Origin of the sequence: Kineosporia sp. R_H_3 (assembly GCF_002198675.1) — a bacterium.
Taxonomy (GTDB): Bacteria; Actinomycetota; Actinomycetes; order Actinomycetales; family Kineosporiaceae; genus R-H-3.
Map to the genome: position 1 here is coordinate 1 of NZ_MWLL01000160.1, position 55990 is coordinate 55990.

The 55990-nt window shown below is 75.0% G+C and carries 54 protein-coding genes and 1 pseudogene (1 of these 55 cut by a window edge); 25 read left to right on the plus strand and 30 right to left on the minus strand.

Annotation, left to right across the window (positions count from 1 at the left end; translation table 11 throughout):
• Positions 1-66 precede the first annotated feature (66 nt).
• The 3 genes from ECOMGDLI_RS16625 (at position 67) to purL (ending at position 4550) form a co-directional block, all read left to right on the plus strand.
• Positions 67-336: a DUF2277 domain-containing protein gene (locus ECOMGDLI_RS16625; protein ID WP_088317983.1), complete on the plus strand. Its 270-nt coding sequence runs from the start codon at positions 67-69 to the stop codon at positions 334-336.
• 75 nt (positions 337-411) lie between these two features.
• The gene (locus ECOMGDLI_RS16630) at positions 412-1548 is read left to right on the plus strand and encodes a hypothetical protein (protein WP_088317984.1); all 1137 of its coding nucleotides are present in this window, start codon (positions 412-414) and stop codon (positions 1546-1548) included.
• A gap of 668 nt (positions 1549-2216) precedes the next feature.
• Positions 2217-4550 (plus strand): phosphoribosylformylglycinamidine synthase subunit PurL, encoded by a 2334-nt coding sequence (gene purL, locus ECOMGDLI_RS16635; RefSeq protein ID WP_088318055.1) that lies wholly within the window; start codon positions 2217-2219, stop codon positions 4548-4550.
• 1 nt (position 4551) lies between these two features.
• On the opposite strand, the gene ECOMGDLI_RS16640 is transcribed toward purL, so the two are convergent.
• On the minus strand, positions 4552-5397 hold the full coding sequence (locus tag ECOMGDLI_RS16640) for a thioesterase family protein (RefSeq protein WP_088317985.1): 846 nt from the start codon (positions 5395-5397) through the stop codon (positions 4552-4554).
• A 68-nt stretch (positions 5398-5465) separates the two neighbouring features.
• Here ECOMGDLI_RS16640 and ECOMGDLI_RS16645 point away from each other — a divergent pair, with 68 nt between their 5' ends.
• Positions 5466-7013 (plus strand): GGDEF domain-containing protein, encoded by a 1548-nt coding sequence (locus ECOMGDLI_RS16645; protein WP_143447750.1) that lies wholly within the window; start codon positions 5466-5468, stop codon positions 7011-7013.
• 8 nt (positions 7014-7021) lie between these two features.
• Here the strand turns inward: ECOMGDLI_RS16645 and ECOMGDLI_RS16650 are convergent, their stop codons facing one another.
• A complete protein-coding gene (locus tag ECOMGDLI_RS16650) occupies positions 7022-8086 on the minus strand; it encodes a LacI family DNA-binding transcriptional regulator (RefSeq protein ID WP_088317987.1) in 1065 nt (354 codons plus the stop codon).
• Positions 8087-8343: 257 nt separating this feature from the next.
• Entirely contained in the window at positions 8344-9837 is a 1494-nt protein-coding gene (locus ECOMGDLI_RS16655; RefSeq protein WP_088317988.1) for a GNAT family N-acetyltransferase, read from the minus strand.
• A gap of 75 nt (positions 9838-9912) precedes the next feature.
• Here ECOMGDLI_RS16655 and ECOMGDLI_RS16660 point away from each other — a divergent pair, with 75 nt between their 5' ends.
• The 9 genes from ECOMGDLI_RS16660 to ECOMGDLI_RS16700 all read left to right on the plus strand — a co-directional run bounded on the left by ECOMGDLI_RS16660 (position 9913) and on the right by ECOMGDLI_RS16700 (position 16407).
• Positions 9913-10281, plus strand: a complete 369-nt coding sequence (locus tag ECOMGDLI_RS16660; RefSeq protein WP_088317989.1) for a sterol carrier family protein — start codon at positions 9913-9915, stop codon at positions 10279-10281.
• A gap of 88 nt (positions 10282-10369) precedes the next feature.
• Positions 10370-10654: a hypothetical protein gene (locus ECOMGDLI_RS16665; protein ID WP_143447751.1), complete on the plus strand. Its 285-nt coding sequence runs from the start codon at positions 10370-10372 to the stop codon at positions 10652-10654.
• Positions 10655-10682: 28 nt separating this feature from the next.
• A complete protein-coding gene (gene purF / locus ECOMGDLI_RS16670) occupies positions 10683-12275 on the plus strand; it encodes an amidophosphoribosyltransferase (protein WP_088317991.1) in 1593 nt (530 codons plus the stop codon).
• Between the two features lie 88 nt (positions 12276-12363).
• Entirely contained in the window at positions 12364-13290 is a 927-nt protein-coding gene (locus ECOMGDLI_RS16675) for an XdhC family protein (protein ID WP_143447752.1), read from the plus strand.
• A 10-nt stretch (positions 13291-13300) separates the two neighbouring features.
• Positions 13301-13528, plus strand: coding sequence for a hypothetical protein (locus tag ECOMGDLI_RS16680; RefSeq protein ID WP_088317993.1), 228 nt, complete (start codon positions 13301-13303; stop codon positions 13526-13528).
• A 70-nt stretch (positions 13529-13598) separates the two neighbouring features.
• Positions 13599-14474: a MoxR family ATPase gene (locus ECOMGDLI_RS16685; RefSeq protein WP_088317994.1), complete on the plus strand. Its 876-nt coding sequence runs from the start codon at positions 13599-13601 to the stop codon at positions 14472-14474.
• A complete protein-coding gene (locus ECOMGDLI_RS16690) occupies positions 14467-15621 on the plus strand; it encodes a VWA domain-containing protein (protein ID WP_198954931.1) in 1155 nt (384 codons plus the stop codon). The genes ECOMGDLI_RS16685 and ECOMGDLI_RS16690 overlap by 8 nt, the downstream gene beginning before the upstream one ends.
• A 40-nt stretch (positions 15622-15661) precedes the next feature.
• Positions 15662-15955, plus strand: coding sequence for a hypothetical protein (locus ECOMGDLI_RS16695; RefSeq protein ID WP_088317995.1), 294 nt, complete (start codon positions 15662-15664; stop codon positions 15953-15955).
• Complete coding sequence (locus tag ECOMGDLI_RS16700) at positions 15952-16407, plus strand: hypothetical protein (RefSeq protein WP_088317996.1); 456 nt, start codon at positions 15952-15954, stop codon at positions 16405-16407. Before ECOMGDLI_RS16695 ends, ECOMGDLI_RS16700 begins: the two co-directional genes overlap by 4 nt.
• Positions 16408-16417: 10 nt before the next feature.
• On the opposite strand, the gene ECOMGDLI_RS16705 is transcribed toward ECOMGDLI_RS16700, so the two are convergent.
• From ECOMGDLI_RS16705 to ECOMGDLI_RS16755, 11 genes are all read right to left on the minus strand, one after another.
• The gene (locus tag ECOMGDLI_RS16705; RefSeq protein ID WP_088317997.1) at positions 16418-16798 is read right to left on the minus strand and encodes a hypothetical protein; all 381 of its coding nucleotides are present in this window, start codon (positions 16796-16798) and stop codon (positions 16418-16420) included.
• Positions 16795-17094, minus strand: coding sequence for a hypothetical protein (locus ECOMGDLI_RS16710; protein WP_088317998.1), 300 nt, complete (start codon positions 17092-17094; stop codon positions 16795-16797). The genes ECOMGDLI_RS16705 and ECOMGDLI_RS16710 overlap by 4 nt, the downstream gene beginning before the upstream one ends.
• 3 nt (positions 17095-17097) lie before the next feature.
• Positions 17098-17370, minus strand: coding sequence for a DUF2561 family protein (locus ECOMGDLI_RS16715; protein ID WP_088289092.1), 273 nt, complete (start codon positions 17368-17370; stop codon positions 17098-17100).
• 8 nt (positions 17371-17378) lie between these two features.
• Positions 17379-17606 carry a hypothetical protein gene (locus ECOMGDLI_RS16720; RefSeq protein ID WP_088317999.1) on the minus strand — a complete coding sequence of 76 codons (228 nt, stop codon included), beginning with the start codon at positions 17604-17606 and terminating at the stop codon, positions 17379-17381.
• A gap of 11 nt (positions 17607-17617) precedes the next feature.
• Positions 17618-17872, minus strand: a complete 255-nt coding sequence (locus tag ECOMGDLI_RS16725) for a hypothetical protein (protein WP_088289094.1) — start codon at positions 17870-17872, stop codon at positions 17618-17620.
• Positions 17873-17882: 10 nt separating this feature from the next.
• Positions 17883-18467, minus strand: coding sequence for an SRPBCC family protein (locus tag ECOMGDLI_RS16730; protein WP_088318000.1), 585 nt, complete (start codon positions 18465-18467; stop codon positions 17883-17885).
• Entirely contained in the window at positions 18461-19423 is a 963-nt protein-coding gene (locus ECOMGDLI_RS16735) for an XdhC family protein (RefSeq protein ID WP_088318001.1), read from the minus strand. The genes ECOMGDLI_RS16730 and ECOMGDLI_RS16735 overlap by 7 nt, the downstream gene beginning before the upstream one ends.
• Positions 19423-21807 carry an aerobic carbon-monoxide dehydrogenase large subunit gene (locus ECOMGDLI_RS16740; RefSeq protein WP_088318002.1) on the minus strand — a complete coding sequence of 795 codons (2385 nt, stop codon included), beginning with the start codon at positions 21805-21807 and terminating at the stop codon, positions 19423-19425. Before ECOMGDLI_RS16740 ends, ECOMGDLI_RS16735 begins: the two co-directional genes overlap by 1 nt.
• A complete protein-coding gene (locus tag ECOMGDLI_RS16745) occupies positions 21804-22349 on the minus strand; it encodes a (2Fe-2S)-binding protein (protein ID WP_088318003.1) in 546 nt (181 codons plus the stop codon). Before ECOMGDLI_RS16745 ends, ECOMGDLI_RS16740 begins: the two co-directional genes overlap by 4 nt.
• Before the next feature lies 1 nt (position 22350).
• A complete protein-coding gene (locus tag ECOMGDLI_RS16750; protein WP_088318004.1) occupies positions 22351-23226 on the minus strand; it encodes a xanthine dehydrogenase family protein subunit M in 876 nt (291 codons plus the stop codon).
• Positions 23227-23290: 64 nt separating this feature from the next.
• Positions 23291-23524 carry a hypothetical protein gene (locus tag ECOMGDLI_RS16755; RefSeq protein ID WP_088318005.1) on the minus strand — a complete coding sequence of 78 codons (234 nt, stop codon included), beginning with the start codon at positions 23522-23524 and terminating at the stop codon, positions 23291-23293.
• 195 nt (positions 23525-23719) lie between these two features.
• Between ECOMGDLI_RS16755 and purM the strand changes: the two genes are divergently transcribed.
• Complete coding sequence (gene purM / locus ECOMGDLI_RS16760) at positions 23720-24859, plus strand: phosphoribosylformylglycinamidine cyclo-ligase (RefSeq protein WP_088318006.1); 1140 nt, start codon at positions 23720-23722, stop codon at positions 24857-24859.
• Between the two features lie 153 nt (positions 24860-25012).
• Here purM and ECOMGDLI_RS16765 read toward each other — a convergent pair whose 3' ends face one another.
• Positions 25013-25309 carry a DUF3073 domain-containing protein gene (locus ECOMGDLI_RS16765; RefSeq protein WP_233150029.1) on the minus strand — a complete coding sequence of 99 codons (297 nt, stop codon included), beginning with the start codon at positions 25307-25309 and terminating at the stop codon, positions 25013-25015.
• A gap of 206 nt (positions 25310-25515) precedes the next feature.
• On the opposite strand from ECOMGDLI_RS16765, the gene ECOMGDLI_RS16770 reads away from it, so the two are divergent.
• The 4 genes from ECOMGDLI_RS16770 to ECOMGDLI_RS16790 all read left to right on the plus strand — a co-directional run bounded on the left by ECOMGDLI_RS16770 (position 25516) and on the right by ECOMGDLI_RS16790 (position 30201).
• Positions 25516-26364, plus strand: a complete 849-nt coding sequence (locus tag ECOMGDLI_RS16770; protein WP_088318007.1) for a hypothetical protein — start codon at positions 25516-25518, stop codon at positions 26362-26364.
• Positions 26365-26561: 197 nt separating this feature from the next.
• A complete protein-coding gene (gene bldC, locus ECOMGDLI_RS16775; protein WP_088289104.1) occupies positions 26562-26771 on the plus strand; it encodes a developmental transcriptional regulator BldC in 210 nt (69 codons plus the stop codon).
• A gap of 909 nt (positions 26772-27680) precedes the next feature.
• A complete protein-coding gene (locus tag ECOMGDLI_RS16785; protein WP_088318009.1) occupies positions 27681-29498 on the plus strand; it encodes a putative nucleotidyltransferase substrate binding domain-containing protein in 1818 nt (605 codons plus the stop codon).
• A gap of 13 nt (positions 29499-29511) precedes the next feature.
• Positions 29512-30201 (plus strand): PolC-type DNA polymerase III, encoded by a 690-nt coding sequence (locus ECOMGDLI_RS16790; protein ID WP_088318057.1) that lies wholly within the window; start codon positions 29512-29514, stop codon positions 30199-30201.
• A gap of 53 nt (positions 30202-30254) precedes the next feature.
• Here ECOMGDLI_RS16790 and ECOMGDLI_RS35985 read toward each other — a convergent pair.
• Positions 30255-30728 (minus strand): annotated as a pseudogene (locus ECOMGDLI_RS35985) (hypothetical protein); the annotation flags it as partial.
• A 575-nt stretch (positions 30729-31303) separates the two neighbouring features.
• Here ECOMGDLI_RS35985 and ECOMGDLI_RS16800 point away from each other — a divergent pair.
• Positions 31304-31894, plus strand: coding sequence for a GNAT family N-acetyltransferase (locus tag ECOMGDLI_RS16800; protein WP_158221033.1), 591 nt, complete (start codon positions 31304-31306; stop codon positions 31892-31894).
• A gap of 4 nt (positions 31895-31898) precedes the next feature.
• Here the strand turns inward: ECOMGDLI_RS16800 and ECOMGDLI_RS16805 are convergent, their stop codons facing one another.
• The 8 genes from ECOMGDLI_RS16805 to ECOMGDLI_RS16840 form a co-directional block, all read right to left on the minus strand.
• Positions 31899-34340 (minus strand): SpoIIE family protein phosphatase, encoded by a 2442-nt coding sequence (locus ECOMGDLI_RS16805; protein WP_158221034.1) that lies wholly within the window; start codon positions 34338-34340, stop codon positions 31899-31901.
• A gap of 214 nt (positions 34341-34554) precedes the next feature.
• Positions 34555-35541 carry an electron transfer flavoprotein subunit alpha/FixB family protein gene (locus ECOMGDLI_RS16810; RefSeq protein ID WP_088318013.1) on the minus strand — a complete coding sequence of 329 codons (987 nt, stop codon included), beginning with the start codon at positions 35539-35541 and terminating at the stop codon, positions 34555-34557.
• The gene (locus tag ECOMGDLI_RS16815) at positions 35538-36308 is read right to left on the minus strand and encodes an electron transfer flavoprotein subunit beta/FixA family protein (RefSeq protein ID WP_088318014.1); all 771 of its coding nucleotides are present in this window, start codon (positions 36306-36308) and stop codon (positions 35538-35540) included. Before ECOMGDLI_RS16815 ends, ECOMGDLI_RS16810 begins: the two co-directional genes overlap by 4 nt.
• A 4-nt stretch (positions 36309-36312) precedes the next feature.
• Positions 36313-38829: an FAD-dependent oxidoreductase gene (locus ECOMGDLI_RS16820; protein ID WP_088318015.1), complete on the minus strand. Its 2517-nt coding sequence runs from the start codon at positions 38827-38829 to the stop codon at positions 36313-36315.
• A gap of 290 nt (positions 38830-39119) precedes the next feature.
• Positions 39120-39575 (minus strand): hypothetical protein, encoded by a 456-nt coding sequence (locus ECOMGDLI_RS16825; RefSeq protein ID WP_143447754.1) that lies wholly within the window; start codon positions 39573-39575, stop codon positions 39120-39122.
• Between the two features lie 299 nt (positions 39576-39874).
• The gene (locus tag ECOMGDLI_RS16830) at positions 39875-40450 is read right to left on the minus strand and encodes an ATP-binding protein (RefSeq protein ID WP_158221035.1); all 576 of its coding nucleotides are present in this window, start codon (positions 40448-40450) and stop codon (positions 39875-39877) included.
• A 130-nt stretch (positions 40451-40580) separates the two neighbouring features.
• Positions 40581-41258 carry a response regulator gene (locus tag ECOMGDLI_RS16835; protein ID WP_088318018.1) on the minus strand — a complete coding sequence of 226 codons (678 nt, stop codon included), beginning with the start codon at positions 41256-41258 and terminating at the stop codon, positions 40581-40583.
• On the minus strand, positions 41255-43822 hold the full coding sequence (locus tag ECOMGDLI_RS16840) for an ATP-binding protein (RefSeq protein ID WP_088318019.1): 2568 nt from the start codon (positions 43820-43822) through the stop codon (positions 41255-41257). The genes ECOMGDLI_RS16835 and ECOMGDLI_RS16840 overlap by 4 nt, the downstream gene beginning before the upstream one ends.
• A 156-nt stretch (positions 43823-43978) precedes the next feature.
• Here ECOMGDLI_RS16840 and ECOMGDLI_RS16845 point away from each other — a divergent pair, with 156 nt between their 5' ends.
• From ECOMGDLI_RS16845 to ECOMGDLI_RS16860, 4 genes are all read left to right on the plus strand, one after another.
• Positions 43979-45871 carry an APC family permease gene (locus ECOMGDLI_RS16845; RefSeq protein ID WP_088318058.1) on the plus strand — a complete coding sequence of 631 codons (1893 nt, stop codon included), beginning with the start codon at positions 43979-43981 and terminating at the stop codon, positions 45869-45871.
• 86 nt (positions 45872-45957) lie between these two features.
• Complete coding sequence (locus ECOMGDLI_RS16850; protein ID WP_088318020.1) at positions 45958-46323, plus strand: PadR family transcriptional regulator; 366 nt, start codon at positions 45958-45960, stop codon at positions 46321-46323.
• On the plus strand, positions 46320-47162 hold the full coding sequence (locus tag ECOMGDLI_RS16855) for an ATP-binding cassette domain-containing protein (protein ID WP_198954933.1): 843 nt from the start codon (positions 46320-46322) through the stop codon (positions 47160-47162). The genes ECOMGDLI_RS16850 and ECOMGDLI_RS16855 overlap by 4 nt, the downstream gene beginning before the upstream one ends.
• Positions 47159-47887, plus strand: coding sequence for a hypothetical protein (locus ECOMGDLI_RS16860; protein ID WP_198954934.1), 729 nt, complete (start codon positions 47159-47161; stop codon positions 47885-47887). Before ECOMGDLI_RS16855 ends, ECOMGDLI_RS16860 begins: the two co-directional genes overlap by 4 nt.
• Here ECOMGDLI_RS16860 and ECOMGDLI_RS16865 read toward each other — a convergent pair.
• Entirely contained in the window at positions 47859-49961 is a 2103-nt protein-coding gene (locus tag ECOMGDLI_RS16865) for an FG-GAP-like repeat-containing protein (protein WP_088318021.1), read from the minus strand. The two genes, ECOMGDLI_RS16860 and ECOMGDLI_RS16865, sit on opposite strands and share 29 nt — an antisense overlap.
• A 167-nt stretch (positions 49962-50128) precedes the next feature.
• On the opposite strand from ECOMGDLI_RS16865, the gene ECOMGDLI_RS16870 reads away from it, so the two are divergent.
• Both ECOMGDLI_RS16870 and ECOMGDLI_RS16875 read left to right on the plus strand, forming a co-directional pair.
• Complete coding sequence (locus ECOMGDLI_RS16870) at positions 50129-50443, plus strand: putative quinol monooxygenase (RefSeq protein WP_088286770.1); 315 nt, start codon at positions 50129-50131, stop codon at positions 50441-50443.
• A gap of 37 nt (positions 50444-50480) precedes the next feature.
• Positions 50481-51410: an NAD-dependent protein deacetylase gene (locus tag ECOMGDLI_RS16875; protein ID WP_088318022.1), complete on the plus strand. Its 930-nt coding sequence runs from the start codon at positions 50481-50483 to the stop codon at positions 51408-51410.
• Between the two features lie 15 nt (positions 51411-51425).
• Here ECOMGDLI_RS16875 and ECOMGDLI_RS16880 read toward each other — a convergent pair whose 3' ends face one another.
• The 5 genes from ECOMGDLI_RS16880 to ECOMGDLI_RS16900 all read right to left on the minus strand — a co-directional run.
• Entirely contained in the window at positions 51426-52670 is a 1245-nt protein-coding gene (locus tag ECOMGDLI_RS16880) for an ABC transporter permease (protein ID WP_088318023.1), read from the minus strand.
• Positions 52667-53548, minus strand: coding sequence for an ABC transporter ATP-binding protein (locus ECOMGDLI_RS16885; RefSeq protein WP_088318024.1), 882 nt, complete (start codon positions 53546-53548; stop codon positions 52667-52669). The genes ECOMGDLI_RS16880 and ECOMGDLI_RS16885 overlap by 4 nt, the downstream gene beginning before the upstream one ends.
• Positions 53549-53649: 101 nt before the next feature.
• Positions 53650-54321, minus strand: a complete 672-nt coding sequence (locus ECOMGDLI_RS16890) for a response regulator (protein WP_369812758.1) — start codon at positions 54319-54321, stop codon at positions 53650-53652.
• Positions 54322-54395: 74 nt separating this feature from the next.
• Positions 54396-55808 (minus strand): sensor histidine kinase, encoded by a 1413-nt coding sequence (locus tag ECOMGDLI_RS16895; RefSeq protein ID WP_088318025.1) that lies wholly within the window; start codon positions 55806-55808, stop codon positions 54396-54398.
• Between the two features lie 105 nt (positions 55809-55913).
• Positions 55914-55990, minus strand: partial view of a hypothetical protein gene (locus ECOMGDLI_RS16900; protein WP_088318026.1) — the end only. It continues 2953 nt past the right edge of the window; only the last 77 of its 3030 coding nucleotides appear in the window; the start codon falls outside the window, past its right edge; the stop codon is at positions 55914-55916.

Sequence of the window (55990 nt, forward strand, 5' to 3'; positions counted from 1 at the left end):
CCTCAAGAACAACCCGTCGAGCGCTGCCGGCACCCTGCCGGCTGCGGCTTGACATAGGAGAAACGCATGTGCCGAAACATCCGCCCCCTGCACAACTTCGCGCCGCCGGCGACGCCCGACGAGGTGCACGCGGCCGCCGTCCAGTACGTCCGCAAGGTGAGCGGCTCGCCGAAGCCGGCCAAGGACAACGCCGAGGCGTTCGACCGGGCCGTCGAGGAGGTCGCCGCCGCCACCCAGCGGCTGCTCGACGCCCTCGTCGCGCACGGCGCCCCCAAGGACCGCGAGGTCGAGGCGGCCAAGGCGCGGGCGCGGGCCGCGGAGCGCTACGCCCGCTGACCGCGACCGGGTCGCGGCCGGGCGGTGACCCGGTGGTGACCCGGCGGTGACCGCGGCTGCCTACCGTCCGGCCGCATGACCTCGATGCCCCTGCGCCGCACCCTGCCCGCGGCCATCGTCCCCGCGCTGCTCCTGTCCGGCTGCGCCCTGCCCTTCGGGGCGGGCGCCGGTACCGCCGGGCCCGCCGACGGCGGCACCGCCACGTCGTCCCGCCCGGCCCCGAGCGTCACGCCGCTGGAGGCACCGGCACTTCCCGGCCCCGTCGACTACGCGGGGATGGAGTACACCGTCACCCAGGTCGTCCTGCACTCGCCCTTCCCCGACAGCGACACGGTCACCGGGTCGACGGCGGTCCCGACGCCGTTCCCGTCCGGTGACCCGGCCGGCGTGCTCGTGCGGTTCAGGGTCCGGAACACGACCGAGACGTGGCAGCTGTCGTTGGCGCAGCTGGGTCTGACGAAGGGCGCCGACTCCGCCGAGGCCCGGATCCGCCCGGCCCGGGGCGAGTCGGTCGTGCAGTCCGGGACGACGGTCGAGGCCTACGCCTACGTCGACACCGTGGACCCGGCGTCGCTCGACGGCTGGACCCTCGACGTCCACGAGTCCGGGACGGTCCCGGCGGTCTTCCCGGCGGCGGGCACCCAGGGCGCCGCGCAGGGCTACCCGGTGCCGGCGACCGTCGGACCGGTCGGGAAGGTCCTCACCGGCAACGGCGGCGGCGGTGCGACGGTCACCGTGACCGACGCCTCGTTCGGGCTCGACGGGCTGCCCGCGTACGGCGGCCGGGCGCGCACGGGCACCCGCTTCCTCAACCTGCGGCTGCAGATCGCCCACCGCCGCGTGCCGACCTACTACGGCACCGGCGTCTACTTCACCTTCCGGCAGGACCTGCGCGCCGTGGTCGACGGCGTCTCGGTGCCGATGAAGCGCTGCGAGGACGCCGCCGACGGCGACGACATCAGCACGCTGCTCGCGCCGGGAGCGACCGCCGAGGTGGTCTGCGCCGTCGAGGTCCCGGTCGCGGCGTCCACCGTGGAGGTCTCCGCCGGCGCCCCCGCGCAGGGCGCCCGGGCGGTGCGGACGGCACCGGTGACGCACCCGGGTCTGCCGCCCGTCGCGTCCGAGGCACCCGCGGCGTCCGGTGCGGCGACCGCCACCGAGACGGCCACTCCGGAGGCGACCCCGGCGGCGACCCCGGCGGCGACGGCCTGAGATGGCTGCGCGCGTGGTCGTCCAGCCGCCCACGGTGGCGCTGCCGCCGGCGCCGGGACCCGCCCCGGGCGGGCAGGACCTGGTCTGGCGGCTCGCCGTGCGCTCGGTGACGGAGTCGGTCATGGTCGCGCAGACCGTGACGATCGTCGGGGACGGCGAGTGGGAGCTGCGGACCCGGGTCGACGTCCTCGACCGTGCCCCGCGGCGCCGCCGGCAGGTGCAGGGCCGGGTCGTCCTCGACCTCGACGGGCCGGGAGGCGGCCGCGTCGTCCTCGTCGGCAGCCCGCAGACGCTGGCCGGGACGACGCCGTCCGCGGTCTGGTTCGACCGCGGTACGGAGCCCGGCCTCGGGGCGCTGCTCCCGCTGCTGCGGGCCGGCGGCCGGGCGCACCACGGCATCGCCACCTCGACGCGGCGGCACCTGGTCCGGTGGTCGACCGAGCACGACGTCGGCCCGACGACGGCGTGGGGCGCCCGCGCCGCCGCGGGCCGGACGCCGCCCACGCCGTCGTCGGGNTCGTGCTCGGTCGACCACCGGACCAGGTGCCGCCGCGCCCGTCGCGATAGCGTGGGCGCCGTCCGACCCCGCGCATCCCCCTGGACCGGAGACCGTGACCAGCGCCGAGACGACCGAGTCGACCGAGCCGACCGCATCGACCGCATCGACCGTGAGCACCCCGACGCCGAGCGGTGGAACGCCGTCCGGACCGACCCTCGACACCGTCGAGCACGCCGCGACGACGCCCGACGTCGTCCAGCCGTACCGCGACCTCGGCCTCAAGGAGGACGAGTACGACCGGATCCGGGAGATCCTCGGTCGCCGCCCGACGTCGTCCGAGCTCGCCATGTACTCGGTCATGTGGTCCGAGCACTGCTCGTACAAGTCGAGCAAGGTGCACCTTCGGCAGTTCGGCGACAAGACGACCGAGGAGATGCGCTCGAAGCTCCTCGTCGGGATCGGCGAGAACGCCGGCGTCATCGACATCGGCAACGGCTGGGCCGTCACCTTCAAGGTCGAGAGCCACAACCACCCGTCGTTCGTCGAGCCCTACCAGGGCGCCGCGACGGGCGTCGGCGGCATCGTCCGCGACATCATCTCGATGGGGGCCCGCCCGGTCGCCGTCATGGACTCGCTGCGCTTCGGCGACCTGCACCACCCGGACACCCAGCGGGTCGCCCCCGGCGTCGTCGCCGGCGTCGGCGGCTACGGCAACTGCCTGGGCCTGGCGAACATCGGCGGCGAGGTCGCGTTCGACCCCTGCTACCAGGGCAACCCGCTCGTCAACGCGCTCGCGCTCGGCGTCCTGCGGCACGACGAGATCCACCTCGCGAACGCGACCGGGCTGGGCAACCTCGTCGTGCTCTTCGGCGCCCGCACCGGCGGCGACGGCATCGGCGGTGCCTCGATCCTCGCGAGCGAGACCTTCGAGGAGGGCGGCCCGACGAAGCGCCCGGCGGTGCAGGTCGGCGACCCGTTCGCGGAGAAGGTGCTCATCGAGTGCTGCCTCGAGCTGTTCGCGGCGGAGGTCGTCACGGGCATCCAGGACCTCGGCGCGGCCGGCCTCTCGTGCGCGTTCAGCGAGCTCGCGAGCAACGGGGACGGCGGCATGCTCGCCATGCTCGACGACGTCCCGCTGCGCGATCCCTCGCTGCGCCCCGAGGAGATCCTCATGAGCGAGTCGCAGGAGCGGATGATGGCCGTCGTCCGGCCTGCCGACCTCGACACGTTCCTCGCGATCACGACGAAGTGGGACGTCGAGGCGACCGTCGTCGGCGAGGTCACCGACACCGGGCGGCTCGTCGTCCGCTGGCGCGGGCAGACCATCGTCGACGTGCCGCCGCGGACCGTCGCCCACGAGGGCCCCGTTTACCACCGCCCGTACGCGCGCCCCGCCTGGCTCGACGCGCGCCAGGCGGACACCCCCGACGCGCTGCCCCGGCCGTCGTCCGGCGAGGACCTGCGCGCCCTCGTGCTCCGGATGGTCGGCTCCCCGAACCTCTGCAGCCGGGCCTGGGTCACCGACCAGTACGACCGGTACGTGCGGGGCAACACGGCGCTCGCGATGCCCGACGACGCGGGGGTCGTGCGGGTCGACGAGGAGAGCGGGCTCGGCGTCGCGATCGCCATGGACTGCAACGGCCGCTTCGGCGCGCTCGACCCCTACGAGGGCGCGCGCCTCGCGCTCGCGGAGGCCTACCGCAACGTCGTCACCGCCGGTGCCCGGCCGGCCGGCGTCACCGACTGCCTGAACTTCGGCTCGCCCGAGCACCCGGACTCGATGTGGCAGTTCGAGCGGGCCGTCACGGGCCTGGCCGACGGCTGCCTCGAGCTGGGCATCCCGGTGACCGGCGGCAACGTGTCGTTCTACAACTCCACGGGCGACGTCGCGATCCACCCGACGCCCGTCGTGGGCGTCCTCGGGGTGCTCGACGACGTCGCGCGCCGGACGCCGTCCGGGTGGCGGGAGGCCGGTCAGGCGGTCTACCTGCTCGGCACGACCCGCGAGGAGCTGGCCGGTTCGGAGTGGGCGTGGGTCGAGCACGCCCACCTCGGCGGCCTGCCCCCGACGGTCGACCTCGGCGCCGAGCGCACCCTCGGCGACGTGCTCGTCGCGGCCGCGCACGAGGGCCTCGTCTCGGCCGCGCACGACGTCTCCGACGGCGGCCTCGCGCAGACCCTCGCCGAGGCCTGCCTGCGGTACGGCGTCGGCGCCCGGGTGCGGCTCGACGAGGTCTGCGCGCGCGACGGCGTCACGCCGTTCGTCGCGCTCTTCGCCGAGTCGACGGCGCGGGCCGTCGTCGCCGTGCCGGCCGACCGGGAGGCCCGGTTCGCCGACCTGTGCGCCGCGCACGGCTACCCGCTCGCCCGGATCGGCACCGTCGACGACGCGGCCGGGCCGGACGGCGGCCAGGGGCTGACCGTCGAGGGCCTGTTCACGCTGTCGCTCGAGGAGCTGGCGGCGGCCCACACCGGGACGCTGCCGGCGGTCTTCGGCGTGTGACCTAGACGGCGCGGACCAGCGCGAGCTGGTGGCCGACGGCGACGAGCCGGCCGGTCGAGTCCCAGACGTCCGTCGTCTCGTCGACCGCACCGGCGCCGACGCTGCGCGCGACGTGCCGGACCACGACCGGCCCCGGCGCGGGGACGGCCCGGACGAACACCGACAGCTGGAGCGTCGGCACCCAGCCCAGGTGCAGCCCGGGGACGTCGAAGGTCGCGGGCGGCAGGGCGTCCGCCACGAGGAGCAGGGCGAGCGGGTCGAGGTCGCGGCCGTCCTCGAAGGTCACGTAGCCGCGCAGCTCGCCCGCACCGCTCGGGGTGCCCATCGCGAACCCGAGGGTCACCGGGTCGAGCCGCTGGTCGAGCGGCCCCATGAGAGGGACCTCGAAACCGGGCGCGCGCTGCGGCATCCGGATGCACGACTCGCGGTCGGGCATCGGCGGCTGCGCCGGGCCGGGCACGAGCGGGTCGGCCGGCTCGAGGGTCCCCGCCGTGACGAGGGTCTCCAGGCAGGTCGCGCCGTCTGCCACGAGCCGGGCCCGGACGACGGCCGTCGACCGCCCGCGGCGCAGCACCTCGGTCTCGACGACGGCAGGCCCGAACGGGGCCGCGGCGGCGAACGCACCGGTGACCGCGACCGGCTCGAGCGCGGGCCGGGCGGCGTCACCCTCGGTGGCCGGCGCCTCGTCCGCGACCGCCAGGGCCGCCATCGCCGCGCGCGTCGTCACGCTCAGCAGATAGCCACCGTTCGCCCGACCGCCGATCGACCACTGCGGGTCTATCGTGATCGTGAACGTGCCCCCGCCCGTGGCCCGTACCGCTGTCGCGTCGTCGAAGGCGCTCGTCACAGCCGCAGCCTAGGGCGGTCATCCGGGTGCGCCATCAAGGGGGAGCCCGGGGAGGCCGACTCAGGAGCATGAGGCCGCAGCAGCCAGGTGCCGCGGCCCCGTTGCGGCAGGCTGCCCTCGTCGCGACCGGGGTCTACCTCGGCGCGCTCCTCGTCGGGCCGAGCGGTCACCAGATCTGGCGCGAGCTGTTCCTCCAGGTGCTGACGATCGAGCTGTGCGCGGCCTACGTGTGGGTGCTCGCGGCCCGGGACCGGCGGCACCGCGGCTGGCGGGTCCCGGTCGCCGTGTGGATCACCTTCTTCGGGCTCGGGAACGTCGTCGCGAACGCGCACACCAGCCCCGTCCAGCCGCAGTGGAGCGTCGTCCCCAGCCTGCTCCTCTACGTCGTCTGCTACCCCTTCGCCGTCGTCGCGGTCGCGATGCTGCTGCGCGGCCGGCTGCGGGACGCCCGCCCGGGCCCGGCCGTCGACGCCGTCGTCGGCGCGCTCGCGATCGGCGCCGCCTTCGTCTGCTTCGTCGTCCCGCCCGCGGTGGAGTCGGCGCGCGCAGGCGGCGTCCCGGTGGCGCTGATCCTCGCCTTCCCGGTCTGCGACGTCGTCGTCCTCACGCTGCTCGTCGCCGGGATCGCGGTCTCCGGCCCGGAGCGGATCTCCGGCTGGTTCGCCCTCGGGATCGCGCTGTTCGGCTCCGCGGACTGGTGGTTCGTCGTCCGGATCAGCCTGGGCGACTGGCAGACCGGCACACCCGTCGACGGCATCTGGGTGCTCGGTGCCGCCGTCGTCTCGCTGCTCGCCGCGCCGGTGCCCGACGGCAACGGCCGTGCGGCGAGCCGGACCTGGAGCGCGGCCGCGCTCGTCGTCCCGTTCGCCGCGTCGCTGACCGCCCTGACGATCCTCGCGGTCGGCTCCCGGGTCCGGCTGCCGCTCGCGGGGGTGGTCCTCGCCGTGACCGCGATCCTCGCCGCGCTCTCCCGGCTGGCCCTCGCGTACACGTCCGAGCGCCGGCACGCCGAGGCCCACGTGCAGGCCCGCACCGACGAACTCACCGGGCTCGCGAACCGGCGCGGCCTCTACGAGGCGCTGGACGCCGCCCTCGAGCCGCCGCTCGCCGTGCCGGTCGTCGTCCTCCTCGGGGACCTCGACCGCTTCAAGCAGGTCAACGACGGCCTGGGGCACGCCGCCGGGGACGACCTGCTCCGTGAGGCCGCACTCCGGCTCCTGGCCTGCGTGCCCGACGACGCCGTGCTCGCCCGCCTCGGCGGGGACGAGTTCGCGGTCCTCCTGCCCGCGCCGGACGGCGACCCGCTCGACGCCGGGCACACCCTCGCCCTCGCGCTCGTGCGCGCCCTCGAAGCGCCGTTCCCGGTCGCCGGGGTGCAGGTGTCGGTCTCGGTGACGTTCGGCGTGGCGCACGCCCCCGACGACGACGGGCCGGTCTCGCGCGGCGACCTGCTGCACCGGGCCGACCTCGCGATGTACTCGGCGAAGCGGACGCCGCGCCGGGTCGCCGTGCACGGGCGGCCGCCCGGTGACGCGCCGCACGACGTCCGGGCCGGCGCGCACGCCGTCCCGCGGCCGGCCGGCGAGCCCTCCGGGCTGCCGGCTCCCGGAGCCTGACCGGGCCGTCAGCGCGGCGGCGGGATCTCGCCCGACCCGCGGCGCACGAGCGTCGTGGGGACGACGTGCAGCTGGGTCGGTGACGTGTCGCCGGCGAGCCGGGAGAACAGGACGCTCGCGGCGAGCTTGCCGATCGCCGTCGGGTCCTGCGCGACGACGGTGACGCCGGGCGTCACGAGGTCGGCGAGCGGGAAGTCGTCGAAGCCGACGAGCGCGACCGTGCGCTCGGCGCCGAGCCGGCGCAGCGCGCGCAGCGCCCCGATCGTCACGAGGTTCTGGGCGGTGAACAGCGCCGTCGGCGGGTTCGGCCGGGTGAGCAGCGTGGAGGTCGCGCCGTCCGCGACCCCGGTGTCGGTGAGGTCGTGGACGACGATCGACGGGTCGATCTCGAGGCCCGCGGCGGCGAACGCGTCGAGGTAGCCCTGGTAGCGCTCGCTCGCCGTCCAGATCGACTGCCGGTCCCCGAGGAAGGCGACCCGGCGGTGGCCGCCCGCGAACAGGTGCCGGACGCCCTCGGCGGCCCCGCTGCGGTTCGTCGCGACGACGGAGTCGACGTCGACGCCGCGGCAGGCCCGGTCGACGCAGACGACGGCCGTCCCGGCCCGCACCTCCGCCTCGAGGTAGGACTGGTCGTCGCTCGCGGGCACGAGGATGAGGCCGTCGGCGCGGCGGGCGGCGAAGGCCCGGGCCAGCTCCCGCTCGCGCTCCGGGTCCTCGTCGAGGCTCGCGGAGAACACGACGACGCCGCGCGGCATGGCGACGTCCTCGACCGCGCGCTGCAGCGCCGACGAGAACGGGTTGGCGACGTCCTCGACGAGCAGGCCGACCGTCGCCGTCTTGCCGTCGGCGCGGCGCAGGCTGCTCGCCCCGACGTTCGGGCGGAAGTCCAGCTCGGTGACCGCGCGCCGGACCCGGTCGGCGAGGGCGGGGGAGACACCGGGCTCCGCGTTGACGACCCGGGAGACGGTCTTGAGGCTCACCCCGGCGCGGGCGGCGACGTCCCGCATCGTCGGGCGGCGGAACTCACCCCCGTCGACGCCCGCTCGGGCGGTGTCGTCGGTGGAGGCGCTCATCTCGTGGGACCCCTGTCGGCTGTCGCGCCGCGCGGCGCACGTGCATCACGGTCTGGGGCCGAACCCGACGGGGCGGGGCCGTCGCCACTGACGGTGTCCGGAAGGGCATCATCGTCGCGACTGGCTGACAAGGTTGTCAACCGGTGGCCCGCTCAGGTTGCCCTCGTGGCCCCCGGCTGCGGGGGACGTCCGGGGGCCGTGCCGGGTCTGCGGTGGATCACGGGTGTTCGCGTCGGCGACCACGTTGTCTGCGACGGTCAGTACGCAGGCTTGCGGTAGGCCTGGGCGCTGCCCCGGTCCGGGGCGAAGCCGACGCTGCGGTAGACCCGGCCGGCCGGGTTCGTCTCCTCGGTGACGATGACCCAGCGGCGGGCCCCGCGGTCGGCCGCCCAGCGGGCGGCGACACCGAGCAGGTGGCCCGCCAGGCCGCGGCGCCGGTGCTCCTGCTCGGTCCCGACCGACTGATACCGGGCGTCGTCCCCGCAGCGGACGATCCCGAGGTCGGCGACGAGCGTGCCCTCGTGGAAGGCGGCGAACCAGGCGGCGTCGCCGCGCTCGCAGACGACCCGGCGGGCCGCCGTCTGCCCCCGGACGAAGCGCTCGTGCCCCTCGGGCGGGTACTCGCCGGTGCGGGCGTTCTCCCGCAGCTCGTGCGCGACGTGCTGCTCCCAGTCCTCGTCGCTGACGAGCCGGCGGACGTCGTAGCCCGCGGGCGCCGGCAGCAGCCGCGGCAGGTCGCGGGTCGTGAGGACGTCGTCGAGCTCGACCTCGATGCCGAGCGCCGTCCAAGGGGCGAGGTCGGCCGGCAACCGGGGCAGCCCGACGGCGACCCAGCCGGCGTCGGGGAAGGTCTGCGCGAAGACCCCGAGCCAGTGCTCCGGGTCGTCGACCCGGGCGTCGTCGAGGACGAACAGGCAGTGCCCCCAGTGGAAGGTCGGGTTGTCCGGCGTCCGGACGACGAGGTGGTCGCCGCGGTCCTCGACCGTCGACCCCATGAGCTCGTCGACGGCGAGGTCGGTGGCCCAACCGGGCGGGAGGTCGCGCATGGGCCCGACGCTAGCGGCGGGGTCGTCCGGGTGGTCAGGGGTTTCGGCTGGCGTGCCCGCGCGGGCCAGCAGCGCGACCGCCGCGGAGACCGCCGCGGCCGGGCCGGCGAGCACCGGGACGGCGCCGTCCGTGAACCGGTCCGCCACCGGCGCCATGCTGGCCTGGGCGAGGACGACGACGTCCGCCCCGCCCGAGCGCACGAGCGCCTCGACGTGGGCGCCGACCGCGTCGAGGTAGCCGCGGACGTCGCCCGCCTCGAACAGCTCCCAGGCGGCCGGGCAGGGCGCGTCCACGAGCACCGCGCCGCTGCCCGCGGCCGCCGCCTCCTCGAGGAGCAGCGCCCGGGTCGGGCCGACCGTGGACGCCACGGCCGTCACGACGCCGACCCGCCCGCCGGCCGCGACCGCCGCGCGCGCCATCGGCCTGTCGACCCGCAGCACGGGCACGCCCGCCGGGGCCTGCTCGGCCGCACCCCCGATCGTCGAGCAGGTGCAGACGACGACGTCGGCGCCGGCCGCCACGAGCTCGCCGACCCGTCGGGCGACCCGGGCCCGGACGGCCCCGACACCGTCCGTGCGTGCGTCGGCGAGCAGGTCCGCGTCGACGAGGTGCACGTCGTCGGCGTCGGGCGCGGCCTCCCGGACGAGGCCGCGGAACGTCTCCACGTGGACCTGCGCCGTGTGGAGGAACCCGAGCGTCGCCATGGCGGTAGTGCACCACGCCGGCCGCCGCCGTCCCCCGTGTGGACCGTGCCCCGGCCCGCTTGGCAGGATCGCGGTGTGCCGCCGCGTCGCAGGATCGACCCCGCCGACGGGCTCGCCGCCGTCACGGCCTGGCGGACGGCGCCCGACGGCAGCCCGCCGCCGCGCCCGGTGCTCGCGACCGCCGTCCGCTGGACCCTCGCCGAGCTCGCCGACCGCTACCCCGGCGGCGCGTGCGAGGTCCGGGTGCCGCCGTTCGGTGTCGTCCAGTGCATCCCCGGCCCCCGGCACACCCGCGGCACACCGCCGAACGTCGTCGAGACGGACGCCGACACCTGGCTCGCGCTCGCGACCGGCCGCACGTCGTGGTCGGACGCCGTCGCGACCGGCCGGGTCAGCGCGAGCGGCGAGCGGGCCGACCTCTCGGGCCTGCTGCCGCTGGAGTGACCCGCTCCTCCCGGCCCCGGACCGGGACGACGAGCGCGGACCCGTGCGGACCGTGCGGGGGGACGGCCCGTCGGCTAGCGTCGTCCGGGTGAGCGACACCCCCGCGGCCGACCCGGCACCGCAGCCGAAGCTGCCCGACGGCGCCGTCGAGGTCCGGCTGCGCCGGGCGCCCAGGTACGGCCCGTTCGTCGTCACCGGGGTCGTCGTCGGCGTCCTCCTCGGCATCGTCGTCGCGCTCGCGTTCGACGACCCGGCCCAGGCCGAGGAGTTTTCGACGGGCACCCTGGTGCGCTACTTCGCGGCGATCCTCGGGCTCGTCGGCGGCGTCGTCGGGGCAGCGGTCGCCCTGCTCGTCGAGCGCCGCCGCCGGTAGCCGCCCGCGGCTGTGTGACACTGGACCCGTGGCTCGCGGCGACGGACGGCTCTCCCACGACCTCATGCCCGGCGAGAAGGGCCCCCAGGACGCGTGCGGCGTCTTCGGGGTCTGGGCCCCCGGTGAAGAGGTCGCCAAGCTCACCTACTTCGGGCTCTACGCGCTGCAGCACCGCGGCCAGGAGGCCGCCGGGATCGCGGTGAGCAACGGCCGCCAGCTCCTCGTCTACAAGGACATGGGCCTCGTCGCCCAGGTCTTCGACGAGAACGCGCTGTCGACGCTCCAGGGCCACATCGCCGTCGGGCACTGCCGCTACTCCACGACCGGCGGCTCGACGTGGGAGAACGCGCAGCCGACGATCGGCGACACCGCCTCCGGCACCGTGGCGCTGGCCCACAACGGCAACCTGACGAACTCCAAGGACCTGCGCCGCTGGCTCCTCGAGCACCTCGGCGAGGGCGTCGACGAGCAGAACCGCGCCGAGTGGCAGCGCGGCAACTCCACGGACACCGCGCTCGTCACGGCGATGCTCGCGGGTGACCCGGACCGCACCCTCGAGGCCACGGCGCTGGAGATCCTGCCGCTGCTCAAGGGGGCGTTCAGCCTCGTCTTCATGGACGAGGAGACCCTCTACGCCGCGCGCGACCCGCACGGCATCCGCCCGCTCGTGCTCGGCCGGCTCGACCGCGGCTGGGTCGTCGCGAGCGAGACCCCCGCGCTGGCGACGATCGGCGCGAGCTACATCCGCGAGATCGAGCCCGGTGAGCTCGTCGCGATCGACCGCGACGGCCTGCGCTCCAGCCGGTTCGCCGAGGCGACCCCGAGCGGCTGCGTCTTCGAGTACGTCTACCTCGCCCGCCCGGACACGACGATCGCCGGCCGCAGCGTGCACGCCTCGCGGATCGACATGGGCCGCCGGCTCGCCGCCGAGCACCCGGTCGAGGCCGACCTCGTCATCGGCGTCCCGGAGTCCGGCGTGCCCGCGGCCGTCGGCTACGCCGAGGCGAGCGGGATCCCGTACGGCCAGGGCTTCGTGAAGAACTCCTACGTCGGCCGCACCTTCATCCAGCCGAGCCAGACCCTGCGCCAGCTCGGCATCCGGCTCAAGCTCAACCCGCTCACCGACGTCATCAAGGGCAAGCGGCTCGTCGTCGTCGACGACTCCATCGTCCGCGGCAACACCCAGCGCGCCCAGATCCGGATGCTCCGCGAGGCCGGCGCCGCCGAGATCCACGTCCGGATCTCCAGCGCCCCCGTCACCTGGCCCTGCTTCTACGGCATCGACTTCGCCAGCCGCGCCGAGCTCATCGCCAACGGCCTCAAGGTCGAGGAGATCCGCGCGAGCATCGGCGCCGACAGCCTCGGCTACATCTCGCTCGAGGGCATGGTCGCCGCGACGCACCAGCCGGTCGAGCGGCTCTGCACGGCCTGCTTCACCGGGGTGTACCCGGTGGCCCTGCCGGACGCCGCCCAGCTCGGCAAGCACTCCCTCGAGGACGCCGCCGAGCAGCCCGAGCTGCCCTTCGAGCGGACCAACGGCGTCCGGGTCACCGGCCGGGACGCCGAGGGCGTGAGCACCGGCCTGGGCGGCGGGGCACCGGACGCGCTGTCCCGGCCCTGACCCTGCGTCGGCGAATCTGACCCGATCGGGTCACGGAGGACCCGATCGACAGCGTGCACCGGGGGTCCGGCCCACCTACGCTCGAAACGTGTACGACATCGCCTTCAGCGTGCTCGGCTGCCTGCGCGCAGGCACGCGGGTCGATGTCGCCTGGCTGGTCGACAGCGAGAGGCTGGACGGCGCCGAACCGGGCGCCGCGCTCGCGCTGACGGCGGGCGGCGGCCGGGTCGGGTCGGTGCTCGGCGGCGCCTTCGACGACCGGCTCGCGGACGTCGCGCCGCAGCGCAGTGTCCCGCGGCTGGTCACCCTCACGGTCGGGGTCACCGAGGCGCTCGTCGCCGGGCTGCCCACCGACGCCCGGGCCCGGTTCGTCGTCACCCCCGCGCAGGCGCTGCCCACCGAGTTCTGGGACCGGGTCCGGGACCGCCGGCCCGCCGGGCTGGTCCTCGACCTGCCGGTGGACGGCGAGCCCCTCGTCCGGTTCGTCGACCCGGACGACGCGCAGGCAGGCCTCCCCGCGGGCGGGAGCAGCACGCAGGCGTCCGGCGACCGGGTCGTCACCGTGCTGCGCCCGGTGCCCGCGCTCCTCCTCGTCGGCGGCGGCCCGGTCGTCGCCGCGCTGCAGCCGGCCGCCGCGCTGCTCGGCTGGCAGCCGCGGGTCTTCGGCAACGGCGGCGAGGCCGCGGCCGTGATCGCGGGCCTCTCACCGTTGGACAAGGTCGTCGTCGTCGGCCACGACCCGGAGGTCGCCGGCCCCGCGCTCGTCGGTGCCCTCGCGTCGTCCGTCGGCTACGTCGGGCTCGTCGGCGGCCGGCGCGCGGTCGCCGCGTGCGTCGACTGGCTCGGCTACCGCGGCGTGACCGACCTGTCCGCCCTGCACGCACCGGCCGGCCTCGACATCGGCGCCGGGCCGCCCGCCGAGGTCGCGCTCGCCGTCCTCGCCGAGGCGGTCGCCGTCGCGGCCGGCAAGGACCTGTCCCCGGCCGTCCCGGCGGCCCGCGCCGCCACACCCTGAAGGAGGCACCGTGACCGAGACCCCGACCGGGTCCGCCGCCGACGCGTCCGGCCCCCAGGACGACGACTGCGGCCCGGCGAAGATCTGCCGCAACATGCGCGACTTCAGCTTCGACGGGATGGCCGAGCCGGGCACCGACCTGCGCTCCGCCTGGAAGGACCTGCTCGCCCGCGAGGGCAAGAGCGGCGAGGGCTCGCTGCGAGACCTCGTCCTCGGCCCGACGCCGTCCGACGGCTGACCGGGGCCGAGCCCGACGCCGACCGCACGTCCGCACGCACGCCCCTCGGGGCGCGACCCGAGAGGACCCGATGACGCGTCCCACCAGCGTGGCCGACCTGACCGAGCGGCTGCGGCAGGAGCGCTACCTCGCGGACCGCGGCCTGGCCACGGCGGCCTACGTCGCACTGTCGCTGGACCGCCCGCTCCTGCTCGAGGGCGAGGTCGGCGTCGGCAAGACCGAGATCGCCAAGGTGCTCGCGACGATGCTCGGTCGCCGGCTCATCCGGCTGCAGTGCTACGAGGGCATCGACCCGGCGCAGGCGCTCTACGAGTGGGACTACGCGCGCCAGCTCCTCCAGGTCCGCGCGCTCTCCCAGCACGACCTCACCGACGACGGCACCGTGGACCGGCTCTACGGCCCCGAGTTCCTCGTCGAGCGGCCGCTGCTCGCCGCCGTCCGGGCGGGGGCCGGGGCCGTCCTGCTCATCGACGAGGTCGACCGGGCCGACGACGAGTTCGAGGCGTTCCTGCTCGAGGTGCTGTCGGACTTCCAGATCAGCATCCCCGAGATCGGCACCGTGGTGGCCCCGAGCCCGCCGCTCGTCGTCCTCACCTCGAACCGGACCCGGGAGCTGCACGACGCGCTCAAGCGGCGCTGCCTCTACCACTGGGTCGGCTACCCGACGCCCGAGCGGGAGGCCGAGATCATCCTGGCCCGGGCGCCGGAGGCCGCCGACGGCCTGGTGGCGCAGGTCGTCGCGGCCGTGAACCGGCTGCGGGACATGGAGCTGTCCAAGCCGCCGGGCGTCGCGGAGTCGATCGACTGGGTCCGCACCCTGCAGGTGCTCGACGAGCCCGAGCTCACCGCCGACGCGCTGCGCGACTCGCTCGGCGCCGTCGTCAAGGAGCGCGACGACCTCGACCTCGTGCTGTCCCGGATCGACGGTGTCCTCGACGGTGGCTGAGCCCGGGCCGGCGGCAGGTGCGGACGAGGTCCCGGCCCCGGTCCGGCTCCTCGTCGACTTCGCGCAGGCGCTGCGCGAGGAGGGCCTGCCGGTCGGCTCCGGCGACGTCCTCACGTACACCCGGGCGATGGCGGTGCTGCGGCTGTCGGACGTCGAGGACCTCTACTGGGGCGGCCGGACGACGCTCGTCACGCGGCGCGACCAGATCCCGGTCTACGACGCGGTCTTCCGCCGCTTCTTCCTCCACGAGGCGGACCGCCGGCCCGAGCCGGAGCGGACCGTGCTGCGGGCCGCGGCCCGGGTCGTCGCCGAGCTCACCGTGCCGCAGACCGAGCCCGGCGACGAGGAGCAGGAGGGCGAGCAGACCCCGATGGGGCACGTCGCCGCGAACGCGGAGATCCTGCGCCGCAAGGCGTTCGCGCTCTGCACGCCGGACGAGCTGCTCGCCGTCCGGCGGATGATCTCGGCGATCCGGCTCGCGCCGCCGCGACGGCGCAGCCGGCGGACGGCGTCCGACCGGTCCGGCCGGCGGCCCGACGTCCGGCGCACCGTCCGGGAGGCGCTGCGCCGGCAGGGCGAGGTCGGCGAGCTGCGCCGGCTGCGGCACCGGCGCCGCACCCGGCGGCTCGTGCTGGTGCTCGACGTCTCCGGCTCGATGTCGGACTACTCGCGCAACCTGCTGCACTTCGCCTACTCGACGCGGCGCGCGACGACCCGGGTCGAGGTGTTCTGCTTCGGCACCCGGCTGACCCGGATCACCCGCTCGCTCGACCGCCGCCGCCCGGACGACGCGCTCTCGCGGGCCGCGGACGCCGTCTTCGACTGGGAGGGCGGCACCCGGATCGGCGACTCGCTGCGGACCTTCGTGCGCGACCACGCCCGGCGCGGAGTGTGCCGCGGCGGCGTCGTCGTCATCTGCTCGGACGGGCTCGACCGCGGCGACCCCGCCGTCCTCGCCGACGCGATGGAGCGGCTCTCCCGGCTGTGCCGGACGGTCGTCTGGCTCAACCCGCACAAGGGCGACGCCGTGGACTTCGTCCCGAGCACGATGGGGATGATGGTCGCCGCACCGTACGTCGACCTGCTGCTGTCGGGCCACGACCTGCGCAGCCTGGAGGACTTCGCCGGCGTGCTGCCGACGCTGTGACGCAACGGGTGGACCCGTTGCCGGACGAGGAGGAACCGTCGTGAGGTGGAGCGTCTCGGTCGTCGCCGAGGGGGACCGGGTCGTGACCCGCGAGGAGGTCGTCGAGCTCGCCGACGCCGTCGCCGGGCACGGCGGGATCGCGTCCGGGCTGGGTACCCCGCGCTACGGTGCGCAGGTCGTCGTCGAGGCGGACTCCCGGGAGGACGCGCTGACCCGCGGCCGCGAGCTGTTCGCCGAGGCGGCGGAGCGGTCCGGGCTGCCCGCGTGGCCGGTCGTGCACGAGGACGCGGTCAGCGAGGACGAGGACGACGAGGGCTGGGACCGGCCCGCATGATCCGGCTCGGGACGCTCTCGGGCTACTTCTTCGAGGGGCCGCGCGTGCTCGCCGGCTTCACCGCGCCGGCCAAGCCGGGCGTCTACGTCGTCATGACGAAGACCGACCCCGCCCGCGAGCAGTTCGCGGTCATCTACGCCGGGCACGCCGACGACCTCTCGACCGTGGGCTTCCCGTTCCAGCACAAGCACTCCGCACGCTGGGTCAAGCGTGCCGGCGACCGCTTCAAGCTCTTCGTCGCCTGGTTCGAGGTGCCCGGCGGCCTCCCCTCGCACCGCGAGCAGATCGTCCACGAGCTGCTCGCGGTGTACAAGCCGTCCTGCAACGACGAGCAGTACGAGTCGACGTGGAAGGACGAGTGGATCGGCGGCTACAGCACGCCGGGCACGACGGGACCGCTGACGACGTCGCGGACCCCGCCAGACGAGGAGCGAGCGCCCGACGAGGAGTGAGCCCGACGGGTCAGACGGGCAGCTTCTCCGGGTCGTAGCCGACGCCCTCGTGCAGGCGGGTGCGGCGGCGGCCCATCGCGGGCCTGGCCGGGGCCGGGTGCGCGAGCGCCTCCGCGGGGGCCGGCTCGTACGTGACGCCGGCGACGATGCCCTCGGCCATCCCGTAGAGCAGCGGCAGCGCGCCGGCGACGACGCCACCGGTGCGGGTCACCTGCTGCAGGCCCGGTTCGATGGCCTCGGCGTTGCGCTTGATCGTGCGCACCAGCTCGGCGCACTCCTCGAGGTTCGTCGCGACCCGGCCGAGCTGGCCGCCGACGATCCACAGGTAGAACGCCAGCCCTGCGATCAGCAGGACGACGTCGACGACGGAGAGCACGACGAGCGTGGTCATGTGCGGACCTTCCCGAGGACGCGGCCGAGGAACAGGTGGTGCTCGAGGCCTTCGGCGAGGACGGCGTCCACACCGGCCGCGGTCTGCGCGAGCAGCGCGGTGTCGGCGGTGTTCGCCGCGGCCTGGGTCAGGGTGGCCTTGACCGCGGCGACCCGCTGGTCGATGGTCCGGACCAGCAGCACCAGCACGGTGAGCAGGGCCGCGACGGCGAGGACGACGACGAGCCCGGCGATGATCGCGCCCCACCACAGCTGGCGCTGGGTGTCGGTGAGGGCGAGGGCGACGGTGGCGTTCACGGGTCAGCCTCCCAGCCGGGCGCGGCCGCGCTGCAGCCCCGCGACGATGACGGGCACGTGCTCGTTCGTGGTGCGCAGCCCGGCGAGGGCCGCCGTGTTGCGCACCGACTCCTGCAGGGAGTCGTCGATCGCCTGTGCCTGGCCGCCGATCCGGCGGGCCAGCAGGAGGATGGGGACGACGAGCGCGACGACGACGAGGACGACGACGACCCCGATCGTGTAGCCGACGACCCAGCCGGTCGTCGACCCCTCGCCTGCGGCGTGAAGGACGGACATCGGGCTCCTCAGATCGTTTCGCAGAAGTCGCGGACGGGCTTCAGGCTGGCGTTGACCGACGGCACGACGGTCGGCACGGTGCTGGTCCGGTCGGCGACCGCCCGGACCCCGCCGATGACGGCGTCCAGGGTGTCGGTCACGGCCTTCAGGTGGCCGATGACCCGGGCGAGCCCGAGCGCGGCGGCGGCGATGATGACGGTGGCGATCACGAGCGTGACCACGGCGACGGCAGGCATGTCGGCTCCTCTCAGCCCAGCAGCTTCGCGACCGAGCCGGCGTACCGGACGGCGCCCTGGGCGACGGCGGCGACCGTCGTGTCGGTCTTGGCGAGCAGTGCCGGAGCGGGCTCCAGCTCGCCGACGAGCGCGACGCCGCCGGCGAGGATGTCGTCCGCGGCACCGCGGATCCGTTCGAGGGCGGCGAGCACCCGGTTGAGCAGCGCGACGAGCACGGGGGCCACGACGAGCAGCAGCAGGGCGTTGCCGATCCACCAGAGAGTCATCAGGAGCTCCTCAGCTCGTCGCCGGGCGGTAGGGCAGGCAGAACCGGCGGAACACCCGCAGCAGCGCCATCCGGACCGCCTGCAGGCCGATCGCCAGGCCGCTGGCGGCCGCCGCGGTGCCGACCGAGTCGGGGTCGCGGCCCTCGGCGATCGCGGTGATCCGGTTCTGGACGTTGACCGAGAAGTCCCGCAGCAGCACGGCGTTGACGTCGTTGATCATGCCGCGGCCGTACTGCGCGGCCGCGCCGGACAGCTGCAGGTCCTGCTCGACGACGACCTTCGTCGCGCTGCCCGCGGCGGACAGCCGCGCGGTGACGAGCATCGCGGCCTGGCCGCGCCCCTTCTCGTCCGCGCCGGTCGCGTCGATGACGATCCGGTGCGCCGCCTCGTCGCGCTCGGTGATGGCGGCCTTGCCGGCGAACTGCATCTTCACCGGGCCCATCCGGATGCCGACGTGACCGCCGTACGTGTCGTTGCCGAGGTCGTCGGTCATCGCCGCGCCGGGCAGGCACGCGGCGACCTGCGGGATGTTGCCGAAGAACTCCCAGACCCGTGGCAGCGGCTGGGAGACCTCGAACGTGCTCGTGATCAGCACCGCGAACCCTCCGGGAGGTAGTCGTTGGGGGCCTTGGAGAACGCCGTCCGGCAGCCCGCGCAGCAGAAGTGGTACGTGGTGCCGTCGAGCTCGTAGGGGAACGCGGCGGGCGACGGCCGGACCGTCATCCCGCAGACCGGGTCGACGACGTCGGCGGCCGGCGTCGCCTCGGCGGCCGCTGCCGCCGTCCGGTCAGGTTCCAGCCCGCCGGACGCGCGCAGCGCGACCAGCTCGGCGAGGACGGCGACCGCGATCTCCCGGTGCGTCGTCCGGCCGAGGTCGAGGCCGACCGGCGACCGGACGGCGCCGAGCAGAGCGGCGTCGACGCCTTTGTCGGCGAGGTAGCCGACGACGGTCTCGCTGCGCCGGCGGGACGCGACGAGGCCGACGAACGCGGGCCGGGCCAGCACGGCCGTCTCCAGCACGTCCTCGTCGCCGTGGCCCTGGGTGGCGACCACGACGACGGTCCGGGTGGTCACGGCGTCGGCGGAGAACGCCTCGGCGTCCACCACCTCGGCCCGCCAGCCGAGCACGTCGGCGAGCCCGCGCAGGGTGTGCGCCATCGGCGAACGGCCGACGACGAGCAGGTGCGGCGCCGGGACGACGGGCTCGACGTAGACCTGCAGCGCCCCGTCGCTCGCGCACGAGATCGGCACCGTGGCCATCCCTTCCGGGAGCGAGCCCCCGAACTTCGCGGCGTCGCCGAGCAGCAGCAGCCGCGGCGTCCGGTCGACGACCGCCTGCTGCATCGCCCGCACGACCGCCGGTTCGGCGCACGCGCCGCCGATCCAGCCGATCTGCCGGCCGTCCGCGGTGACGATCATCCGGGACCCCTGGTGCCCGGACGACGGCCCGGAGCGCCAGACCACGGTGGCCAGGGCGAACTCCTCGCCCTGCCGCGAGAGCTCCTGGGCCCGGGCGAGGACGTCCCAGCCGTCGGCGGCGTTCTCGTCCATCAGTCGTCCTGCCGCACCGGCGGGTGGCCGGACACGTCACGACCGGTCGTGATCGCCTCGTGGACCCGGTCCGGCAGCATCGGCATGTCGATGTTGCGCACGCCGAACCCCTTGAGGGCGTCCATGACGGCGTTGACGAACGCGGCCGGCCCGCCGACCGTGGCGCACTCGCCGATGCCCTTCGCGCCGATCGGGTGGTGCGGGCACGGGGTGACGACCTCGTGGAGCTCGAAACCCGGTGTCTCCCAAGCGGTCGGCAGCAGGTAGTCCATGTAGTTCGAGCCGACGCAGTTGCCCTCGGCGTCGTACGTGATGAACTGCATGCTCGCCATCGCGTAGGCCTCGGTGAGGCCGCCCATGATCTGGCCCTCGACGATCATCGGGTTGATCCGGACGCCGCAGTCGTCGACGGCGACGAAGTTGAGGACGTCCCACACACCGGTCTGCGGGTCGACCTCGACGGTCGCGATGTAGCAGGCGAACGGCCAGGTGAGGTTCGGCGGGTCGTAGTACGCGACGTTCTCCAGGCCGGGCTCCATGCCGTCGGGCATGTTGCTGTACGCCGCCGCGGCGCACTCCTGGATCGTCACGCCGCGGTTCGGCGCGCTGCGCACGTAGAACCGGCCGAGCTCCCACTCGACGTCCTCCTCGGACACCTCGAGCAGGTGCGCGGCGAGCTTGCGGGCCTTCGCCCGGATCTTGCGCGCCACCATGGCGACCGCGGCGCCGGCGACCGGGGTGCTCCGGGAGGCGTACGTGCCCATCCCGAACGGCGCGGTGTCGGTGTCGCCCTCCTCGACGACGACGTCCTCGGCCGGCAGACCGAGCTCGTGGGCGACGATCTGCGCCCATGTCGTCTCGTGGCCCTGGCCCTGCGTCTTGGCCCCGGTGCGCAGCAGCGCCTTGCCGGTCATGTGGACCCGCAGCTCCGCGGAGTCGAACATCTTGATGCCGAGGATGTCGTACTCGCGGCTGTTGCCGGCCCCGAGCGGCTCGGTCATCGTCGAGATCCCGATGCCGAGCAGCCGGCCGCGCGCGGCGGCCTCCTTCTTGCGCTCCTGGAAGTCGGCGTAGCCGATCGCCTCCAGCCCGACGTCCAGGCACTTGCCGTACTGCCCGGAGTCGGTGAGGAAGCCGAACGCCGTCCGGTGCGGGAAGTCGTCGTCCCGGACGAAGTTCACCCGGCGGAACTCGGCCTGGTCCATCCCGAGGTCGTCGGCGGCCGCCTGGACCATCCGCTCCTGGAAGAACATCGCCTCGGTGACCCGGAACGAGCACCGGTACGCGACGCCGCCGGGCGCCTTGTTCGTGTAGACGCCCCGGGCGAGCAGGTGCGCGGCCGGGATGTCGTACGCGGCGAACGCCGAGTGCATGAGCCCGATCTTGAACTTGCTGGGCTGGGCGTCGGCGAAGAAGGCGCCGTGGTCCGAGAGGGTGTGCATCCGGACGCCGAGGATCTTGCCGTCCTTGCGCAGCGCCATCTCGCCACGCAGGTAGACGTCGCGTCCGAAGCCGGTCGAGATGAGGTTGCCGGTCTTGTCCTCGATCCACTTCACCGGACGCTCGAGCAGGATCGAGGCGAGGATCGACATGACGTACCCGGGGTACACCGGCACCTTGTTGCCGAAGCCGCCGCCGATGTCCGGCGAGACGATCCGGATCATGTGCTCGGGCAGCTCGGCGACGAGGGAGACGGCAGCCCGGATGATGTGCGGCGCCTGGGTCGTCATGTAGACGGTGAGCTTGGAGGTCGAGCGGTCGAAGTCGGCGATCGACCCGCAGCACTCGATGGGGGAGGGGTGCGAGCGCGGGTAGTGCAGCTCGATCTTCGAGACCAGGTCGGCCTGGGCGAACGCCCGGTCGGTGCCGGCGGCGTCGCCGACCTCCCAGTCGAAGACGACGTTGTCCTGCTGGTTCTCCTTGTCGTCCCGGATGAGGGGGGCGTCCGTGGCGAGCGCCTGCTCGGGGTTGACGACGACCGGCAGCGTCTCGTACTCGACGACGATCGCCTCGCACGCGTCCTTGGCGATGTAGGGGTCGTCGGCGATGACGCAGGCGACCTCCTGGCCCTGGAAGCGCACCTTGTCCGTCGCGAGCACGGCCTGGGTGTCGTAGCTGAGGGTCGGCATCCACGCGAGGTTGCGCTTGGCCATCATCTCGCCGGTGAGCACGAGCCGGACGCCCGGGATCGCCCAGGCCTTGCTCGTGTCGATGGAGACGATGCGGGCGTGCGCGACGGGGCTGCGCAGGATCTCCATGTGGAGCATGCCCGGCAGCACGATGTCGTCGACGTAGTTGCCCTTGCCGCGGATGAAGCGGTTGTCCTCCACCCGCCGCCGGCTGGCGCCGAGACCGCCGATCTTGATCTCGTCGAGCGCTGTCATTCCCCGGCTCCCGTCTCGCCGGCCGCGGCCCGCTGCTTCTTCGCGGCCCACAGCACGGACTTCACGATGTTCTGGTACCCGGTGCAGCGGCAGAGGTTGCCGGACAACGCCCAGCGCACCTCGTCCTCGGTCGGGTCCGGGTTCTCGTCGAGCAGCGCCTTGGCGGTGAGCATCATCCCCGGCGTGCAGAAGCCGCACTGCAGGCCGTGCTCGTCCTTGAAGCCCTCCTGGACCGGGTGCAGCTCGCTCTGCCCGGCCAGGCCCTCGACCGTGGTGACCTCGTGCCCGTCGGCCTGGACGGCGAGCATCGTGCAGCTCTTCACCGGCCGGCCGTCGAGGAGCACGGTGCACGCGCCGCAGTTGGAGGTGTCGCAGCCGGTGTGCGTGCCGGTCAGCTTCAGGCCGTGCCGGATCATGTGCGCCAGCAGCAGCCGCGGCTCGACCTTGACGGTCCGCCGCTCCCCATTGACGGTGACGCTCACGGTGCGCACCGGCACCGCGTCCTCCTCCGCCCGGGGGACCTCTTCGAACAGGCTCGTCATCTCAGGCTGCCCTTTCCACGTCGTCCGCGACCCGGGTGAGGATCCGCGTCACGAAGGTGTGCACGATGTGGCGCTTGTACGCGGCGCTCCCGCGGTGGTCGCTGCGCGGCTTGGCCGCCGCGGCCGCGCCCTCGGCGGCGCGGGCGATCCGGTCGGCGGTCAGCTCGCCGCCGACGAGGGCCTGCGCGGCCCCGGAGGCGTCGATCGTCGCGCCGCCGACGCCGGTGAGGGCCATCCCGGCCCGGGTCACCACGGAGCCGGACCGCTCGAGCCCGACCGCGACGCCCGCGGTGGCGAAGTCGCCGACCCGGCGCTCGAGCTTGAGGTAGCCGCCGGCGGCGGTCCCGGCGGCCGCCGGGAAGACCACCTCGACGGCCACCTCGTCGTACGCGAGGACGTTCTGGAACGGGCCGCTGACGAAGTCCGCGACCGGGATCCGGCGCCGGCCCGACGGGCCCTGCGCGACGACCGAGGCGCCGAGCGCGATCGCGACCGCAGCCCAGTCACCCTGCGGGTCCGCGTGGCAGATCGAGCCGACGAGCGTGCCGCGGTTGCGGACGATCGGGTCGGCGACGAGCGGCGCGGCCGCGGCGATCGTCGGGAACGGGCCCGCCAGCGCGGCGGCGCGCTCGAGCTGCGAGTGCCTGCAGAGCGCCCCGACGCGCAGCGAGCCGTCGGGGTCCACCGTGAGGTGCGACAGGCCCGGCAGGTTGTTGATGTCGACGAGCATCTCGGGCGACGCGAACCGCAGCTTCAGCATCGGGATGAGGCTCTGGCCGCCGGCGAGGATCTTCGCCTCGCCCTGGCCGCGGGTCAGCAGCTCGATCGCCTCGTCGAGCGCGCGCGGCGACTCGTAGCCGAACCTGGACGGGTACACCGAGCCTCCTTCGTGCCGGGTGGACCGGCAGGGGGTTGTGGACGGGGTCAGCAGGACCCGGGGGTCAGCGGGACTCGGGGTCCGGCACGGCGACGGGGCCGGAGTCGGCGTCCGGGTCGGGCCGGGGCTGCTGGTGCGGCGGCCACGGACCCTGGACCGGCTGCCCGGCGACCTTCAGGTAGTCCATGAGCTCCGGCCACGCCCAGACGGTCGGGCTCTTGCCGGTCTTCGGGGCGTTCTCGACCAGCTCGAACAGACGCGGGTTCCCGCGGCTGTGGCCGTCCGACTCGACACGCATGGCAGACCTCCACGTCCGTCCTGTCGGCGAACCGTACCTGTGGCCCACGTCACCACGGGCGTGTGGAAAGGGTCAATGTGGTGACCCGATCGGGCCACATTGCGGCGGACCGTGCCGCACCGCCCGGGAGGTACCCGCCGCGGGCGGCCCCGGCCCGCCCCGCGGCGGGCGCCCTGCGCGCCCTAGGATTCTCCCGTGAGCGACGCGCAGGCCGGCCGGCCGTCCGGGATCACCTACGCCGACGCCGGCGTCGACACCGAGGCGGGTGACCGGGCCGTCGAGCTCATGAAGGCGGCCGTCGCGCGCACCCACGGTCCGCAGGTGCTCGGCGGGATCGGCGGCTTCGCCGGCCTCTACGACGCCTCCGAGCTCAAGGCCTACCGGCGTCCGCTGCTCGCGTCCTCGACCGACGGAGTCGGCACGAAGGTCGCCGTCGCCCAGGCGCTCGACATCCACGACACCATCGGGTTCGACCTCGTCGGCATGGTCGTCGACGACATCGTCGTGTGCGGGGCCAGGCCGCTCGTCATGACCGACTACATCGCGTGCGGCAAGGTCGTCCCGGAGCGGATCGCCGCGATCGTCCGCGGGATCGCGGCCGCCTGCGAGCAGGCCGGCTGCGCGCTCGTCGGCGGCGAGACCGCGGAGCACCCGGGGCTGCTCGGCGCCGACGAGTACGACGTCGCGGGCGCCGCGACCGGCGTCGTGGAGGCGGACGACCTGCTCGGCCCGCACCGGGTCCGGGGCGGGGACGTCGTCGTCGCCATGGCGTCGTCCGGGTTGCACTCCAACGGGTTCAGCCTCGTGCGCCGGGTGCTCGCCGCCAACGGCTGGGACTACCACCGGCACGTCGACGACCTCGGCCGCACGGTCGGCGAGGAGATCCTCACCCCGACCCGGGTCTACGCGGCGGACGTCCTCGACCTCGCGGCGGCGCTCGGGCCGGACCTGCACGCGGTCTCGCACGTGACCGGCGGCGGGCTCGCCGCGAACCTCGCCCGGGTGCTGCCGAAGGGCCTGCGGGCGACCGTGGACCGGGCGACCTGGACGCCGCCGCCGGTGTTCGGGCTCGTCGCCCGGCTCGGCGGGGTGCCGCGCGCCGACCTCGAGCGCACGCTCAACGTCGGCGTCGGGATGGTCGCCGTCGTCGGGGCGGAGGTCGCGGACGCGGCGGTCGCGCGGCTCACGGCGCGCGGGCTGCCCGCGTGGGTGCTCGGCGCGGTCGCGGCCGAGCCGGACACCGACCCGGCCGGCCTCGCGGACGGCGAGCTGACCCAGGGCGCCAAGGGCGTCGACGGCGGTTCGGTGCGCCTCGTCGGGGACCACCCCGCCTGACGGCCGGCCGGCGGACCGGCGCCGGGGCGGGCGTCATCCCCGTGCGGCGCGACCTGCCGCGACGCCTCGGCGGCGCGACAAGACGCTCAGACAACGCGTGGACCGCGCCACCCGCGGCGGCGCGGTCCACGAACGTGTGTCAGTGGTGACGGGTCAACGGTGCTGACCGGGGGACCAGTCGGCGTACTCGTCGTCCTCGTCGTCGTCGGCCTCGTCGTCCTCAACCTCGTCGACTTCGTCGACCGCTTCCGCTGCCGGCGGGTACGCGTGCCCGTCGGCGGTGGTGAGCTCTCGTTGGAGGGCGTCGTAGTCGGTGTTCGGGCTGAAGTACTTCAGCTGCCGAGCCACCTTCGTCTGCTTGGCCTTCTGACGGCCGCGCCCCATGGCGTCGACCCCCTCATACGTCGACCCGGGGCAAGCGCACATGGCGGGGCCCCGGAGTGTGGTCATCAGTCACTCGTGCTCGCTACGGTACAACGTCCGCAGCCCCCACGGCATCCCGGCTGGTCCAAGAGGGTGGCGGCCGTCCGGGACCGGTGCAGAACGCGTGATCATGCCCACTCCGGACACGGTTGCCGCGGGGCAAGCAACGCCCCGGGCGCGGCGATCCGGCGGCGGCTGTGGCCTCCCGGCAGCAGGCCTGTGACGATGGGCCGGTGACGCCCCGCCTGCTGCCGCCGGCCGTCCCTGCGACGACGATGCGGGTCTACGAGCCCCTCGAGGCTTTCGCGATCGCCGACCGCCCGGCGCTCGAGGTGCTCGCGCTGCGCGAGGGGGCCGACCGGCGGGCCGAGGAGGCGGAGCGGACGGCGTCCTGGCGCGGGGTGCTCGCCGGCCGCGGTGCCGTCGTCGCCGGGGCCGACGGCGCCGACGCGACGGTGCAGACCGGATGGACGGCGGCCGCGACCGGCGTCGGTGACGACCCTGGCCCCGGCCACCCGGACGGCGCGCACCCGGACGGCGGGCGCGCGGACCGGGCCGGCCGTACCGGACGGACCCCGACCTTCCTCGCGACCCGGGTGCTCCGGGCGGGCGGGGTCGTCCTCGTCTGCCCGGTAGGGGCCGACGACACCCCCGGGCCCGGCTCCGTCCGGCCGCCCAGGCGCCTCGTGCGGGCCTGGGCGCTGCCGGAGGCGTGGCTGTCGCTCGTGCGTGCGGAGGACGGCGAGCGGGCCGGTGGCGGCGGGCGGTACGTCGTCCCGATGTCGACGGCGCGGTCGCGGGCCGCGCGGGCGCTGCGCACCCTGCGCCTCGGGGTGGGTGAGACCGAGCTGACCGCGGAGGTCGAGATCATGGCCCGGTGGCTGGAGACCTTCCACCCGCGGGCCTGGGTCGAGGTGGACGCCGGCCCCGTGGTCCGGCTGACGGGCGGCGAGGACGGCGCCGAGGATGTCCGGATGGGGCTGGAGTGCCTGGCTTCGGGTGATCCGACCGGTGCTGCGGCGGCATATCACCGTCTGACCACAAGACAACGTTTACTGGATGACCTTTCTCGGTCATCATGAGGTGCCTGCCCCGGTGCCCGGTGCGGGTGGGGAGCCGGAACGACCCGTGCGTCGTGGATCCGTCACGACTTGTGGTCCAACGGGGGCATACATCCCCCCAACGGGGGATCATCGACCGCAATTGTTCCCCAGAAGCGATCTGACAGGGCACGATGTTCCCAGCCCCGGGGCATCGGCCCCGTTCCTGGAGGATGAACATGACCACCCGTACGCCCGACGCAGAGCCCCTGCTCACGCCGGCCGAGGTCGCCGCGCTGTTCCGAGTCGACCCGAAGACGGTCACCCGCTGGGCCAAGGCGGGGAAGCTGTCCTCGATCCGCACCCTGGGTGGTCACCGTCGCTACCGCGAGTCCGAGGTACGCGCGCTGCTCGCCGGGATCCCGCAGCAGCGCGGGGACGAGGACTGACCAGAGCCAGGCCAGGCAACCGGAGCGCCGCTCCCCCCGAGGGGGGAGCGGCGTTTCTGCTGCGTAGGGGCGGTTCCGGGCGGTCACCGTGCCGGGACGACGGGCGCCGGGACGACGAAGGCCGGCCCCGCACGCGGCGGGACCGGCCTTCGGTCTGACGTCAGGGGACGATGACCGGCGGTTCGGTGGTCGTCGTGTCCGGCGGCGGCGGGGGCGGAGTGGTGNCGTCGTCCCCGGCTTCGGCGTCGTCGTGGTCTTCTTCGTGGTCGTCGACGCGGCGCGCTTGGACGTCGACGTCGTCACCCGTGCCGGCGGACGCGTCGTCGTGTAGCTGGGCGCCCGGCCACCGGCCCGGTCCGCGCCGGAGCGCGACGACACGGTGCCCTGCGTCCCGGTGGTCTTGGACTTGCTCGTCTTCGACGAGGACGACGAGGAGGAGCTCTGCTGGGTGATGACGATCCCGGCATCGGTCGAGCTCGAGCTCGACGTCCCGGGCTGGGCGGCGGCGGCTTCGACCTGCACGCCCCGGTCGGGGGCGTCCCCGATGACGTTCATCGCGACGACACCGGCGATCGCGGTGACGAGGACCCCGGCGGCGGCGCCGAGCACGGGCAGTCGTAGATAGGCCGGGCGTGGTTCCCGGTGACTTCCGACGTACTGCATTTCCGTCCTTCCGACGCCCCAAGTTGAGGCTCGTCGCCGTGGACGCTACCCCCGACGTCCAGCGGTATGCCAGTTGCTTGAGCCTGGCTTAACGTTCGTCGGCCGTTCACCCGAGCCCGTTGCGACGCCTTCGCGCGGGTCGTCCGGTTGGTCACCGCGTGTTGCTCACCGCGTGTCGGGGCCCGTCCGGCGCACGGGGGACCTGCGTCCTTGGCCCCGGCGCGTGCACCGTCCAGGGTTGGGGGCGTGAAGGAGTTCCTCAACTTCCTCGCGGGCCAGGACCCGTACGCGGCGCTCGACGGCGACGACCTCGAGCGGCTCGCGCACGCCGTCGAGGCCGAGTACTTCACGGCCGGGACGACGGTCGTCGCCGAGGGGGCCGAGCCGCTGGACCACCTCTGGGTCGTCCGCACCGGGGCCGTCGAGGTCGTCGACCGCGGCCGGGTCGTCGACCTGCTCGGGCCGGGGGACACCTTCGGCCACGTGTCGCTGCTGTCCGGGCTGCCGCCCGCGCTCGCCGTCCGGGCCGCCGAGGACACCCTCTGCTACCGCCTGCCCGACCACCGGACGCTGCTCGCGCACCCCGAGCGGCTGCGCTTCGCCTTCTACGGCACGGACGTGCGGCGCGACCGGCTCACGGGTGCGGACGGCGGGTTCGCCGACCGGGCGCACGCACCGGTGAGCCGGTACGTGCGGCCCGTGCCGCGGTGCGCACCGGATCTGCCGGTCCGGGAGGTGGCCGCGCTCATCAGCGACTCCGGGCAGTCGTGCGCGCTCGTCGACTACCCCGACGGCGTCGCCGGGATCGTCACGGACAACGACTTCCGCCGCCGCGTCGGCTCCGGCGAGGTGGGCGTCGACGAGCCCGTCGACCGGCTCGTGACCCGTCCGGTGCTCACGGTCAACGCCTCGACCCCGGTCGCGACGGCCTTCCTCGAGATGGTCGAGCACGGCGTCCACCACCTCGTCGCGGTCGACCGGACGGGCCGCCCGCTCGGGGTCGTCCGGGTCGTCGACCTCGCCTCCGCCGAGGTCCGCGACCCGCTCGTCGTCCGGGCGGCCGTCGACTCGGCGTCCGACCTCGCCGCCCTCGGCGACGCCTGCCGGCTGCTGCCCGCGACCGCCGTCGAGCTGTGGGACACCGGCGTCCCGCCGGAGCGGATCGGCGGCCTGCTCGCGGCGGTCGTCGACTCCGCGCTGCGCCGCCTCCTCCACCTCGACGCCGCCGTCGCGGACCCGGGCGTCCCGACGTCCTGGCTCGTGCTCGGCTCGCTCGCGCGCCGCGAGGTGCTGCCGAGCAGCGACGTCGACACCGCGGTCGTCTGGGACGGCGGCGAGGAGGCCGCGGACGCCGTCCGGTCGGCGGCGTCCCGGGTGCTCGACGACCTCGAGTCGTGCGGGCTCCAGCGCTGCGCGGACGGCGCCAACGCGAACACCCCGACCTTCTCGCGGCCCCTGGCGCGCTGGCGCTCGGACGTCGCCGGCATCGTCAAGGACCCCTCCGCCGAGGGCTCGCTGCTGCTCGCGACGATGCTCGCGGACAGCCGCCCGGTGAGCGAGGCCGCGCTCGGCCGCGAGGTGCTCGACGCGATGGTCGCGCCCGCGCGCAGCCCGCAGTTCCTCCACGCGCTCCTGGAGTACACCCTCGCCGCCCGGCCGCCGACGGGCTTCGTCCGCGACTTCGTCGTCGAGCACAGCGGTGAGCACCGCGGACAGCTCAACCTCAAGCGCGGCGGGCTGCGGCCGGTGACGTCGCTCGGCCGCTGGGTCGGCGTCGTCACGGGCGACGTCCGCGGGACGACGCCCGAGCGGCTGCGCCGCGGCGCCGCCGACGGTCTGCTGACGACGGACGAGGCGGAGACCCTCGTCGGGGCCTACCACCAGGTCTACGCGCTGCTCCTCGCCGAGGAGGTCGAGGCGATCCGGGCCGGCCGGCCGGCGAGCACCTACGTCGCCCCCGGCGACCTCGACTCGCTGACCCGGCGGCACCTGCGGGAGTCCTTCCGGGCGATCGGCCACGTCCAGGAGCGGCTGGAGTCCGAGTGGCAGCGCCGGCTCGGGTGAGCGCCCGGTGAGCATGCTGCGGCGCCTCACCGGGCGCGTGCCGGGCGGCCGGCCCCGGGCGATCCCCGGGTGGGACAGCCTCGACCTGCCGTGGCGGGAGGCCGAGCTCGCCGTCGTCGACCTCGAGCTCACCGGCCTCGACCTCAAGCGGGACGAGATCGTCAGCTACGGCGGGGTCGTCGTCCGCGGCGGCCGGGTCGTCGCCTCGACGGTCGTGTACGGGCTCGTGAAGCCGCGGATCCCGGTGACGGCGGAGAGCATCGCCATCCACGCCCTGCGCCCCGCCGACCTCGAGGACGCCCCCGGTCTGGACGCCTGCGTCGAGGCCCTCGCGGAGCTGCTGACCGGCCGGGTGCTCGTGGCGCACGCGGCCTGGGTCGAGCGCGCGTTCATCGGCCGGGCGTTCGGCGAGTTCGGGCTGCGCCTCGACGGGCCGGTCGTCGACACCGCGGCGCTGGCCCGGGAGCTGGGCCTGGCGCCGCGCGGAGCCGAGACGGAGCCCTCGCTCGAGGGCCTCGCGTCCGGGATCGGGCTGCCCCTGCACACGACGCACCACGCCGCCGGCGACGCCCTGACGACGGCGGGTCTGTTCCTCGCACTGGCCTCCCGGCTCGACCGCGCCGAGCCGCAGACCGTTCGCTCGTTGACGAACGTCTCGCACCGCCAGTCGCTCGGTGCCCAGCGCCGTCCGTTCCCGTTCTGACCCGCTCGGCTCCGGACCCGCGACCGGTGACCGCCCCGACGAGGGCGACCGCGTCAGGAACGGCCGACCGGTCGCGCGCCACCCGGGCAGGCACCCTCCGCGGGGGCGGGCGGGCGCGCCGTGCAGGGGCGCTCCAGGGCGGCCCCGACCTCGCTGAGCCCGTTCGCCGGCCGCCCCGCGAGGCTGCTCGCGCGGGACGGGTCGAGCCGGTCCAGCCAGGCGCCCAGGAGCGGCAGCCCGGAGCGACCCGCGTGCCGCCGGGCCGCTTCCAGGTAGCCGGCCGCGACCGCGGGCCGGTCCTCGGACGCCGCGACGACCGCGAGGTGCGCCGTCGCCGCCGTCGCCCGGGCGTCGGAGCCCAGCTCGCCCGCGGTCTCCCGCGCCAGGGTGAGGTACCCGCGGGCCCGGACCGGGTCGCGCTGGTCGAGCAGGGCGGTGCGGCCGGCGAGCAGCGCGAGGTCGGCGCGCACGCCGAGCAGCCGGCCGCGCTCCTGCGCGGAGAACCGGCACGAGCTCGCCCGGCCCGGNTGGACCGGCTCGACCCGTCCCGCGCGAGCAGCCTCGCGGGGGCGGGCGGGCGCTGCCGCCGCACCGGGCCGGGCCGCCCCGGAGGCGTGCGGGGCCGTCGGTCGAGAGGCCGTCACGGCGCTGCCGGCGTAGGCCGCGAGGAGGTCGCCGCCGGCGTCGAGGGCGGTGTCGCAGCGCGTCGCGAGCTCGAGCGAGCCGGGCTTCTCGCCTCGTTCGACCTGCCCGAGGTAGGTGAAGTCGTACGCCACCAGGGCCTGCAGCCCGCGCAGCGAGACGCCGTGCGCCGTGCGCGCCGCGCGCAGCGCCGCGCCCCAGTCCGCCTCGCCCACCTGTCGCCTCCCGGGTCCCGGTCCGCACCGCAGAGGCGCGGAGCACCTCAGAGGCTCAACGGTGGAGCCGGGGACCGCCGGTTGCCGGGACCAAGGTCCGTGGACCCGCCCGGTGTGCTGGCGGCCGGTGGGCCTACGGCCGCCCGTAGGCCCACCCGCAACAGGGGGCCGACCAGGCGGCCTGGACGAGCAGGCTGTCTCTTCGTGACTCTGCGAACACATCCCGTTGCATCCTGGCGGCGGCCGTGACGGCTGGGGCGATCCGCTGCGCGGCCGTGGACGACGCCGAGCGGGTCGGCTGGTTCGTCTCCCGGGCCGTCCTGGACGACCCCGTCGCCGGCTGGGTCGTCCCGGTGCCGCTGCACCGCCGCGAGATCCTGCCGCGCTACGTCGCGGCGGCGGCGCAGGCGGCCGTCGGGGCGGGCGCGGTCCACGTCGTCGGATCCTTCGAGGGCGTCGCGGTGTGGGTCGGCACGGCCGCCCCGGCGGCGCCCGGCCGGGGCGGCCCGGCGGCCGCCGGACCCTACGCGGACCGCTTCGAGGCCTGGGAGGCCGTCGTCCGCGCCGCCCGCCCGGTCGACCGGCCGCACCACCGCCTGGCGTTCCTCGCCGTCCGGGACGCCCTGCGCGGCCAGGGGATCGGCAGCGCCCTGCTCGAGGCGCAGCACACGCACCTGGACCGGCAGGGGCTCGGCGCCTACGCCTCGCCGACGACGGCCGAGGCCCGCCGGACGCTGCAGCGGTACGGCTACCACGACGTCGCCCCGCCGGTGCGCCCCACGGACGACGCGCCGCCGACCTGGCCGATGTGGCGGCCGCCGGGCGGCCTCGCGTGACCGGCTACCGGACGGCGTCCGCGGCGCGCGGTTCCGCGCCGTCCGGGCGGGCGAGCCGGAACCACACGTCCTTGCCGGAGTCCGGCCGCGGTGCCCAGCCCCAGGCGTCGGCGAGCGCCTCGACGAGCAGCAGCCCGCGGCCCGACTCGGCCAGGTCGAGGATGTCGTCGAGGTCCTCGCTCGGGCCGCCCTGGGCCGGGATGCGCTGCCCCGCAACGGGTTCGGCGGGCGATGCGTCGCCGATCCGGACGACGAGACCGTCCGCCCCGACCTGCAGCGCGAGGTCGATCGGCCCGTGCCCGTGGCGGACGGCGTTCGCGACGAGCTCGCTGACGAGCAGTGCTGCCGTCTCGAGGCAGTCCTCGTAGCCCCAGCGGGCCAGCGCGCCCGCGACGTGCCGGCGGGCGGCAGCCGCGGACTGCGGCCGGGCGCTGAGCCGCACGTGCACCGCGTCCGGCCCGTCGTCGTCCGGGCCGGAGCCCGCCGCGCACGGCGCGGTCACCCGCACGGCGAGCACCGCGATGTCGTCGTCGTGGGCGCCGTCCCGGCCCATGACCCGCAGCGCTGCGGCGCACGCGGCGTCGGCGGTGGCCGGACGGCTGCCGCGCAGCCCGGCCGAGAGCCGGTCGAGCCCGTCCTCGGCGGCGACGTCCCGGTCCTCGACGAGGCCGTCGGTGAACAGCAGGAGGCAGTCGCCGGCGCCGAGCCGGACCGTCGTGTCGGAGTACGCGGCCGGGTGCCCGACGCCGAGCGGCGGTCCCGGCACGACGTCCACGGCGACGGCGTCCTCCGGCCGGCCGCTGCCCGGGCCGCCGTTCGAGCGCACGAGCAGGGGTGGCGGGTGCCCGGCGCTCGCGACGACGGTCACCCCGGCGGCCGGGTCGTGGACGGCGTACAGGCACGTCGCGAAGCGGTCGTCGTCGAGGGCCGCCATGAAGCCCGCGAGGCGGCCGAGCACCTCGCGGGGCGGGTAGCCCTCGGTCGCGTAGGCGCGCAGCGCCGCCCGGAGCTGGCCCATGAGCGCGGCGGCGGTGGCGCCGCGGCCCATGACGTCGCCGACGCAGAGCCCGAGGCGGCCGTCGGGCAGCGGGACGACGTCGTACCAGTCACCGCCGACGAGCGTCCCGGCGCCGCCGGCGAGGTAGCGCCCGGCGACCTGGAGCCCGGGGACGACCGGCAGCGCCCGGGGCAGCAGGGCCCGCTGCAGGTCCGCGGCGAGGTCGCGCTGGCGCTCGTACGCGTCGGCGTTGGCGAGGGCGAGGGCGGCCCGGCGGCCGAGCTCGGTGAGGAACCGGGCCTCCCCGTCGCTGAAGGCGGTGCCGGTGAGCCGGTTGAGGGAGAGCACGCCGAGGAAGGCCCCGCCGGCGACGAGCGGGACGTGCACGCTCGACCGGGTCCCGAGGGCGCGGACGGCGTAGGTGGCGTCCGGGCGCCCCGCGAGGACCGTCTCGGTGAACGCGGCGTCGATGTTGCGGTGCACCTGCGTGCGGCCGGTCGCCCACGCCGTCCCCGGCCCCGGCCGGCCGCGCCGGACGTCGAGCCGGGCCAGGAGCGCGTCGAGCCGGGCCTGCGCCGCCGGGTCGCCGTGCCGTGCGGCCGCCGGCCGCAGGGCGTCCGCGGGCTCGGCCACCGGGGCCAGCACGAAGGCGAGGTCGGCGACGTCCGGCACGACGAGCCCGAGCAGCACGTCGAGCACGTCCTGGCGGCGCAACGACTCCGACAACGTGATCCCGGCCTCGGCGAGCGTCGCGGCCCGCCGCCGCTCGGCGGCCTCGGCGGCGAAGAGCCGGGCGTTGTCGACGGCGAGCGCGGCGCGGGCGGCGAGGATCTCGACGACGGCCAGCTCGCGGCGGCCGAAGGGCCGGCCGGACGCACCGGTCATGCTCACGGTGAGGGCGCCGATGACGTGGCCGCGGGCGACGAGCGGCACGACCGCCCCGGCCCGGTTGTCGAGGGCGGCGAAGAGGGCGGCGAGCTCGGGGTCCCCGGCGGCGCGCGCGGCCTCGAGCTCCGGGGTGAGCCGCTCGAGGAGGAGCGAGGCCCCGGCGGCGATGGCACGCGGGACGACGGAGGCTCCCGGCCGGCGTGCGTCGAGCTCGCTCATCCGCCAGAGCAGGTGCTGCTGGTCCGGGTCGCGGTGCGCGACGGCGGTCCGCACCCGGCGGCGCTCGATCTCGCCGAGCACGTCGGGGGCGTCGGCGACGTCCTGCTCGGCCGCGAACCGGTCGGGGTCGTCGCCGGGCCGGGCGACGAGCGGGCCGTCACCGTCGACGAGGTCCAGGGCGCACCAGTCGGCGAGCGCCGGGACGACCGCCGCGACGACCCGGCGCAGCGCCTCGTCGATGTCGAGGCTCGTCGACAGGTCCTCGCCGACCCGTTCGAGCACGGCGAGCGCCGCCAGTGCGTGGGCGCCGTCGTCGGGTGCGGGGGGAGGCTCTGCGGGCATGACTCTCCATCGCCGGCCCCCGAGGCTGGACGTGTCACCGCCTCGCGGCAATGACACTCCGAGCATGGATGAACACCACAGGTGACAGCAAGGACATCCCCGGAGAATGGCCCGAAGGGCCCACCTCGTACCGACGCCCCCGGACGGTCGGGCGTCCGGGGGCGTCGGCCAGGGTGTCGGCCAGCTGTTCGGCCAGGTGCTCGTCCGGGCGGGTTCAGCCCTTGCGCTTGCGGATCTCCGCGTTGACCGCCGGGACGATCTCGTGCAGGTCGCCGATGACGGCGTAGTGCGCCTTGGTCACCATCGGCGCCTCGTCGTCGGTGTTGATCGCGATGATCGTCTTCGCCGACGACATGCCCGCCCAGTGCTGGATCGCACCGCTGATGCCGCACGCGAGGTAGAGGTCCGGCGACACCCGGCTGCCGGTCTGGCCGACCTGCTCGTGGTGCGGGCGCCAGCCGAGGCTCGTGACGACGCGGGAGACGCCGAGCGCACCGCCGAGCAGCTCGGTGAGCTCGAGCAGGTCGCCGAACTGGTCGGCGCCGCCGACCCCGCGGCCCGCGCCGACGACGACGCGCGACGTCGTGAGCGCCCCGCTCTCGTTGACGACGGGCTCGGAGCGGACGACCCGGGCCACGAGGTCGGCGTCGGTGAGCGCGGGCGCGAACGTCGACACGGACGGCGAGGACGGCGCCGCGGCCGGCGCCGGGTCGACGGCGTGCCCGGCCATCGTCACGAGGGCGGGCGCCCCGGCCGCTCCGGACAGGTGCACCTCCTCGAGCGCCGCGCCGCCCATGACCTGCCGCCGGACGACGAGGGTCCCGGCCGTCCCGGCGTCGGCCGTCACCGCGTTCGCGGCCATCGACAGGTCGAGGCGGGCCGCGACGTGCGCGAGCACCTCGTTGCCGCGCGGGCTCGCGGCGGCGAGCAGCGTGGTCGCGCCGGTGGCCTTCGCCGCGTCGACCGCGGCCGCGGCCCAGGCCGCCGCCGAGTACGCCGCGAGGCGGTCGTCGTCGGCGTGGTGCACGGCCGAGACGCCGTGCGCCGCAAGGCCTTCGAGGGTCACCGCCGGGTGCGGCCCGACGACGAGCGCCTGGACGTCGCCGTCACCGGACGCCGCGATCCCGCGGGCGAAGGTGAGGGCCTCCGCGGACAGCAGCTCGACGCCGTCCGCCTGGGTCTCCACGAGGACGAGGATCATCGCCCGACCACCCCGATCTGCTCGAGCACGTCGACGAGGGCCGGCGCGGCGTCCGCGCCCTCGCCGAGGATCTGCACCTGGCTCGGCTGCTCCGGCGGCAGGTGCAGCCGCACCCGCCCGGAGCCGGCCGGTTCGAACCCCGGCGTGACGTTCTCGACCGGGGCCTTCTTCGCCTTGATCCGGCCCGGCAGCGACGGGTAGCGCGGCGTGATGCCGCCCTCCTTGACCGTCAGCACGGCGGGCAGCGGCACGTCGAAGTGCTCGACGCCGTCCGGTCCGTCGCCGAGCGCGGCCACCCGGCCGCCCTCGACGCTGAACGACCGGACGCCGGTGACGACGGGCCAGCCGAGCCGGTACGCCAGCCGGATCCCGACCTGGAAGTCGCCGGTGTCGGCAGCGTCGTTGCCGAGGAGCACGAGGTCGACGGCGTCGTCCGAGCCGGCCCGCGCCCCGACGACGTCCGCGACCGCCCGGGCGACGTCCGCCGGACCGAACGCGTCGCTGTCGGCGACGACGTGCACGGCGCTCTTCACGCCCATCGCGAGGGCGTCGCGGAGCTGCTCGAGCGCGTCCTCCGGGCCGACGGTGAGCACGGCGGCGGTGCCGCCGTGCGTCTCGACGAGCTGGACCGCCGCCTCGACGGCGCACTCCTCGTGCGGGCTCGTCGTGTAGCCGACGTGCCGGGTGTCGACGCCCATGGCGTCGTCGGTCAGCGTCACGGCCGACGACGCGGCCGGGACGCGCTTGATGCAGACGAGGGTGTTCATGCGCTCAGCCCCTGATCCGTGCGTTCTCGGGGTCGAACAGCGGCGTCGCGTCGGTGGCCGCGACGGTCACCGGGTACTGCTCGCCGAGGTACTCGACCTTGTACGAGGCGCCCACCACCGCGTGCGACGGCGGCAGGAACGCCATGAGGACGTGCTTGCCGAGGCTCGGTGCCGAGCCCGCCGACGTCACGTACGTGGGGCGGCCGTGCGCGTCCCGGATCAGGCTGCCGTCGGCCGCGAGGATCGGCTCGCCGCCGAGCATGTAGCGCTTCACGCCCGTGGACGACGTGTGGTCGTCGACCGTGAGCGAGCAGAGCACGGTGACCGGCTCGGCGTCGCGCTGCTTCAGGTAGGCCGCCTTGCCGACGAACTCCGCGTCCTTGACCTTCGGCCGCTGCATGCCGACCTCGATGATGTTCCGCTCGGTGTCGAGCTCGGTGCCGTAGGCCCGGTAGCCCTTCTCCAGGCGGCCCGTCGTCCCGTAGACGCCGATGCCGACGGGCACCGCACCGTGCGGCGCGCCGGCCTCCAGGAGCAGCGACCACAGCCGGGCGCCGGTCTCGAAGGGCACGTAGAGCTCCCAGCCGAGCTCGCCGACGTACGAGATCCGCGAGGCGAGCACGAGCAGCGAGCGCACCTCGATCGTCCGGCAGTCGCCGAACTTGAAGGCGGCGTTCGACAGGTCGTCGCGGGTCAGCGACTGGAGGATCTCGCGGGCCTTCGGGCCCCAGATCCCGATCGTCGTGAACGCCGAGGTCTGGTCGACGACGTACGCGCCGCCGTCCGCCGGCATGTGGTCCTCGAACCACTTGCGGTCGGCGTTGCCGTGCGCGCCGCCGGTGACGACGCGGAACTGGTTGCGGCCCAGGCGCATCACGGTGAGGTCGGCCTTGAAGCCGCCGTTCGGCGTGAGCACCGGGGTGTAGACGACGCGGCCGTCGGCGACGTCGACGTTGAGGACGACGATGCTCTGCACCGCCTCGCACGCCTTCGGCCCGACGACGTCGAACATGCTGAAGGCCGTGAGGTCGACGATGCCGGCCGCGTCGCGCATCGCGAGGTGCTCGGCGTTGATGATCGGCGACCACCAGCGGGAGTCCCACTCCGCCTCGCGCGGCATGACGGCGTCGCCGTACTTCTCGACGAGCGGCGCGTTGCTCTCGTACCACCACGGCCGCTCCCAGCCGGCGGTCTCGTGGAAGACCGCGCCGAGCGCCTTCTCCTGCTCGTGCATCGGCGACAGCCGCACGTCGCGGTTGCTCGACCACTGCTCGCCCGGGTGGACGATGCCGTACGTCTTGTTGAACGCCTCGGAGGTGCGCGCCCTGACGTGCTCGCGGGTGCGCTGGTGCGGGTAGAACCGGGCGATGTCGCTGTGGTGGAGGTCGATCTCGCTCTCGCCCTCGACGATCCACTCGGCGACGGCCCGCGCGGTGCCGGGGCCCTCCTTGACCCAGACGGCGGCGGCCGACCACAGGCCCTTGACCTCGGGGGTCTCGCCGAGGATCGGGAAGCCGTCGGGGGTCAGCGAGAGCAGACCGTTGATCGCGTAACGGATCCCGGCGTTCTCGTCGCCGAGCAGCTCCGGCATGAGCTCGAGCGCCTGCTCGAGCTGCGGGTCGAAGTCGTCGCTCGTGAAGGGCAGCTCGGTCGGGGAGAGCGCGGACTGCTCGATCGACGGGATGTCCTCCGGGTCCCAGAGGATCGGCCGGTGCGCGTAGGAGCCGACCTCCATGTCGCCGCCGTGCTGGCGCTCGTAGCAGAAGGTGTCCATGTCCCGGATGATCGGGAAGTTGATCTCGCCGGGCAGGCCCTGGAACGCGGCGATCGGGCCGACCGAGATCATCTGGTGGACGGCGGGCGTCAGCGGGATGTGTGCGCCGGCCATCCGGGCGATCTTCGGGCTCCACACGCCGCAGGCGATGACGAGCACCTCGCACTCGATGTCGCCCTGCGACGTCCGGACGCCCTTGACCCGGCCGTCCACGACGTCGACGCCGAGCACCTCGGTGTTCGGGACGCTGACGAGCGCGCCCATCTCCACGGCCTTCTCACGCATGAGGGTACCGAAGCGGACCGACTCGACGACCCCGACGGACGGCGTCCAGAAGCCGCCGACGATCACCTCGGGGTCGAGGAACGGGACCTTCTCCTGGACCTCCTTCGGGGTGACGATCTCGGACTCGATGCCCCAGGCCTTGGAGCTCGTGATGCGCCGGGCGAGCTCCTGCATGCGGGCCTCGGAGCGGGCCACCTCGTAGCCGCCGGACTGCGTGAAGCAGCCGTACTCGGTGTACTGCTTCACCGAGTCGCGGGTGATGTCGGTCATCTCCCGGGAGTGGTCGACCGGGAAGATGAAGTTGCTCGCGTGACCGGTGGAGCCGCCGGGGTTCGGCAGCGGGCCCTTGTCGATCTGCACGATGTCGCGCCAGCCCAGGCGTGCCAGGTGGTAGGCGAGGCTGTTGCCGACGATTCCGGCGCCGACGACGACCGCTCGGGCGCGGGCGGGCAGGGCACTCATGTCAGGTCCTTCCGCGGTGGGTCCCGCTGTTCTCGGCGCCGGGGCGGCGCTGCTGGCATCACGTGCTGGGTGTTGCGCAATAAGAAACGGCAAGCGCCATACGGAACGACTACCAAGGATGCCAAGTCCACGCCGTGCGTCAAGCCTGAGTCCGGTCACAGTGTGCGGACGGGGCAAAACAGGGGCGTCCTCCCATGGGGGCGTCCCGCCGACACCGAGGTTCGGCGGGGCGCCCCCATGGGAGGACGCCGGCGGGCCGGGGCCCGCGGTGGTGCTGCGTGCTGTGCGCGTCAGTCCCGGGGGGCGCGCTGCGCGGGGGTCCGCACGGTGACCGACGGGTCGGACGACGCCCGCCGCACCTGGGACAGCGCGAGGGTGTCGGCCGCGGCGGGCTTGCGCTCCCGGCCGGCCCGCTCGACGGTGTCGACGAGCCCGGCGAGGGTGGTGAGCACCTGGTGCGGGGAGACGTCCGGCGGCAGGGTCACCCGGGTCTCGAGCCCCGGGCCCTCGACGACGAGGCGGGTCGTGGCGGTCGGCGGCCGCCGGAAGACGCAGAGGCAGATGGCCTGCGCCAGCGTCGGGAGCTGGTCCTTGAGGTCCCTCGTCGACGAGACGCCGGTGACGACGTCGAGGCCGTCGATGCTCACCGTCAGGGTCACGCTGTCGCTCGGGACGGCGGGGACCAGGTCCTCCTCGCGGAGCGCTGCGAGAACGTCGGATGGAACGTGGAGCTCAACTGAGGTCACGACACGACTCCGTCGTCATGGGGCTAATTGCCAGCGAAATGGGCTGACCGGAAGATAACGACGGACACTACAAGTAGTTGGCGGGTATTTACCCTCAGTAACACGGTGAGATCCCCCGAACACCTGAGGTCGTGTGCGCAATCCGACACGCCGCACTGTCGGCGACGAGTCTTCTGAGTCTCTCGGGACTGTCGGGGCGCTTGTGGTGAAAGGGGCTGCTGCGGCGACAGAGCGTGAGACCGGGGCGGTCGGTCGATCCCCGACGGGTCGCGGCGTCCCTCGCGCGGGTGCGGGCAGCCCTAGCGGGAGTCCTGGACGCGGTCGTCCGACCGCGGCGCGAACCACTCGTCCCGCAGCTCGACGGCCTCGGCCGGTGCGGCGTCCCACGGCCCCGGCATGGCCACGGCGGTCCCGCCGGACGCCAGCTCGACCCCGGTCCCGCCGTCCGGCCGGCCGCACACGCACGCGGCGGCGTACGCCCAGCCCGGTGCCAGCTCCCAGCGGGCCCAGATCCCGGCGCGGCCGGCGTCGTAGGACGCGCCCCAGGAGTCGGCGACGGCCGCGACGATCTGCAGGCCCCGGCCGCCGGAGCGTTCCCACTCGTCCGGCCCGGCCGCCGTCGCCGCCCGCAGCGCGCGGCGGGGCGGACCGGTCCCGGCGTCGCTGACGAGGATCTCGAGGGTCCCCGAGTCCACCGTGATCCGGCACGCGGCGTCGCCCGGGGAGTGCACGAGCGCGTTCGTCACGAGCTCGTTGAGCACGAGCAGCGCCCTGTCCAGCTCGCCGTCGAGATCCCATCGGCGGAGCACCTCGGCGGCCCACCGCCGGGTCAGGCGCGGCGACTGCGGATCGGCGACGAGGTCGCGTCGTGCCACGCGGCACACGGCCGCATCACATCCTCTCGGGCCGGCCTGTCGGTCGTTCGGTCGTGCCGGACCAATGCACCCCGGAACGGTCCTTCGCGCATCTCGGGCGGTCCCCCCGGGCGCCCGGGCAGCGACCGGGTCAGGGGACGAACCGGTACCCGAGCCCCGGGTCGGTCACGAGGTGCCGCGGGTTCGACGGGTCGTCCTCGAGCCGGTCGCGCAGCTGCTTCATGTACTGGCGCAGGTAGTGCGTCTGCTTCTCGTACGTCGGCCCCCAGACCTCGCGGAGCAGCGTCCGCTGGCCGACGAGACGGCCGGGGCTGCGCACGAGCATCTCCAGCAGCCCCCACTGGGTCGGTGTGAGGTGGACGGTGGTCCCGTCGTCCGCGCGGGCGGTCCGGTCCTCGACGTCGACGGTGAACCGGCCGAGCCGCACCGGATCGGCCGGCAGGCTCGGTGCGTGCCGCCGGGCGACGGCCCGCAGCCGGGCGAGCAGCTCCTCGACGTCGAACGGCTTGGTCACGTAGTCGTCGGCCCCGGCGTCGAGCGCCGCGACCTTCTGCCGGGCGTCGAGCCGGCCGGACAGCACGAGGATCGGCACCGGTGACCAGCCGCGCAGCGAGCGGACGACGTCGACGCCGTCGACGTCCGGGAGCCCGAGGTCGAGGACGACGACGTCCGGGTGCTCCGCGGGGACGGCGGCCAGCCCGCCCCGGCCGTCCGCGGCGGAGACGACCTCGTAGCCGCGCGCCCGCAGCAGGATCGCCAGCGTGCGCCGCAGGGCCGGCTCGTCGTCGACGACGAGCACCTTCGTCATGCCGGGCTCCCGGTGGTCGTGATGGCGTCGGCGGCCGGGAGCGGCTCCCGGACGGCGGGCAGGGTCACGGTCATCGTCAGCCCGCCGCCCGGGGTGTGCTCCGGGGTCAGGCTGCCACCGAACGCCTCGACGAGCCCGCGGGACAGGGCCAGCCCGAGGCCCACGCCGGTGCCCGCGTCGGTGTCGCCGAGCCGCTGGAACGGCAGGAAGATCCGGTCCCACTCGGTGCTCGGGACCCCGGGCCCGGAGTCGACGACGCGGATCTGCACCTCGCCGCCGTGCTCGCTCGCGCGCACGACGGGCGGCGCCCCCGGCGGGCTGTGCCGCAGGGCGTTGGCGAGGAGGTTCACGAGGACCCGCTCGAGGAGCGCGGGGTCGACCGTGACCGCCGGGACCCCGTCGGCCACCCGGACGGCGACCTCGCGACCGGCCGGTCCGAGGTCGTCGAGCACCTGCGGCAGCACGTCGGCGAGGTCGACGACCTCGAGGGTCATCGCGAGCGCCCCGGCCTGGAGCCGGCTCATGTCGAGGAGGTTCTCGACGAGCCGGCCGAGCCGCGCGAGGGAGGAGCCGGCGTCGTCGAGCAGCGTCGTCCGGTCGGCGTCGTCGAGCATGCCGCCGTGCGTCCGCAGCGTCTCGACCGCGGTCGTCGCCGTCGCGAGCGGGGTGCGCAGGTCGTGGCTCACGGCGTCGAGCAGGGCGGTGCGCAGCCGGTCGATCTCGGCGAGCGGCCCGGCCTGCGCCGCCCGGGCGGCGAGCCGTTCCTGGGTCAGCGCGACGGCGGCCTGCGCGGCGAACGCCTCGACGAGCCGGCGGTCCGCGGCGTCGAGCGGGCGCCCGGTGAGCGCGAGCGAGAGGTCGGCGTCGGGGCCGGGGACGGTCACCTCGACGTCGCCGTCCGCGGGCCGGGTCGCGGGCCGGTCGCCGACGGCCGTGACGACCTGCCAGGCGTCGGGGTCGGCGGCGCCGCGGCCGACCCGCTCGAGGAGCGTCACGCCGGTGAGCCCGAACGTCTCCCGGAGCTGGTCGAGCAGCGCCGGCAGCGGCCGGCTGCCGCGCAGCACGCTGCCCGCGAGGGTGGACAGGGTCTCGGCCTCGGCCCGCGCCCGGGCCGCCTCGGTCGTCCGCCGGGCGGCGAGGTCGACGACGGTCGCCACGGCGAGCGCCACGACGAGGAAGACCGACAGGGCGAGGACGTTCTCCCGCTCCGCGATGGTGAACAGCCCCACCGGCGGGGTGAAGAAGAAGTTGAGCAGGCCGAAGGCGCCCAGCGCCGCGAGCACGGCGGGGCGCCGTCCGCCGACGAGCGCGACGGCGACGACGGCCGCCAGCATGACGAGGATGTCGCTCGGCAGCGACAACGTGCCGCCGAGCGCGAGCAGCCCGGCCGTCAGCAGCGGCAGCCCGAGCAGGGTGAGCGCGTACCCGGCGGCCCGGCGGCGCCCGGAGAGGGCGCTGCGCCGTCCCGGGTCCGGCCGGGCGCCGGACGTCGCCTCGTGGGTCACGAGGTGGACGTCGATCGTGCCCGAGCGGGCGGTCGTCGTCGCGACCGTCCCGGGCGAGAGCAGGTGCGCGAGGCGGCCGCGGCGGCTGGCCCCGAGGACGAGCTGGGTCGCGTTGACGCCGCGGGCGAAGTCGAGCAGGGCGGTCGGCACGTCCCCGCCGACGACCTGGTGGTACGTCCCCCCGACGGCCTCGACGAGCAGGCGCTGCCGGGCGAGGTGCGCCGGGTCTGCGCCGGCCAGGCCGTCGTTGCGGGCGACGTGGACGGCGAGCAGGTCCGCCCCCTTGCTCCGGTCGGCGATCCGGGCCGCCCGCCGCACGAGGGTCTCGCCCTCGGGGCCGCCCGTCAGGGCGACGACGACCCGTTCCCTGGCTTCCCAGGTGGTGTCGATGGAGTGCGCCGCGCGGTACCGGTCGAGCTCGTCGTCGACCTTGTCGGCGACCCAGAGCAGGGCGAGCTCGCGCAGCGCGGCGAGGTTCCCCACCCGGAAGTACGTGCCGAGCGCGGCGTCGACCCGGTCGGCCGGGTACACGTTGCCGTGCGCCATCCGGCGGCGCAGCGCCTCGGGCGTGGAGTCGACGAGCTCGATCTGCTCGGCGGCCCGGACGACGGCGTCCGGGACCGTCTCGCGCTGGGTGGTGCCGGTGATCTGCCGGACGACGTCGTTGAGCGACTCCAGGTGCTGCACGTTGAGCGTCGTGATGACGGTGATCCCGGCGTCGAGGAGCAGCTCGACGTCCTGCCATCGCTTGGCGTTGCGCGAGCCGGGCACGTTCGTGTGCGCGAGCTCGTCGACGAGCGCGACCTGCGGGCGCCGGGCGAGGACGGCGTCGACGTCCATCTCGGTGAACGTCACCCCGCGGTGCACGAGGGTGCGCCGCGGCACGAGGTCGAGCCCGTCGACGAGCGCCGCGGTCTGCGCCCGGCCGTGGGTCTCGACGAGGGCGACGACGACGTCGGTGCCGCGTTCCGCCCGCCGGTGCCCCTCCTCGAGCATGCGGTACGTCTTGCCGACGCCAGGCGCGGCGCCGAGGTAGACGCGCAGCTCTCCGCTGGTCATGGCAGCAGTCTCCACCCCTGCGATCGCGCCGCCTCCGCGATTTCTACGCGATCCCTACGCCGGACGTCACCCCGGTCACAGCGCCGGCTGACCCCGCGTGCCTACCGTCGGGACGTGTCCACGACAACGGGTGTGCGCGAGTGGTTCCTGGACGGGATGCCGCAGCGTGCCGGCGGGTCCGCGGGGGGTCCGCCGGCCCCGGAGGAGCAGATGCACCGCCGGCCCTGGTGGCAGGTCATGTGCCTCACCGGGGTGGACTACTTCTCGACGCTGGGCTACCAGCCGGGCATCGCGGCGCTCGCCGCCGGCGCCGTCGCCCCGATCGCGACCCTCGTGCTCGTCGCCCTCACCCTGCTCGGCGCGCTGCCGGTCTACCGCCGGGTCGCGACCGAGAGCCCGCACGGCGAGGGCTCGATCGCGATGCTCGAGCGGATCCTGCCGTGGTGGCGCGGCAAGGTCTTCGTCCTGGTGCTCCTCGGGTTCGCTGCGACCGACTTCGTCATCACGATCACGCTCTCGGCCGCGGACGCGACGGCGCACATCCTCGAGAACCCGCTGGTGCCGCACGTTGACCGCGGCCTCGCCGTCCCGGTGACGCTCGTCCTCGTCGCTGCGCTCGGGGTGGTCTTCCTGCGCGGCTTCCGGGAGGCGATCGGGATCGCCGTCGTCCTCGTCGTGACCTACCTGTCGCTCAACGCCGTCGTCATCGGCGTGGGGCTCTGGCACGTCGTGGAGCACCCGGAGGTGTTCGGCGCGTGGACCCGGCTGCTCGCCGTCCAGCACCCCGACCCGTTCGCGGTCGTCGTCGTCGCGCTCGTCGTCTTCCCGAAGCTGGCCCTGGGCCTGTCCGGGTTCGAGACCGGGGTCGCCGTCATGCCGCAGGTCCGCGGCCTGCCGACGGACACCGAGAAGGACCCGGCCGGCCGGATCGCCGGCACCCACCGGCTGCTCACGACGGCCGCCGTCCTCATGAGCTTCTACCTCGTGCTGTCGTGCCTCGTGACGACGCTGCTCATCCCGGCGGCGCAGTTCGCGGACGGCGGCGACGCGAACGGCCGCGCGCTGGCCTACCTCGCGCACGAGTACCTCGGCCCGGTGTTCGGCACCGTCTACGACGTGAGCACCATCGCGATCCTCTGGTTCGCCGGGGCCTCGGCGATGGCCGGGCTGCTCAACCTCGTGCCGCGCTACCTGCCGCGCTACGGGATGGCCCCGCGCTGGGCCCGCGCGGCCCGCCCGCTCGTGGTGGTCTTCACCGGGGTCGCCTTCTTCATCACGTGGGTCTTCGACGCGGACGTCGACGCGCAGGGCGGTGCCTACGCGACCGGCGTGCTCGTGCTCATGACGTCCGCGTCGGTCGCCGTGACGCTCTCGGCGCGGCGCCGCCGGCGGCCGCTCGCGACCGGCCTCTTCGGTGCCGTCTCGGCGGTCTTCGCCTACACGACCCTGACGAACGTCGTGGAGCGCCCCGACGGCCTGAAGATCGGCGGTCTGTTCATCCTCGCGATCGTCGTCGTGTCGCTGCTGTCCCGGGCCGGCCGGGTCTTCGAGCTGCGCGGCGCCGGGATCACCTTCGACGCGAACGCGACGGCGTACATCGAGGGCGCCGCGAAGTGCGGCACGCTGCGGTTCGTCGCCCACGACCCGACGGAGCGGACGGCGCAGGTGTACCGCGACTCGACCGTCCGGGTCCGCGCCGACAACGACATCCCGCGCTGGGCGCCGCTCGTGTTCGTCGAGGTCACGGTCGTCGACGCCTCGGACTTCGAGACGTCGCTCGAGGTCCGCGGCGAGGAGCGGTTCGGGCACCGCATCCTCACGGTCCGCAGCTCGGTGGTGGCGAACACCCTCGCCGAGGTGGCGCTCGCCGTCCGCGACCGCACCGGCCTCGTCCCGCACGTCTACTTCCGCTGGACCGAGGGCAGCCCGTTCACCAACCTCCTGCGGTTCCTCTTCGTCGGCGCCGGCGAGATCGCCCCCGTGACCCGCGAGGTGCTCCGCGAGGCGGAGCCCGACCCGGCGAGGCGGCCGCGGGTGCACGTCGGCTGAGCGCGAGGACCAGGGGCACCTGCCCGGCGGGTGTGCTAGTCAGTCTGTCTTGCTACCGGACCTCTAGGTAGGTAGCCTGCCTAGCCATGTCGGACGTGACGAAGGGCTTCCCCGGCCCGCTGCTCCACGGCTTCCTCGACCTGTGCCTGCTCGGGCTGCTCGTCGCGGAGCGGGACTACGGGTACGGGCTCGGCCAACGGCTCGGTGCCGCGGGGTTCGGCGAGGTCCCCGGCGGCACCCTCTACCCGGCGCTCCTGCGGCTCGAGCGGGGCGGGCTCGTCGAGGTCGCCTGGGAGGCCTCCGACAGCGGTCCCCGGCGCAAGTACTACGCCGTGACCCCGGCCGGGCGCGAGGCCTTCCAGGAGCAGGCCGACCGCTGGGCCGCGTTCAGCCGCAGCGTCGACACCGTTGTGGCACAGGCGGTCCCGGCCGCACCGGGGCGGTCCGCGTGAGCGCCGCGGTGCACTGGGAGACCGACCTCGCGCGGGCGCTCGTCGCGCTCGGCGTCGAGCCCGCGCAGGCCGCGCGGCTCGCGCAGGACAGCGTCGCCGAGGCCCGGGACGCCGCGGCGGCACCCCCGGACCTCTACGGCCCGGCGACGGTCTACGCGCGCACCCTGGCCGGTGCGCTGCGCGGTCCGGGCCCGGACGACGCGGCAACGGCGGAGGCACCGGTCGCACCGCGGGGGCCGGTCGTCCTGAGGCTGCGCGGTGTCGGCAAGCGGTACCGGCGCCGCGTCGTCCTCGACGGGGTCGACCTCGAGCTGCGGGCCGGCGAGGTCGCCGCCGTCGTGGGCGCCAACGGCTCGGGCAAGTCGACGCTGCTGCGGATCTGCGCCGGCCTGACGCGGGCGTCGTCCGGCCGGGTCGAGCGCGTCGGCGCCGTCGGCTACGTGCCCCAGGAGGGCGGCGTCGTCGGTCAGCTCACCCCGGCCGAGCACTTCGAGCTGCTCGGGGCCGCGGCCGGGATCGGGGCCGGCCGGGCCCGGTCGACGGGCGGGCACCTCGCGACCCGGCTCTCGTGGCGGCCGGACCCCCGCCTCGTCGCGGAACGGCTCTCGGGCGGCACCCGGCAGAAGCTCAACCTCGTGCTCGGTGAGCTGCACGCGCCGGACCTGCTGCTCCTCGACGAGCCGTACCAGGGGTTCGACCAGGGCTCCTACGTCGACTTCTGGGAGCAGGTCTACACCTGGCGGGACGCCGGGAAGGCGGTGCTCGTCGTGACCCACCTGCTCCACGAGCTGGACCGGGTCGACCACGTCGTCGACCTCGGCACCGGAGACCCGCGGTGAGCCGGCCGATCCGCGCGCTCGGCGTCGTCGCCCGGCTCACGGTCCGCGAGGTGCTGCGCCGCCGGACGGTCGTGGCGCTCGTCGTCCTGCTCCCGCTGGCCTTCTACACGGCGCGCCGCGACCTCCAGGGGCAGTCGATCCGGATGCTCGCCCTGGGCCTGGGCTGGGCGGTGTCGACGCTGGCCCTCTTCACCGCCTCGGCGGCGCGGTCGTTCGACCTGCGGCTACGGCTCACCGGCATTGCCCGGCCGGTGCCGGGTCTCGGCCGACAGGTCGCGATGACCGGGTGCGGGCTCGTCCTCGCGGCCGGGTACGCCGTCCTCGTCGCCCTCGACCAGGACGTGCGGCGGCCCTGGGCGGTCGTCCTGCTGCTCGTGACGACGGTCCTCGTCGCGGCGCCGCTCGGTGCCGTCGTCGCGACCGTGCTGCCGCGCGAGCTCGAGGGCGCGCTCGCGCTGCTCATCGTGCTGGCGACGCAGATGCTCGCCGACCCGGCGGGGAACCTCGCGAAGGTGCTGCCGTTCTGGTCGACGCGGGAGATCGGCACGTACGCGATCGACGGCACCGACGGCGGCTACCTCGCCCGCGGGCTCACCCACTTCGCCGTGACCTGGCTGCTGCTCACGGGTCTGGCCGTGCTGGCGGCGGGGGTCCGGCTGCGGCTCGTGCGGCTGCCCGCACCGGTCGCGGACGACGTCACGCGAGCGGGTGCAGGTCCGTGGTGAAGCCGGTGCCGAACACCTGGCGCGACCGCAGTCCCGTCCCGGTGCCGGGGTAGCGCAGCAGCCGCCCGGTCGCGACGTCGACGGCCAGCAGGTCGTTCCGGCCGTCGCGGTCGACGTCGCCGGCCCCGACGAGGTCCCGCATCGCGTCCCAGCCCGAGGCGCCGATCCGGACCCGCGGCCGGAACCCCGCGGTGGTCCCGGATCCCTTGCCGCGGTAGAGGAACAGCTCGCCCGTGGCGTTCTTCCGGGCCACCAGGTCCGGGTGCCCGTCCCGGTCGAGGTCGCCGACGCCGGCCAGCTCGCCCATCGACGCCCAGGTCAGGCCGACGAGCCGGCGCGCCCCGAGGGACGTCCCCCGGCCCGGCACGAGGTAGAGCCGCCCGGTGGCCTTCTCGATCGCCACGAGGTCGCGGTACCCGTCGCCGTCGAGGTCGCCGACCCCGGTGATCTCGCGCATCCCCGCCCAGCGCGGCCCGCCGATCTGCACCGGTGCGCGCAGCGCCGTCCCGGTGCCGCGGAACAGCAGGAGTCGGCCCGACGTCCGCGAGCGGGCGACGACGTCGTCGTAGCCGTCACGGTCGAGGTCGCCGACCCGGGTCGTCGCGTCGTAGCGGCCCCAGCCGGTCGCGAGCGTCCGCCGGACGGCGGCGTGCAGGCCGTCGCCGCGCACGAGCAGGAGCCTGCCGGTGGACCGCTGCACGACGAGGACGTCGGCCTGCCCGTCCCGGTCGACGTCCCCCGTGGACGTCGGCGGTGCGAGCCGGTCGCGCACGTACAGCTCGCCCTCGATCGGCTCGTCGTCCCCGGGGGCCCACACCTTCTTCCACAGGCCCTCCGGGCTGAGGTTGGTCGAGAACGACGACTGGACCAGGGCCGTCCGGCCGTCGGCGCTGATCGAGCGGGACGTCCCGCCGTGGTTCGCGAGCTGCCCCGTCGAGGTCGCGGAGAGGAGGTCGAGGGCCCCGGTCCGCCGGTCCCGGACGAACGCATGGAAGTACCGGGCGGCTGGCTGTGACCCGGCCGGGCGCAGCGCCGTGTAGATCGCGTCGAGGACGACGAACCGGCCGTCCGCGCTCATCGCGGTCGCCGAGCACTGCTGGGTGGGGTCGACGCGGCGGCAGACCTCGTCGGCGACCCCCGTGCGCCGGTCGACCACGGCGCCGCCGACGAGCACCAGCCTCCCGTCGGTGCTCAGCGCGACCGGTGGCCCGACGGCCGATCCGGAGGCCCCGCCGGTGGCCTCGACCCGCCGCGTCCGTGCCGCCGCCAGGTCGCGGACGTACACGCCGTTGGTGCTCGGGCCCGCCGGGTCGAGGTCCGTCCGGGCCGAGGTGAAGGCGAGCACGGACCCGTCGGGGCTGAGCACCGGGTGGTACGCGCCGTCGGCCAGCTGGGCGCCGTCGTCCGCCACGTCCGCGCGGACCGTCGTCCCCGCGGCGAGGTCCCGGACGAAGAGGTCGTGGCTGCCGTTCGTGTCGCCCGGCACGAGCGTGCTCGCCAGCGAGCGGAAGGCGACCCGGCGCCCGTCGGCGCTGACGGTGGCGTCCCCCGACCCCGCGTCCGCCTGCGCCCCGGACCCCGACACGCTCACCCGGGTCGTCGTCCTCGCGAGGACGTCGCGCAGGAACACGTCCCACGTGCCGTTCGTGTCGCCCGGGACGAGGTCGGCCGCCTCGGACTCGAAGGCGACGTACCGGCCGTCCGCGCTGATCGAGGGCCAGTAGGCGTGCCCGCGGGACGGCGTGCCCCGTGAGGTGCGGTTCACGAGGATCGTCCGGCCGGTGCGGCGGTCGAGCCGCAGGACGTCGAGCGTCCCGCTCGTGTCGCCGGGAGCGAGCACCGGGGACGCCGTCATGAACGCGACGTAGCGGCCGTCGCCGCTGATCGCGCCGCCGAGGCAGTCGGCGGTGGTGTGCACCCCGGTCGCGGACACGCACACGGGGACGGTCGACCCGACCGGGCCCGTCCAGGGCACTGCGACGGCGTCCGTCGCGGGCAGGGAACCGCCGGCGGCCGCCGCGACCGCGACGAGGAGGACGAAGGGGGCCCGGGCGCACCGGGACGGTCGGGACATGTCGAGCAGCTCCCCGTGCGACGAGCCGATCGAGCCCCCCGGCTCTCGTCACCAGGCATATCCCCGCCGCCGGGCGCCTCCCCGGGACCTTCCGCCCGCGAGCGGCTAGGGTCGCGAGCGCCCCGTCCCGTCCGCCCGCCCCGTCCGCGCCGTTGCTGAGGAGCCCCATGTCCGTCGTCGTCGTCGCCACGATCACCCCGCAGCCCGGCCAGCACGAGGCGGTCCGGGCCGCCCTGCTCGAGGCGATCCCCGCGGTCCACGCCGAGGACGGCTGCGAGCTCTACGCGTTGCACGAGAAGGACGACCGGCTCGTCATGATCGAGCAGTGGTCCAGCGCCGAGGCGCTCGCCGTCCACTCCAAGGGCGCCGCGCTCGCCGAGCTCGGCCCCAGGCTCGCCGGCAAGGTGACCGCCGCCCCGGAGGTCGTCGTCCTCACCGCCGTCCCGGCCGGCGACCCGGCCAAGGGCGTCGTCGTCTCCTGAGGCGCGGGCCGCCCCACCCATGAGGCAGCATGGCCGCATGGGTGAGCCGGTCCGTCGCGTCCTGAGCCGCCCCGCGTACCTGCGCGAGCTCGACGCGTCGCAGGTCGTCGAGGTCGGGGACGTCGGCACGCTCGCCGGGCTCGTGGCGGCCGGCGGTGTCGTGGTGCTGTCCGGGGCGGGTCTGTCGACCGACTCCGGGATCCCTGACTACCGGGGCCCGCAGGGCGCCCTGCGCCGGCACGCCCCGATGACCTACCAGGACTTCACCGGCAGCCCGGGCGGCCGGCAGCGCTACTGGGCCCGCAGCTTCGTCGGCTGGCGGCACGTGAACAAGGCCGCGCCGAACGACGGCCACCGGGCCGTCGCGGCGCTCGAGCGGGCCGGGCTGCTCGACGGCATCGTCACGCAGAACGTCGACGGCCTCCACGAGGAGGCCGGGGCACGCACAGTCGTCGACCTGCACGGCAGTCTCGACCGCGTCGTGTGCCTGCAGTGTGGTGACGTCAGCGACCGCGGTGTCCTCGACGACCGGCTGCGGGCCGCCAACCCGGGCTTCGAGGAGGTCGCCCGCCGGGCGCTCGCGCTGCCCGGTGCGGACGGTGAGGTGAACCCGGACGGCGACGTCGCCCTGCCGGACGAGGCGGTCGACGGCTTCGTCGTCGTCGACTGCCTCGTCTGCGGCACCGGGGCCCTCAAGCCCGACGTCGTCTTCTTCGGCGAGACCGTGCCCCGCGACCGCGTGGAGCGCTGCCTGGCCCTCGTGGACGCCGCCCGGCTGCTGCTCGTCCTCGGGTCGTCCCTCACGGTGATGTCCGGCTACCGGTTCGTCCTGCGCGCGGGGGAGCGCGGCATCCCGGTGGCCATCGTCAACCAGGGACCGACCCGCGGCGACGCGCGGGCCGCCGTCCGGCTCGACGCCCCGCTCGGCCGGGTGCTCCCGGCCCTCGCGGAGCGGCTCCTGCCGTGAGGTGCCGGCCCGCCGTCACTCCTCGGCGCGCCACGCCTGCCGCACCGTGACCCGACCGCCGCTCTGGAGCAGCGAGCGCCGGTAGAGCCGCTCGCCGATCCGGACGGTGACGCCGGCGGCCGCGAGCAGGATCGCGAGCGATGCCAGCGCCTCCGGCCACGACGCGTCGCCCTGGAGCAGCCGGATCGGCATGACGACGGCGGACAGCGGCGGCACGAACGACCCGATCGCCTGCCACTGCCCCTCGAGGAGCAGCCCGCCGAAGAGCACGGCCATGACGAGGAACGTCAGCGGCGTCGTCGTCGACTGCAGGTCCTCGGTGCGGCTCGCGAGCGAGCCGGCGACCGCCCAGAGGCAGGCGAGCGAGATGAACCCCGCGAGGAAGAAGACGACGAACCACACGACCGGCCCGGAGACCGCCGTCACGAGGCTGCTGTAGTCGGTGAAGGCGAGGCCGACGAGACCGACGGCCACGAACAGGGTCAGCTGGGCGACGGCGAGCACGGTGTTCCCCAGCACCTTCCCGGCGAGCAGGTGCCGGACCGGGATCGCCGTCGCGATGATCTCGACGACCCGGGACTGCTTCTCCTCGACGACGCTGTTCGCGAGGGTCACGCCGAACATCAGGGCCGCGATGTAGAAGAGGAAGGTGAAGGCGAACGCGACGGCGTCGACGAGCTCGGCGCGCTGGGCGTCACCGTCGAGGAACGCCGTGTCGAGGGTCGCCCCGCGCTCGAGCGCCTCGAGCGTCGTCCCGGCCGCGGAGGCGTTGGCGCGCAACGCTTCCGTCCGGACGACCTCCTGGACCACGGCCCGCAGGGAGTCGTTCGGCCCGGACTTCGTCGTGAGCACCCAGCGGTCGCCGTCGCGGTGCAGCCAGGCGTCGGCGGTCTCGTCGAGGACGGCGGCCCGGGCGGCGGCGTCGTCCGCCACCGGCATCGGGCGGACCACGACGTCCTCGTCGATCGCTGCCGCCCCGGCCTGCACCTGCGAGGCCAGCGACGTGGCCGACGGGGTGGCGGCGAGGTCGTACGTCGAGGTCCGCCCGGCGAGGACCACCTGGAGCACCATGATCCCCACGATGATCGCCAGGGTGACGAGCGTGCCGATGAGGAACGAGCGGTCGGTGGCCTTGACCATGATCTCGCGCCGGGTCACGAGCAGCCAGGCCGCCCCGGTGCCGGTGCGGCCGTCGTCGGCCGCCGCGGGCGTGGCCGCGGGGGTGCGGCCGCGGTGGTCGAGGTTCGTGGGCGCGGTCATGCCGCCACCTCCCGGTAGAGCTCGCTGAGGGCGGGGACGACGACCGCGAACTCGCGGATCTCCCCTCGGGACAAGGCTTCTCGCAGCAGCGGCTGGACGGCGTCGGGGTCGGTCACCTCGAGCAGCGCGCTCGTGCCGTCGACGTCGACGACGTGCACGCCGGCCGCACCACGCACCCAGCCGGCGTCGCCGCCGAGCACGAGCCGGAAGCGGCGTGGGGAGCCGCCGCGCAGGTCGTCCGCGGTGCCCTGGGCGACGACCCGGCCGCGGGCCATGATGACCAGCCGGTCGCAGAGCCGGTCCACGAGGTCGAGCTGGTGCGAGGAGAAGAGCACGGGGACGCCGCCGCGCGCCCGCTCCCGGAGCAGGTCGGCCATCGACTCGACCGCCGCCGGGTCGAGCCCGGAGAACGGCTCGTCGAGGACGAGCGCCACCGGGGACGTCATGACCGCGGCCGCGACCTGGACCCGCTGCTGGTTGCCGAGGCTCAGCTTCTCGACGTGGTCCTTGGCCCGGTCGGCGAGCCCGAACCGCTCGAGCAGGTCCCGGGCCGAGGTCCGCGCCGCCCGCGCCTCCATCCCGGCGAGCCGGGCGAGGTAGACGAGCTGGTCGAGGACGGGCTGCCTCGGGTACAGGCCGCGTTCCTCGGGCATGTAGCCGAACCGGCGCCGGTCGGCCGCGGTGATGTCGCGCCCCTGCCACAGGACCCGGCCGGCGTGGATGCCGAGAACGCCGGTGATCATCCGCATCGTCGTCGTCTTGCCGGCGCCGTTGCCGCCCACGAAGCCGGTGAGCAGGCCGTCCGGGACGGTGATGCTCACGGCGTCGACGGCGGTCACGTCACCGAAGCGTCGGGTGAGGTCGATGGTCTCGAGCATGGCCCCACCGTAGGCAGCGCGGGCCGGGCGGCGGATCCGTCGCCGGGCTGAGCCGTGGCCGGTGCGGTGCGCCGGGGCTCCGCCGTGCGGCGGACGGGATCTCAGCCGGCGGCGCGGAGCAGGCCGGACTCGTGCGCCACGACGACCGCCTGGACCCGGTCGCGGACGCCGAGCTTGGCGAGGACGTTCGAGACGTGCGTCTTCACCGTCGCCTCGCCCAGGTAGAGCTCACCGGCGATCTCGGCGTTCGACCGGCCGCGGCCGAGCAGCACGAGCACCTGCCGCTCGCGGTCCGTGAGCCGGTCGAGCCCGGGGTGCGCCGGGGCCGCCGTGCTCGCGGTGAGGGGGGCCGCTGCACCGGCGCCCGGGGCGGTCGCGTGCGCCGCGCCGTCCGCCGACGAGGACGCGGGGGACAGGGCCGTCATCCGCTCGATGACCCGCAGGGTCACCTCGGGTGCGAGCAGGGCCTGACCGTGGCCGGCCGCGCGGACGGCGTCGACGAGCTGCTCGGGGTCGGCGTTCTTGAGCAGGAACCCGCTGGCACCGGCGCGGAGCGCGTCGAACAGGTAGTCGTCGCGGTCGAACGTCGTGAGGATGACGACCCGGCCGAGGTTCTCGGCGACGATCCGCCGGGTGGCCTCGATCCCGTCCATGACGGGCATCTGGACGTCCATGAGGATGACGTCCGGCGACGTCTGCCGGGCCCGCTCCACCGCCTGCGCGCCGTCCGCGGCCTCGCCGACCACCTCGAGGTCGTCCTCGACGGAGAGCATGAGCGCGAACCCGGACCGGACGAGCTGCTGGTCGTCGACGAGGAGCACCCGCAGCGTGGGCCCCGCACCGACGCTCACGAGCGGGCCTGCGCGGGGACGGCGTCCGGCGTGGTCCGCGGGCCCCCGTCGGCGAACGACAGGGGCAGCCGCACCCGGACCCGGTACCCGCCGGTGACCCGCGGCCCGATCTCGGCCTGCCCCCGGTGCGACGCGACCCGTTCGCGGATCCCCAGCTGCCCCAGCCCGCTGCCCGACGTCCCGGCCCGGGGCCGTCCGTCGTCGGTGACCTCGACCTCGACGTGCCCGCCGCCCGCCCCCGCCTCGGCGACCCGGACGACGACGTTCGCGGTCTGCGCCGTCGAGTGCCGCCGGACGTTCGCGAGCGCCTCCTGCGTCGTCCGGTAGATCGACAGCGCGACCGGTGCGGGGACGCGCGCCGATGCTCCGACGGGCTCCTCGACGAGCCGGTAGGACGCCGTGAGGCCGTCACCGTCGAAGGTCGTGACCAGCTCGGCGAGGTCCGTCAGGCCCGGCTCGGGTGCGCGCCGGCCGTCCGTGCCCGTCGTCGCGCCGTCGTCCGGTTCGTCGGCGGAGCGCAGCGTGCCGAGCAGCCCGCGCATCTGTGAGACCGCCTCCCGCGACGACTCCTCGACCTGGCCCAGCGCGCGGCCGGCGGCCTCGACGTCCCGCCCGATGACCCGCCGGCCCGCGGCGGCGTGGATCCCGATGACGGAGACGTGGTGCGCGACGACGTCGTGGAGCTCACGGGCGATCCGCAGCCGCTCCTCGAGCACGGCCCGGCGGCGCAGGGTCTCGCCCTGCGTCTCGAGCAGGGCCGCCTGCTCGGCTAGCCGGGCCCGCTGCCGGGCGCTGCGCCAGCTGACCTGCCCGACGAGGACGGCGCCGCCGAAGTAGACGACGTTGACGAGCGTCGTGATGAGCACGGCGGCCGCGACCGGGGAGACGAGCCCGAACTGCTTCGTGGCGTCCTCCTCGAGAGCCTCGACGATGTCGTCCACGCCGCTGCCGAACGCGAAACCCCAGGCGAGCCAGGCGAACATGAACGTCACGACGAGCGTCACGACGACGAGCATCTCGCGCCGGCTGCGGGCCCAGGCGACGCCGGAGAAGATCGCGCAGAAGTAGACGACCTGCATGCTCAGCTGGCCCATGACCTCCGGCATCGTCACGCCGACGACGAACATGTGCACCGCGGCCAGCACGAGCACCGTGAGCGGCCGACGCCGCCGCCAGACGAGGATCGCGGCGCCCCCGACGACGGCCGCCCACTGCACCCATCCCGGCGCCGTGACGCTCTCCGTCAGCCCCGCGCTGCGCATGAGCTCGAAGGTGACCGCGGAGAACAGCAGGGTGCCGAGCCCGACGACGACGTCCCAGCCGTCGAGCGCACCGGGCCGCTCCCAGTCGTCGTCGAGCGCGAAGAAGCGCGTCAGGCGCTCGCGGAGGGCGACGGAGGGCGCGGGCATGCGTCCAGCCTACGAACTACCGGGCGGCCGGACCTCCGTCGTGGGGCGGAGACGACCTTCGGCCGGTGGCCGGGCTCCGTCGTGCGGGGGAGCCCGGCCACCGGCTCAGAACAGGTCGCCGATGACGAAGAAGATCCTCGCCGACCCGGTCCCGCCGTCCCTCGGGTCGACGACGAGGCGCC

Excerpts from the sequence above, each read along its gene's own strand:
- ECOMGDLI_RS16625 (WP_088317983.1), top strand. The coding sequence starts at position 67 with ATGTGCCGAAACATCCGCCCCCTGCACAACTTCGCGCCGCCGGCGACG.
- ECOMGDLI_RS16630 (WP_088317984.1), top strand. The coding sequence starts at position 412 with ATGACCTCGATGCCCCTGCGCCGCACCCTGCCCGCGGCCATCGTCCCC.
- ECOMGDLI_RS16645 (WP_143447750.1), top strand. The coding sequence starts at position 5,466 with ATGAGGCCGCAGCAGCCAGGTGCCGCGGCCCCGTTGCGGCAGGCTGCC.
- ECOMGDLI_RS16650 (WP_088317987.1), bottom strand. The coding sequence starts at position 8,086 with ATGAGCGCCTCCACCGACGACACCGCCCGAGCGGGCGTCGACGGGGGT.
- ECOMGDLI_RS16655 (WP_088317988.1), bottom strand. The coding sequence starts at position 9,837 with ATGGCGACGCTCGGGTTCCTCCACACGGCGCAGGTCCACGTGGAGACG.
- ECOMGDLI_RS16685 (WP_088317994.1), top strand. The coding sequence starts at position 13,599 with ATGACGCGTCCCACCAGCGTGGCCGACCTGACCGAGCGGCTGCGGCAG.
- ECOMGDLI_RS16700 (WP_088317996.1), top strand. The coding sequence starts at position 15,952 with ATGATCCGGCTCGGGACGCTCTCGGGCTACTTCTTCGAGGGGCCGCGC.
- ECOMGDLI_RS16705 (WP_088317997.1), bottom strand. The coding sequence starts at position 16,798 with ATGACCACGCTCGTCGTGCTCTCCGTCGTCGACGTCGTCCTGCTGATC.
- ECOMGDLI_RS16715 (WP_088289092.1), bottom strand. The coding sequence starts at position 17,370 with ATGTCCGTCCTTCACGCCGCAGGCGAGGGGTCGACGACCGGCTGGGTC.
- ECOMGDLI_RS16720 (WP_088317999.1), bottom strand. The coding sequence starts at position 17,606 with ATGCCTGCCGTCGCCGTGGTCACGCTCGTGATCGCCACCGTCATCATC.
- ECOMGDLI_RS16725 (WP_088289094.1), bottom strand. The coding sequence starts at position 17,872 with ATGACTCTCTGGTGGATCGGCAACGCCCTGCTGCTGCTCGTCGTGGCC.
- ECOMGDLI_RS16735 (WP_088318001.1), bottom strand. The coding sequence starts at position 19,423 with ATGGACGAGAACGCCGCCGACGGCTGGGACGTCCTCGCCCGGGCCCAG.
- ECOMGDLI_RS16740 (WP_088318002.1), bottom strand. The coding sequence starts at position 21,807 with ATGACAGCGCTCGACGAGATCAAGATCGGCGGTCTCGGCGCCAGCCGG.
- ECOMGDLI_RS16745 (WP_088318003.1), bottom strand. The coding sequence starts at position 22,349 with ATGACGAGCCTGTTCGAAGAGGTCCCCCGGGCGGAGGAGGACGCGGTG.
- ECOMGDLI_RS16755 (WP_088318005.1), bottom strand. The coding sequence starts at position 23,524 with ATGCGTGTCGAGTCGGACGGCCACAGCCGCGGGAACCCGCGTCTGTTC.
- ECOMGDLI_RS16765 (WP_233150029.1), bottom strand. The coding sequence starts at position 25,309 with ATGACCACACTCCGGGGCCCCGCCATGTGCGCTTGCCCCGGGTCGACG.
- bldC (WP_088289104.1), top strand. The coding sequence starts at position 26,562 with ATGACCACCCGTACGCCCGACGCAGAGCCCCTGCTCACGCCGGCCGAG.
- ECOMGDLI_RS16790 (WP_088318057.1), top strand. The coding sequence starts at position 29,512 with ATGCTGCGGCGCCTCACCGGGCGCGTGCCGGGCGGCCGGCCCCGGGCG.
- ECOMGDLI_RS16805 (WP_158221034.1), bottom strand. The coding sequence starts at position 34,340 with ATGCCCGCAGAGCCTCCCCCCGCACCCGACGACGGCGCCCACGCACTG.
- ECOMGDLI_RS16810 (WP_088318013.1), bottom strand. The coding sequence starts at position 35,541 with ATGATCCTCGTCCTCGTGGAGACCCAGGCGGACGGCGTCGAGCTGCTG.
- ECOMGDLI_RS16815 (WP_088318014.1), bottom strand. The coding sequence starts at position 36,308 with ATGAACACCCTCGTCTGCATCAAGCGCGTCCCGGCCGCGTCGTCGGCC.
- ECOMGDLI_RS16820 (WP_088318015.1), bottom strand. The coding sequence starts at position 38,829 with ATGAGTGCCCTGCCCGCCCGCGCCCGAGCGGTCGTCGTCGGCGCCGGA.
- ECOMGDLI_RS16835 (WP_088318018.1), bottom strand. The coding sequence starts at position 41,258 with ATGACGAAGGTGCTCGTCGTCGACGACGAGCCGGCCCTGCGGCGCACG.
- ECOMGDLI_RS16840 (WP_088318019.1), bottom strand. The coding sequence starts at position 43,822 with ATGACCAGCGGAGAGCTGCGCGTCTACCTCGGCGCCGCGCCTGGCGTC.
- ECOMGDLI_RS16845 (WP_088318058.1), top strand. The coding sequence starts at position 43,979 with ATGCCGCAGCGTGCCGGCGGGTCCGCGGGGGGTCCGCCGGCCCCGGAG.
- ECOMGDLI_RS16850 (WP_088318020.1), top strand. The coding sequence starts at position 45,958 with ATGTCGGACGTGACGAAGGGCTTCCCCGGCCCGCTGCTCCACGGCTTC.
- ECOMGDLI_RS16865 (WP_088318021.1), bottom strand. The coding sequence starts at position 49,961 with ATGTCCCGACCGTCCCGGTGCGCCCGGGCCCCCTTCGTCCTCCTCGTC.
- ECOMGDLI_RS16870 (WP_088286770.1), top strand. The coding sequence starts at position 50,129 with ATGTCCGTCGTCGTCGTCGCCACGATCACCCCGCAGCCCGGCCAGCAC.
- ECOMGDLI_RS16875 (WP_088318022.1), top strand. The coding sequence starts at position 50,481 with ATGGGTGAGCCGGTCCGTCGCGTCCTGAGCCGCCCCGCGTACCTGCGC.
- ECOMGDLI_RS16880 (WP_088318023.1), bottom strand. The coding sequence starts at position 52,670 with ATGACCGCGCCCACGAACCTCGACCACCGCGGCCGCACCCCCGCGGCC.
- ECOMGDLI_RS16885 (WP_088318024.1), bottom strand. The coding sequence starts at position 53,548 with ATGCTCGAGACCATCGACCTCACCCGACGCTTCGGTGACGTGACCGCC.
- ECOMGDLI_RS16890 (WP_369812758.1), bottom strand. The coding sequence starts at position 54,321 with ATGCTCTCCGTCGAGGACGACCTCGAGGTGGTCGGCGAGGCCGCGGAC.
- ECOMGDLI_RS16895 (WP_088318025.1), bottom strand. The coding sequence starts at position 55,808 with ATGCCCGCGCCCTCCGTCGCCCTCCGCGAGCGCCTGACGCGCTTCTTC.